Origin of the sequence: Mesorhizobium shonense, from assembly GCF_040545255.1 — a bacterium.
GTDB lineage: Bacteria > Pseudomonadota > Alphaproteobacteria > Rhizobiales > Rhizobiaceae > Mesorhizobium > Mesorhizobium shonense.
Genome location: NZ_JBEPLM010000020.1, coordinates 1 through 55,771, shown reverse-complemented (window position 1 = coordinate 55,771; position 55,771 = coordinate 1). Strand labels below are relative to the sequence as shown.

Sequence of the window (55,771 nt, the reverse complement as noted above, 5' to 3'; positions counted from 1 at the left end):
CGACAATTCCATTTGTTCTTGGCGGTGTTGAAGCAGACGTGTCGGTGCCGCCACAATGCGGGCATGGGCTGCGGGTGCTCGTGGCGCCGGCCGGTGAATTTTAATCCAAGCCGTTTGGCTGTCTCCTCGACCGAGACGAAGCGCGCATCTGCGACAAAAGGTCATGTCCGGCCTCATGAGCCGCTCCAATAAAAGCCCGGCTTGAAGCCGCAAATCGCACATCCAATATCTTTGATCGCAAACGCCCTTCAAGACGTTGGGGATGCTTGCTTATGAGCAGTGCGGCCGGAGTGGAGCGGAGGAGCGCATGGGAGACATTTTCGAACCACCGATCATGGTCGACGATGCACCTTTCGGCACAAGGGTGATCCGGTGCGCGATGGATGCCATCGAGTTCTTGGAAGAGTGGCCATTCGAAAGGCGAGGCAAGTTGCATGCGTGCGCATGCGAAGCATGCTGCGCCGCTTATGACGGACGCTGTGGGCCTGATGCCGCTCGGAAAGCGTTCGTCGCGTGGGCGCGCGTTGCCGGCATCGGCCACTGCGGATCGGTTTTGATCGACGGAGTGGAAAAGGGGGGAGTCGTCAATTTGCTGTGACGGATATCGCGGCCTCAAAACAGCGTCTTTCCTCGCACTCGATCATTGAAAGTCCTGGCCGATCCCGTCGCCGCCGCGCGAGAAGACGTCCTCACTTTCAGCCAGGGCGCGCACTTGCCGAGTCGACAGCCCCAGTGGCGCGCTCACATGGGCGACGGTCCGGCCGATTTCGAACAGAAGCCGCACGCCTTCGGCCTGCATCGGCAGCGGCAGCTTGAACAGCCCCGCAGCGTCGATGCTCGCGGGCGTGCCGAAGATCACTTCTACAGGCCTCTTCCCTCAGTGGCGCTGCCAGTGATCCACATGCGAGTCGCAATGACAGTGGCAAAGAAATTGCCAAAGATTTCAAGCTATGGCCAACAGAAGCCAGCACTCTAGATCAGCTGGAAATGATGGAGGCTGTTATAAATCTTCAGTTGTGGATAGCTTTTGTAGGCACGGTGAGTTTGCTACAGATTCCGCCAGGGCCGGACAATATGCTGGTTACTGCGCGCGGCATCGGACAGGGCCGGGCGATAGCACTTTTTACCGTACTTGGGATGACGGCCGGCGCCGGAATTGTCCAACTGCCGCTCATCGCATTCGGCGTTTCCTCCCTTGTCGTTGCCTCTCCTCTCGCATTCAAGGCTTTGCAGTGGGGTGGTGCCGTTTATCTTATCTGGCTTGGCATTCGAATGTTCTATTCGAAGTCCATGGCCCACGACGTTAGGGCCGATAAGATTCTGCCTCTGGCTGCCGCGAGAGAGGGAATGATAGCGAATCTCCTGAATCCGTGGTCAATGACGTTCATGATAGCGTTTCTGCCTCAGTTCGTGGATCCCGCACAAGGCCACGTCAATTTGCAGATGTTGATGCTTGGAACTACGCAGAAGCTTACAGGGCTGGTCATCTTAGCAGTTTATGCGCTCGCGGCAGGATCGGTCGGGGCATGGATAGCTCAGAGACCAAAGGTGCAACTGTGGCAGCAGCGCATAGCTGGCTGCTTTATTGTACTGCTCGGGCTGCGCCTCATCCTTGTCGGACGGGTAACTCGGTGACGATATGCGCCAGGCCGTGGAGGTCGCTTTCAACTGGCTGCCGGATAAGGGCACAACTACCGCAATAAATGACAATTAAACCCCCGGAACACCGACAGTTACGGGATGAGCAGAAGCTTGCCTGTCGTGGCCGGCTTTCCATATCTACATGCGCTTGTGCTGTCTTGGTAAGCGGATAGATACCGCCGATCCGGACCTCCAGGTCCCCTTTCGTGATCCATTCGAACAATTGTCCGGCGCGGGCGCGAAGTAGTGCCGGTATGTTGATATGATGGGAAAAGACGGCATACCCGATCTTGATGCTCTTCGGCAGGCTCATAATGTCGAGCGGGCCAGGCGCCCCCAGAACTGGATCGCACCAGTCGCAGCCAGACCCAGGTGAAGCCGATCGGAGCGGTGCGCAGCACCGGCGAGCCGAGCGGTTGGCAGGCAGGCTCAGACGAGCCATGCCGCCGGCAAGGCCGGCAATCGTCGCCAGTGGGGCAAGGCCTGATCACCCTCCCCCCGCCGGCTTCGCATGAACATTTTTCATCGCGATCAGCAGATAGCCTTGCACGGTCGCCTGCAAATTGGTGGTTGCGACGCGCACCGCGGCCATCGCTTTGGTCACCGCAGCTTCGTCGAAGGGCTCGGCCTTTTCGGCCGCCGCGAGATCGGCGCGCGCGGCGCGCAGTTCCCGCAGGGCTTCGAAGGTGCGGGCGCGATTGACGCGCATGACCGTGCGGAATTCCCTGCGCACCTGAGGCGAATAGGCGCCGGCGATCTCCGCTATCAGCCCGCGCGCCGCGACGGCCTGGCGCAGGCCATGCGCCGCGTAGCCGATGAAGAAGAAGTTAAGGGCGAGCGAAAGCGCCAGCACCACGAGCACGGCCGCCCACATCCACGAGCGTCTGGTCATAGCGCGCCCTCCTCGCCCGGATCGGTCGCGATGGCCGGCCCGCCATCATCGGGAACCCTTGCGCCCGAGGCGAGCGCCAGAAGCTCGGAATCCTGGGCCTCGTCCTGCAGGCGAGCCACTTGGTAGCCGGCGACTGACGCTGCGACGAGGACGACGACCGCGCAAGCCGCGAAACCGGCCGGGGCGACCAGGAAGCGCGGCAGCAGAGGCGGACGCGCCGCTGCGGCATCGATGCGCGCCATCACCTTGCGCGCCAGAGCCTGATCGTCGCCGTCGACGAACGCGGCTTCCCGCACGAGCCTGTCCAGCGCGCCATCAGGATCGGCATCGCCGCCAAGCGCCATGAACTCGAGCGCCTCCCGCCGGAACGGCAGGGGCCAGGCGTCGATGTCATCGCCGAAGCGGCGCCGGTTTTTCTCGAATTCGTCGCGTGTCATGACGGCTTCCTTTCGCGGCCCGCGGCCGCATCTGCCAAATGATCCCTGAGTGCGCGGCGCCCGCGCACCAGCAGTTGCTCCGCCGAACCGACGCTGGTCCCCATCACCTCGGCTATTGCCCCGACGTCAAGGTCGCCGACGGCCCGCAACAGCAGCGCCATGCGCTGACGCGCCGGCAGGTGGGAGAGGCCGTCTCGCACGATCGCCAGTTCCTGCCGGGCCGCAGTCGCCGCCTCCGCGTCCGCTTCCGGTGACGCCGGTTCCTCGCCGATATCGTCCAGGCCAAAGAAATTGCGCAGTGCGCGCCGCCGACGCTGGTCGATGCAGCGGTTGGCGGTGATCCTGTAGAGCCAGGTCGAGGCGCGCCCCCTTTTGGGGTCGAAGCGTGCGGCCTGCTTCCAGACGGTCACGAACACCTCCTGCACCACGTCCTCGGCATCGGCGGCATGGCCGAGATAGCGCGCGGCAAAGGTCCGCAGCCCACGGCCGTGGCGGGCCATGAGCGCGGCCAAGGCTGGCTGGCTGCCCGCGGCGACGCGGGCCAGAAGCTCGTCGTCGCAGCGCGAACCTTCATGCGGCACGGCAATGGCCACCCGTCGACGAGGCCGCTGCGGCGATCGCGAAATGCGCATCGATCCGGCTCGGCAGAAGGGCAAAGTCCGATGTCAAGTCCACCACCAGATGTCAGCGCCGCCAGCGGCGAAAGCCGTAGACCGTGTTGCCGTTCGGGCCGGTGAAGCTGCCGACCGAGCGGCCGCCAAACGGACCGGCTGCCGAGTAGCGCTGACCCGAGAAGGTCTTTCCGTTCGGCCCGGCGCCAGAGTAGCTTCTGGAGCAGCGGTCAACAACGCCGGCCACGCAAGTGGAATTGGACGTGTAGGTGCCGCCGTTCGGGCCGGTGCGCGTGGTCGAGCCCGTATAGACGTTGCCGTCGTGGCTCACGCTGCGGCTGATCTCGCCGCCATGCACGGTGTTGCGTGTCCATTCCTCGGCCGAGGCCGGCGAAGCGGCCGACCAGACGGCCATTGCGCCGAGGCAAAGCAGCGAGAATTTGGCTTTGGAGAGCATGTCTTCTTCCTTAATGGCTGGGACGTCGGTCAGTGGGCGTGCGCGGCGACGATCTTGCGCACGGCGGCGATTTCGTCAGCCGAGAGCTTGCCGTCGCCATTGCGGTCGGCGAGATCGAAGAGCGGCGTGCTCGCCTTGAACTCGTCTTCGGTGACCTTGCCGTCGCCATTCCCGTCCATGCGTCGCCAGCGATTGCCGACGCGCGCCTCCGCCGCCGCGGCACGGTCCTCTATGGCCTGGCGGGCGGTCTCGACCTCCTTTTCGTCGATGACGCCGTCGCCGTTGCGATCGAGCCTTTTGAACATGCGCTCGCGGGCTGCCATGATCTCGTCCTTCGAGATCGCGCCGTCGCTGTTGGTGTCGAGACGTTGCAGGATCCGCCGCCCTGGCGCGTCCTGCGCCTGAGCCGCTGAGAGCGGCACGAGCCCGAGAAGCATGGCCGCGAAAATTACCAAGCGTTTCATGAGGGTTCCTTTCGATTGAGGTCGCAGGGGGCGACTGTCGGCCAATACGCATCCCATCCCCTGCCCCTACGCACGGCGGTCGAGTTTTTTCGACGGCCGCTTCCGCAACCCTGTCGTGAAAAAAATTGGCACGCGGCGCGTAGGAGCCGCAGGGCTCCTACGTAGGAGGCGCTGCAAGGACGGTCCGCGGCGGGCCGTCGATTTCAGCGGAGACCCAGATGAACAAGATTGCAATCGCCCTTGCCGGGCTGTTGCTTTGCGACTCAAGCGCCTTCGCGGCCGATGGAAACGCCAGGGAGCTGTTCCAGCGCATCGATACCAATGGCGACCGCGAGCTCGAATTCAGCGAAATTCAGGCCATGCGGGCGCAGATGTTCGACCGCATGGACGTGAACCACAATGGCGTGCTCGATCCGGGCGAGGTCCAGGCGGCGGTGGAACAGGTCAAGTCGAAACGCGACATCCAGGCGCGGTTTGCCGGCCTGCAGACCGAGGCGAGCCGCATGGACCGCAACGGCGACGGCAAGATCTCACGCGACGAATTCACCGCGGCCATTCCCGACCGGCTGCTGCAGGCCGACACCGACGGCGACGGCGCATTGTCCATCGCCGAAATGCGGGCGCTGCGGCGCCAGTGATCGGCGCCACATCAGATCAAAGGAGAAACCAATGAAGAGCACGATCGCCGTTCTCTGCGGCCTCACACTCGGCACCTGCGCGCTGGCCTCGCCGGCCGAAGCCGTGCCGCTTGCCTCACCGGCAGCCCCGGCCTTTGTCGCCGGCCAGGCGACGCCCGTCTGGTACCGGCGCGGCTTCTACGTCGTCGGCGGCGCGTACTATTACAACGGCTTCCGAGGCTATGGGCGCTTCCGGCCGGGCTATCGCTACTACAATGGGTACTGGTTCCCGGCCGCCGCCTTCGCGGCCGGCGTGGCGGCCGCCACGGTCGCGCCACCCCCGCCCCCCGCGGCGCGCCTGGCGGCCGCCCATGTGCGCTGGTGCTATGACCACTACCTTTCCTACCGCGCGTGGGACAACAGCTATCAGCCCTATGGCGGCCCACGCCGACAGTGCTGGTCGCCCTATAGCTGAGGCGCCCAAAGATCGTACTGGAGGCAACGATGCAGAACCGCTCGATGCCGCCAGCGCAATCATATCCGAGCTTCCATGTATCAGAGGGCAAGCCGCCGGCCAGCGAGGCCTTCGGCTTCGAACCAGTGCGCCACCATTCGTCGTTCGTCCGCGAGACAAGCTTGGAAATTAGCCGAGCTGATGGATGGTCACACCGGGCATGACCGCCTTGGCGATCTCGCACAAGTGCTGGTGATGCGTGAGACTCAGCCCTGCGCAGGATGACGGGTCGGGATTGAGAGGGCCAGCGTCAGCGGTCGCCAGCTCTACGAGGAGGTTTTTCTCGCTTCCCGCTCCTCCATTTTCTCTCCTCATATCCGGAACAGACTGCGAGTTTGGCGAGCTGCGCCGAATTCGGCGCAAATCTTGATCGGGAGGACATCGGTTGCTATCTTTGTGCTCAATGAGATCATGGAGGGCCCCGTGGCCGGGAATCTGCACGTCCGTAATCTGGACGACGATCTAATCGCCAAGCTCAAGACGCGGGCCGCCCGACATGGGCGCTCGGCTGAAGCCGAACATCGCGAGATTCTGAGACAGGCTTTGGAAACGGAGGTCGAACCCTCGTTCGATGAGCTGGCGGCCCAGTTGCGGCGGCTAACTGCGCGGCGCAAGCAGACGCCCGCCGAGGTCCTGCTGCGCGAAGGACGTGACGAGCGGTGACGGAAACGCTCGTCATCGATGCCAGCATCGCCGTCAAATGGGTGGTGGAGGAAGATGGCACGCCTCTCGCGCTTGGCTTGCGGCAAGGTCATCGTTTCGCAGCGCCGGAGCTTCTGACGGTCGAGTGCGCCAACATTTTCTGGAAAAAGATTCAGCGCGGCGAGCTCAGTCGCGAGGAGGCGAAGCTCGCCGCGAATTTGCTTGAGCGTAGCGATATCGAATTGTTCGGCATGCGCGGACTGCTCGCCAAGGCGACCGAACTGGCTACGGATATTGGCCATCCAGCCTACGATTGCATGTATATCTGTCTGGCGATGAGCCGGAACTGGCGCTTCGTGACCGCCGATGAGCGGCTGACCAGGGTGCTCAATCAGAAGGCTTCTCGAGAAATAGCCAATCTATGCGTGACCCTGGAGCAGCTTTCATCCGGCTCGCATTGAGGCCAAGGAAAAGCGCTACGGTCGAGCCGCTTCGAATCAGAAATCACCGTGGTGGGACAAGGCGTTCACTTTTTTTGACGCTATTTTGCGCCGTAATTATTACGTTGCACGGAGGTGCTGCGATGGGTCTGGCACAATATGCCGATGACGGTTTGTTCGCGCCCAAGAAGATTGCGGAGGCTTTCGGCACCGCGAGCGAGGAGATCGCGCGTACCGCTGATCTGGGGAAAGACGCCGATGTGTTAGGGCGCGCGCGGATAAGCAATATCCAACCTGAGCGTGACCTTCCTAGTTCCACCGGGTAGATCAATGATTGCGGGTTCAGATTTGAAAACCCGAGCGGACTTTGCTTTTACCGTGTTTCCCTCGTTGCTTTCCCAGGTTAGACTTATTTCTCCATCGACGTGGTCTGCAACGAATACCGGTTCACCAGCCTAGCGATGCTCCTCTTCTAATTATGTATAGCCAGTATACAAACCCGTCCGTGGATCCGGTCTTAGGCATGGCGTGCACGACTTCAAGAATTGCGTCAGGGCTCGGCTTGCGCTGTACGATGTCGAGTTTTGGGGCAGCAGAAGTTACGACCACGCCGACAACAGCGACTGGCCATGAGATGTGGGATAAGGGACCGCGGATGGCTAGCTGAGAGAAGCGATCGGGCAGCGAAATTTCTGGTCAGTCTTCGAACCTGACTTCTGCTGCCACTGACCGCACCTTCGCCCAATATCGGACCACCGTGGTCTTTGCCGGAGGGTTACATTTGATCTATGACGGTCTGCAAAGGATCACGCTAGAGTTTATAGCTGGCGCAGCGTTGCGTTGGCGCCATGAGTGCCGGTTGGAAGGCAATCGTTAGGAAGCCCTCCAAGAGCCGCCATCCAACCGGCGCACAAAAAAGCAGGTCATCCTCGAAGCTGCTGGGCCTCACGTTCCAGCGTTTTCCTGTCGTTGCCGTGCTTCTTGATGAGTTCGCGAACCATTCGAACCGTCAGGCCAACCCTGTCGGCGAAGTGGCGCACTTCATCGTCCTCTTCCGCTGATACTCGGTCTCGGTCACTGCCACCACGCTTGCTTTCATCATCTGCCATGGCTGTTCCTCCTGGCAGAGACAAACCCGATCACCAAGAAAATGTTCCGGCGGCACAGGAACACCTCGTATCCGACCAAGTTTGGGAGCACGGCGGCGCTGTTCCCCTTTCATGCGCCGGCAGCGGAGCAGTTGCAGGTACGATTTATGCGGGAAACAGATTCCGAAGTTATAGACGCCTTGGCGAAGGAGCTGTTCTACAAAGCCAATTCCACCGGTGCGTGGGGCACCGCGGATGAAGCTGTACGTGTCTATTTCCGCAAGGAGGCAGCCCGGAAGCTCCAGCAGAAGGCCACCCGCGAAAACTCATAATACTTGTGTGCGCATCCCGGCCGGGTAGGCTCTTTGTTCAGGTCGGCTTGTCCACCAGGGGTGACTTCCTCGTCGGAGGCTTGTAGGCTGTCAGCAGCCGAGCGTATCCATGTTCACGGTCACGGGCGCGCCGAGATTCACCGTGACCAAATCCCATCGATTATGAGTGACGTCGCCGACGAGTTCGATCGGCTGGCCTCTCTTCACCTTTGACGTTCGACCGCCGATCGAGTGCGGGAAGCCTTAGGACGAGATCAAGACACTGACGCGGTCCTCTGTGACGCGACTGCGAACGGTTGCCGTGATGGCTACCTCATCGCCGACCTTGATGCCCCTTGCCATGGCATGACTCTGGAGCAGCCGGCTTCTTCGTCAAGCGACGGCTAATGGAACAAAGGGAATGGGCAGCGGTTGGGTACATGCGACTGTACTTTTTCTCACCGTTTGGGGTGCGGCCGCACGGTAGCCAACAGAAGCCCGCCGCTCTTGCCTCCCTTGGGCGACGGGCTTTTGTGAAAACACCCGGCCTGGAACTGGAACCTCTTGTCCCTTCAACTCTCCAGACAGGCCGGGCACTCAGCTGAGCTCGGCTTTAATGGGAAAGAAGGCAAAGCAGACAATTAAAAGCCCGCCGGCCAGGGAGCGAATGACTGAGGCTGACTATTACGCCCGCAGATACGGCCTCACCAGAGACGAAGCTCTCTGGATTATGAGAAAGGCCTGCGCACCGAAGGCTAACGGGTCGCAAGGATTACCAAAAGACAGTTAGAACTCAGCGCGCTGTTGCAGACAGCCAGCCGTTCTAGGGGGTTTCCAGCTTGGGTCGGATCGACCCGATGGCGTCCACGATGGCCTCGGCGGCTTGTCGGTCTAAGGCGATGTCTAATAGACCTTCCGTCGTCTGGATCGAAAGGATGCCTATTTGCCCATCTTCGTCTCTGATCGTGCCGACGTGGATTTCGGTCGGCACAAAAGGTTGTGCCTTCTTCGTACGCATTATCGTTCACCTACATTAACCCCTAGGGCGTGCAACAATCGCGCAACCGGGCGGCACGTTCAAGCGGTCTAAGTTGTGCGTCGGAACCGAGGAAAGACGGGATCGCTGTGGGAATCTAGGTCCCGGGCACCGTGCACGTTCGTGACCGGGATAAAGACGCCCAGCATCCACGGGAAGTGCAGCTGCGCCTGACGGCCTCTGCGCCGATTCGCCGTCAATCGCTGCCCGACATCGCATCCGAGTTCACCGAGGTAGGTCAGCGCGAGCATGTCGCCCTTTGCCACTGCTTGCTGCAGATCGACCGGAGCTTTAGCGGAGCCCCTTCGCAGGCGGTTGCATGTCCGCTATTGGCAATGCGCTAGGATCGTATTGATGACCGAGATTGGGCGCGTTGCCGACGGGCAGCATGGGGTCGAAAGCGGGCTGCCTGCTCGCTGCCGTTACGAACCAGCCGGGAATCACCACGAAGTCGCCCCAGCTTGTTCCAACATCGCGAGGAATAAGCGGTGTTTGTCAGGCACACCTTTGAGCACGTGCTCTCCATGATCTGCGAAACGTAGGCCTGCGCCTGCCACCAAGTCCCTCACGGTCTGAGAGGTCAAAACCATTCCCGCCTCCGCTGAACTCATGATTCTTGCTCCCGTGTGGATAGCGAGGCCTGTTACGTTGGTCCCAACAATCGCGCATTCCCCGACGTGGACACCCGCTCGAACGTCGATCTCAAGCTGCTTCACAGCGGCGGCAATGGTGAGGGCGCATCGTACCGCCCGCGCGGGTCCGTCGAACAGTGCCAAGAAGCCATCACCGGCAACCGTGAACTCCTCGCCGCGGTAGCGTGCGATTTCCTTGCGCACGATGTTGTAATAAGAGGTCAGCGTATTGCTCCATGCCTGATCCCCGTCCCTCGCTAGATGGTCGGTTGACGACACGACGTCGAGGAACAGTATGGCGGCCAGTTTTCGGTCGGGCGCAACCTCCGGCGTCACACCGGTCAGAAACGACTGAATGTCAGCCAAGATTGTATCCATGTCCTTGGCGACAAAGGTGTGTGTGTCCCCGGGATACTCCTTCATCTCTGCGTGAGGTATGCGCCGCGCCATGTCGCGCGCGGCTTCAACAGATGCAACCGGATCCTGAGTCCGGTTCATAACCAACGTTGGGACTGATATCGCGGGAAGGATGTTCCGAATATCGATGTCCCGATTCATCGCTTCATAGGCTTCATGTGCGGACGGGCTTGCAGCGGCCCTCATATAACGAGCGAAGGCATCGACCACCGTTTGATCGACAGTACGCCCGAGCCCGACTCCTGCTCCACGGATGTACTCGTCTGAGGGGCCGTTCTCAGCCATATGCTTGATGAGCTGATCGTACGCCTCGGACGACATGCCCCATGGATGGTCATCCGAAGTGCACCAACGAGCTTGCGTGCCCCAGACGATCAGCGAACTCACGCGGTCCGGGTTCAAGGCAGCGAACAAACTTGTCATCGAGCCCCCCTCGGAAACACCGAAAAGGCTGGCGCGCTCCACCTTCTCTGCATCCATCACCGCCCGGATGTCGTCGGCCCGTTCCTCAAGTGTCGCCATTCGGATTGGGCGATCAGATAGCCCCGTTCCACGCTTGTCGAACTTGATGACTCGGCAGAACGCCCCTAGCTTCTCGAAAAACAGAGCGCGAAGTGGCATCTCCCATTCCAGATCGAGGTGGGATGCCGTTCCCGGTGCCCAGATAAGGTCAACTGGACCACTCCCCCAGACCTGATATGCGATGGCCACATCTCCACTTCGCGCGTACTTCGTTCGGGGTGTCATCTCTTTGCCTTATCGTGGAAAGGGGACACTTACTCACGCTGAGTCGCGGCCCCGGCGATCTGCAAATGTTGGCCCGCTCCTTTGGTCTTCGCGGAGGGCGTTCGACTTGCTGTAGTGTGGCATAAGTTACCTTAGGTTCCCACTACATCGCGAGTGTCCCTCCAGCATGGTCGACGGCAATGTCTGCTTTCAGGCGGCCTGAGTTGACCCAATCGAGCCGTTGTCGCAGGCAAGCTCGACTGTCTCGAATGTGGCAAATACGGCATTGGTGACACCTCGCCGTATGAGCCGTCGATGAAACACGCGGAAAGAGGGGATTTGCTACCTAGTGCTGGTGGGGTCGGTTTCCTTTCAAAGCAACCGATAGTATGATCCGCTGGGGTCAGGCCAACAATGGACCGCAAGCTTTCCGCGATTCTAGCCGCAGATGTAGTGGGCTATTCGTCTCTGATGGAGCGCGACGAGGCCGGTACGTTCGAGCGCCTTCGTGCCGGACGCAAAGAGCTGTTCGAACCCGAAATTGCTCGCCACCACGGCCATATCTTCAAGCTGATGGGCGATGGGATGCTGGCCGAATTCGGCAGTGTCGTCGATGCCGTCGAATGTGCAGTGTCGCTGCAGCGCGGCCTGTCCGAGCGCAACGCCTCGCTTCCCGAGGCGGAACATATCCAGGTGCGGATCGGTATCAACCTCGGCGAGGTGATCGTTGACGGCGACGACCGGTATGGCGATGGGGTCAACATCGCGGCCAGACTTCAGCAGTTAGCGGAACCGGGCGGCATCTGCGTCTCGGGAAAAGTGGCCAAGGAGGTCGAGAGGAAGCTAGCGTTCACATTTGAGTCAATGGGCGAACAGAGGGTTAAGAACATCACCGAACCAGTTCGGGCGTATCGCGTACTGCTTGATCCAGCGGCAGCGGCCAAGACCCTTCATGCTCGCCGCCAGCCGCGCGCCTGGCGTTTTCCAGTCGCGGCGGGTGTTCTCGTCCTGGCTCTCGGCCTTGCAGTAGCATGGTGGCAGCCGTGGGAGAGGCCTGCACAGCTTGCCGTTCCGACCGTCAGCGAGGCAGCCGACACCCGGCCCTCGCTCGTCGTCCTGCCTTTCGACAATCTCAGCGACGACAAGGAACAAGAATATCTCGCCAACGGCTTCACCGAGGATCTGACGACCGCACTGGCGCGTGTGCCGGGTCTTTTCGTCTTCTCCCCCAACGCGGCCTCCGCTTACAAGGACAAGGACCCGAAGCCGGCGGAGATTGCGGCGGCATTGGGCGTCCGCTACCTGCTGAAAGGCTCGATTCGCCGCGTCGGCGACGACATGCGCATCAATGCGCAGCTGATCGATGGCTCGACTTCCAGACATCTCTGGGCGGAGCGTTTCGACGGCCGGTGGGCGGACGTATTCGCGCTGCAGGACAGGGTTGTCAGCAGCATCGCGGGTGCGCTCCAGCTCCGCCTGGTGAGCGGCGCGCCGGCTACCCGGGCCGGAGGCACCGGTAATCCCGAGGCCTATGAGGCCTATCTCAAGGGGATGGACATCTACAACCGTATCAACACGCCCGAGGAGTTTGCGCAGGCTGTGAAGTATTTCCAGCAAGCCGTGCAACTCGACCCCGATTTCGGCGCGGCGTACGCCCAGCTCGCCTGGGCCTATTGGGACGCGGATGTCGCTCGGGTCGTAGTAATGGGGCTTACGACCGACTTGGCCCAGGGCAAGATCTATGAAACCCTGGAAGCGGCGGCCAGGGATCCTTCGCCGGGCTACTATCAGCTCGTCGCCGAGTTGATGGTCCGCGAGCACGACTCGGACGACGCAGTTACCGTTCTTCTGAAGTCGGTGGCGCTCGATCCCAGCGATACTTGGAATTATCTCTCGCTGGCCAATGCTCTGAATTTCAACGGCAGGTCGACGGAAGTGCAGAGCTATCTCGATGCGGCTGCGCGCGTCGACCCAAACTCGTGGATGGACTACAGGCGCTACCAAGCCGGACTGGCCGAGTTCGGCCAGGAGAAGTTTGAGGACGCGGTTCGCTCTATCGAGAAGATGGACCTTATATCGGCCGATCCACGCGCGAAATTTTATGCCCTGCAGGTCCTTATTTCGGCTTATGGGCATCTTGGGCGCACAGACCAGGCCGCGGCGGCTTTGGAAACCCTTAGGAAGGTTGTTGCGCGGAGATGGGAATGGGAGCCGAGCCAGTTGATGACCCAGGATTCCATGGTGTTCAAGAATACGGCCGATATCGAACGCCTTTTGGCCGGGCTGACCAAGGCAGGTGTGCCAGAGCTGTCGGCATTGGCAAAGGCAGGCATGAATCCGAAGGACCGGCTCACAGGGGCGGAAATAAAATCTCTCATGTTCGGGCACGAAACGCGCGGAAAATTGGTAATGCCCACGTTCCTGCCGATGCAGCGCACAACCTCGATCCGCGGCGCCGTCAGCGAGACCGTTGGCCAGAGGAGCCGCGTAGGAACCTCGTGGGTGCAAGGCGATTTCTTGTGCAACGCCTTTCCCAGAGAACTGACAAGCTGTGGCGCGATTTTTCGCAATTCATTCAGAACGCCTGGGCGTCAGGACGAATACAAGAGCGTATACCGTTGGGAACAGTTCGAATTTTCGGTCGTCGAGTGAGTTCCCAAAGTGCCGCAAAGGCTGAAAGTCGGCTTGCGCATATGCATGCGACCTTGTTCGCCATAACCGCAAACGACCGGTTTTGGCGCAAAAGCTGCATGGGTCCAGTGCATTGGCGATGTCCGCTTTTGGTGAATCGACGGGACCGTAGGAATGACTGCCAAGCGGCGCAAAGCGGTCTGCTTGCGGTATCCGGGAATCGATAGCGGACGCTCAATTTGCGATGCTCTATGTCTCGGGCTAACCGGTGGGAACATGGAATTCGAAGAGAATACGTCGGCTCGCCCATAACGGCCAGGGGCGAACGCCGGGCGCAATGCAGCTCAGGGCAGTGGAAACGGCGAGTCGGCGAGCGTTCGCAGATAGGCGATCACGTTCAGCCGGTCAGTTTCATCGGGTTCGCCTCGAACGTCCATGTTCACGCCCGGCGTCGTGAGAGTAGGACCGGCGAGAAAAATGTTGAGGTCCTCGTACGTCCAGGAACCCTCCCAGGCCAAGAGGGTTTGGGAGTAGCCGTCGAACTTCGTCGACGCCTTGTCGCGTCCGACGACGTTCCACAAGTTCGGCCCCCTAGTGGGTACATCCTGTGCACGCGCGACATGACAGAAGGAGCAGTTGGAGGCAAAGAACGCCGCGCCCTTTGCCGGGTCACTGTTTGCCAGCTTCGCGGAAATCGGCTCGGGCTTCAGAATGACGACCCCATGAGCCTCCAGGTAGGCGGCGATGTCGGCATGGTCCTCGTGCTTGGCAAGGTGGTAGGGCGTAATAATGCCCGGTAGACGGGCGGGGTCGCCCTGGATCCAGATGGCGTTCACGTCTGCGCCGGCTTCAACGAGCACCTTGACGCAATCGAGACAGCCGTTCGCGACCGCGAAGTGCAACATGGGCTCGCCGCCTCTCGCTTTGGCATTGGGGTCAGCACCATGTGACAACAACAGTTGCATGAGGTCGGCGTAACGCTTCAGGACAGCAACGGTGATCGGCAGACCGAGCGCCGACTCCCTGCTCACACCCGCGCCGCGCTTGATCAGCAGTTCCGCCGCCTCGGGATGGTGGCTGCGAACTGCCAGGAAGAGAGGAGTGGCTCCCTTGTCCTGCTCCTCGATGGCCGCCCCTGCATCGAGGGCCGCTGCGACGGCGGCAAGGTCCCCGTTCTTGGCCGCCTCGTGAAGCGGACTGCCTTGGGCGGTCGTGAGAGCAGCCAAATAGATGAGCACGCTTCCAATCAGTTCACGCATCTGGCTCTCCCTGGGCCGACACGGTGATTGAGAGGCGTATACCCAATCAACTCCCTCGACTACTCCGGAGCGTCGGCGCGTCGCGCTCGCCATGAACGCAGATCGGGCGTATACTTAACGATTGCTGGCTGGGACCTGACGGAGCCGGCAACGGAGAGCGGGAGACTCCGCCTTAAGATCTGGCGCAATTCTAACTCGCGTTATTCCGCGCGCTCTCAAGACTGCCGCCTCGGCCGGCCTCTCGTTTATGCTATTCCGGCCGCCATTACTTTTATCACTGGAGGAGAAAACAGCTTTTCACTGGAGGAGAAATTATCATGTATTACCTTCCACGACGCGAATTCATCGCTCAAGGCAGCGCGGCCCTAGCGGCGCTGGCGATCTTCCACTCACGGTTTGCCCAAGCCTTTCCAAGCCGAGCGGGTGAGACCGTGATCCCGTGGCTTGATCAGCCGCAGCCCAATCCCGTTCCGGCGGTCATCCAGAGCCAGCTTGTCTGGGAAGATTTGGATTCCTGGGTGACGCCTAATGAGAAGTTCTTCAGCATCGCGCATTTTGATCGGCCAACCATTGATGCGAATGCCTGGAAGCTGGAAATCGATGGGTTGGTGAAGAAGCCTCTGAGCCTGTCGCTTGCCGACCTCAAGGCGCGGGCGCGCCAGGAGGTGGTTTTCACCGTGGAATGTTCGGGCAATCATGGTTTTCCATTTTTTACCGGCGGCATTGGCAATGCCCGCTGGGCAGGCACGCCGCTCGCCGCCATTCTTGAAGAGGCAGGCGTGAAAGAAGACGGCATCGAAGTTGTTTTCTGGGGCACTGATGTCGGGGACATCGCTCTCAAGGACAATAATCGCGACGTCAAGATGCATCAGAATTTCGCCCGCAGCATGTCGCTCGCCGATGCGACGAACCCCAACAACATCCTCTGCTACGAGATGAATGGTGCCGCTCTGCCAGCACCCAACGGTTTCCCGGTGCGGCTCATCGCGCCCGGTTGGTACGGTATCGCTAACGTCAAGTGGCTCAAGCGCATTGAGATACGCAACAGGCGCTTCATGAGTCTGCTGATGGCACGAGACTACGTCACCATCCGTGAGGAAGAGCACAATGGCGAGACGGTGTGGGCCGAGACCTCGGTAGGCCGCGCATTGCTGAAGTCCGCGCCTGCCAGGGTGACGCGCGGCGATGCCGGGTACCGCATCACCGGTGCGGCCTGGGGTGCGCCAATCGCAAAGGTCGAAGTGAAGATCGATGATGGCCCGTGGACCGAGGCGACGATCGACCATGCGGAAGAAGCTGAATTCGCGTGGAAGGTCTGGTATCTTGACTGGAAAGACCCATCAAAGGGCGAGCACACGGTCACCTCGCGCGCCACTGATACGTCAGGCAAGGTCCAGCCCGCGATGGACGATCCGGTTATCGCCAAGAAACACACCTACTGGGAAAGCAATGGCCAAGTCACGCGCCGCGTCAGCATTGCTTGAGAAGGTTGCCGGTGGCGGCCCTACCAAACTGACGAGGATCGAGGTGACCTCACTCCAAATATGGGTCACCCCGTCATTGCTGTCGAGCAAGCCTATGTCGCGGGCGCATTCATTGATTCGGACAGTCCGCTGTAGGTGCAATGCCGCTAGGAAGCTTTGGACCGCTTTGCACCAGAAGCGACCTTTCCGACCACCGGGTCTAATCGATGGCCTCCTGACTTTGGTGGGCCCCTCGTCAGGGCGCTGCGCTGGGTGTACCATTTTAGCCATGTTGGGTCCGGGGCCGGATGATGATCGTCCCTCCGTTGAACCGGAAGCTGCTGGCGATCCTGGCGGCCGATATGGTCGGCTACTCAAGGGCGATGGAGGCCGATGAGGCCGGCACCATTGAGCGGTTGAAATCCGTTCGTGCCGAGCTGTTCGACCCGGCCATCTCCCAGCACCATGGCCGCCTCATCAAGCTGATGGGCGATGGCGCGCTTGTCGCCTTCGACAGCGTGGTCGACGCAGTCGCCTGCGCAGCGGAAATCCAAAGTGCGGCGGCCGCGCGCAATGAAGGTCTCCCCGAGCCTGAGCGCATCGTGTTCCGCATCGGGGTCAATCTGGGCGACGTTGCGCTGGTTGACGGCGATGTCTATGGCGATGGCGTTAATGTCGCCGCGCGATTGCAGCAACTCGCTGATGCTGGCGGCGTGATCGTGTCGGGCACAGCCTTTGACCATCTGCAAGGCAAGCTTGATTGGTCCCTCGATTTCGCTGGCGAGCAACAAGTAAAGAATATCAACCGCCCGGTTCGGATGTACCGGCTGAGGCTCGACGGCAAGCGGCCGCGCTGGACCTTGCGTAAGGCGATGCCGAGCTGGGTTGGGACGGCGGCGGCCATCGTACTATTTGCCCTGCTGGGCGGCGGCGGGACATGGTGGTTCTTTCATTCAGCTGCTCTGGGTGCCAAGCCGTCGGTCGCAGTGCTGCCCTTCAACAACTTTGGCGGCGACGACGCCACAGGGCGTCTGGCCGATGGCCTCACCGAGGACATCATCACCGATCTCGCGCAGTTTCCCGAATTCGACGTCGTGGCACGCAATTCGACGCAAGCGTATAAAGGCAAGTCGCTGGATGTCCGCCAGGTCGCGAGTGCGCTCGACGTCGGCTATGTGCTGGAAGGCTCGATCCAGCGCCAAGGAGGCCGGCTGCGGATCACCGCGCAGTTGATCGATGCAAAAACCGGCAACCATCTGTGGTCGGAGCGATGGGACCGGCCTGCTGAAGACGTGTTCGCCATTCAACCCGAGATCGCCGAGCAGGTCACCAACCGTCTCGGCAACGGCGTGGGGCTGATCCAGGGAGCGGGGCGGGCTGCAGCGAAGCGCAAACGGCCGGACAACTTGACTGTCTATGATTACTATCTGCTCGGAACCGAAAGGATTGAAAAGATTACCGTAGCGGATGAGCAGGAGGCCATCAGGCTGCTCAACCTCGCTGTCGAGCTGGATCCGGAGTTCGCACGCGCCTGGGTGGAACTTTATCATGCTCATAACATATTGGCTGGCTTCGGTATCAATCCCGAGAGCGAGGTCAAGGCGGTTGCCGATGTAGCCGAACGCGCGGTGCGGCTCGATCCGAGCGACGCCGAGGCGCACGCGGTTTTTGGCATGAGCCTCAAAGACAAGGGCGACAACGCCCGCGCCAAGGTCGAGCTGGACACGGCCCTCCGCCTCGCTCCGGGGTCGGCCGAAATCCTGACATTCTATTCCGGCTTTGCGTCAGGCTTCGACGAACCCGATCGCGGCGCTCAGCTGGTCGACCAAGTTATACGGCTCGACCCGAATTACCCGATGTGGGCCACTGGTTTCTACTCCACTGCCTATTTTATGGCTGGCCGCTATGAGGAGGCCTTGAAGATGCTGGAGCGCAAGACGACCGATAACTACAGCAAATGGGAGTGGATGATGCGTAGCAGCTCCTTTGCGGCTCTGGATCGACTCGATGAGGCGAATGCTTCGGTCAGGGAAACCCTCAAACGGTATCCGGACCTGACCGTCGAGGGCATGATCAATTAATACAGCTTGAGCAAGACGGAGCGCGGTCGTTTCATCGAGACAATGCCGCTCGCCGGCTTTCCGCTTTGCGCCAAGCCCGAGGCGCTGGCAGAGCTCGCCAAACCTGTGCGGCTGCCGGAATGCGAGGCGGAGGAGGCGAAGCCTCTCGGGCAGCCCTAGGACCGAAAAGGGGCCGATAGCGGATGGACCGGTTCACAGCTGCTGGAGCACCACTCCAGCCTTTCGTTCAGCATTTTGGCGAGTGACCGATTCCGACCCATTGCGGATACCAGCCAGAAGCCGAATTCGAACCTCGCTTTACACAAATGAAATTGCGGCGAGTCCGCGCCGGAGCTTTCGGCTCATTGCGGACGTTAGCGGCGCGCTTCACAGGATTGCCACCTCATGAGCGAGCAATCGCTGACGGAGAATGTCTTCCCGGCCGGTGTCGACAGTGATCCGGATCCGACTAATGCATGTCGCCCAGAAGTGTACGCGGTTCTGGGACAACGACATGCATCAAAACAAGGCCTTAAAGCGCGTCGCCTGAATCCGTTTCAGCGCGACGCGCTTTAAGGGCCGACTTCATGCCGCTGCGCTGCCCGAACGGCCTTGGCCAAGAGCCTCACGCCGGAGGCAATAGCGCCATCAGTGATGCGGCCATAACCAACGAACAAACGACGCGGTCCTTCCGCGGTCAGTGAGTATCTGCCGAGCCCCTCGGTCGCCAATCCCCGTTCCCGCAGGCCAGAGACGATTTGGGCTTCGTCGGCGCGGGTAAGTTCGGAGGGCAATCGTAATGTCACGTGAAGACCTGCTGCCGTGCCTTCGATTTCAAGCTCCGGGAGCTCTGCCGCGAGGCAATCCAGAAGGTGCTTCCGACGGTCACGGTAGATTCGCCGGCATTTTCCGCAAATGCCGGTCGTACGCGCCCGTTTGGAGGAGATGGGCCAAGGCATCCTGTTCGATTCGGGGAGATCCCTCTTTCCACCGGCGCAGCTCGGCATCCATGGGCCGCACCAGTTCCGGCGGCACCACGAGCCAGCCAATCCGGAGTGCCGGAGCGAGCGTCTTGCTTGCAGTCCCGGCATATATGACGCGATCCGCGGCAAGACCCTGTAGCGCTCCGACCGATGCTTGGTCGTACCGAAACTCAGCATCATAGTCGTCCTCCAGCACATAGCCATCATGTTGCTCGATCCATCTGACGAGGCGCTGCCGGCGGCCTGCGCTGAGCACACCGCCGATCGGAAATTGATGCGACGGCGTGATCAATGCGCCTTCCGCACCCGTTGCGATAAGTTGATCGACATCGATTCCCTGCTCATCGACTGGGATGGGCACTCTCTGGAGCCCCGCTTTGTCGAGGGCGACCCAATCGCTGTAACCTGGATCCTCGACGGCGACCCTGCGAAGCCCGACGGCTCGCATTACAACGCAGGCTAATGCCCGTCCTTCTGCGAAGCCACTGGTGATGAAGATGTGAGATGGATCAGCGACGAGTCCCCGCACCCGGCCAAGATAGTCGGCGAGCGCTGATCGCAGCCTCGGGCTTCCGCGAAGGTCCCCATACCAAGATCGTTGGCTGGGATGGCATTGAGCACGGTCCGTATGGCGCTGGCCCAAGCTTTGCGCGGGAAAAATCCAACGTCCGGCATTGCCGGGCGAAGATCGTAGCGGATCGGCTGTTCACGCCTCTCCTCAAGCAGTTGAGCGACACGCGCCGCCCCAGATGCGACGATCGGCCGAGCACCGCGCCGGACGATCAGGAAACCTTCAGCGGCCAGCTGCGCGTAAGCGTCGACGATAAGCGGCCGAGATATGCCCAGCTGGGCGGCAAGCGCGCGCGTCGATGGGAGCACGACGCCTGGGCGCAGAATGCCAGCGCGGATGTGCGCAAGCAGCCCCCTGCGCACTTGGTGTCCCAGGCTCTCTTTACCGTGCCGGTCGATTTCCAGCGCCAGGTCGGCGATCAAACTGGACAACTATTCTATCACCAAAGTGGTCATGTTTCTTGTACCAGTAGCACACTATACCGCAGCTCGTCATCCGCGAAGGAGAAGCGACATGGCCGCGGCAGTCACCATCCATTCAGGCAAGGACCCTGCAGAGCCGATCTTCACGGCCTCAATGCTCGGGATGGCCGGTGTCATGTTTTCAGCCATGAGCAGCTTCTACCTGCTTCTGTCGGCGATCGCGGCGCATGCGGCGAGCCTCGGTGGGGCTGGTGCTGCGGGGCACGCGACGGGTGCATTGATGGCGGCCACCATCGGCGGTGAAATCGCCGCGCCACGGATCATAGCTGCCTGCGGTCGCAAAGTGTCGCTGGTGTTGGCGCTTGGCCTGCTTGGGACGGCTTGCCTGATGGCATTCCCCTCATCGCTTGCACTGCTCCTCCTCAATTGTCTCGTCCGCGGTGTCGCCCTCGGCGTGTTGCTGGTCGCCGCCTCTGGCATCTCGGCCAAGTTGGCACCTCCCTCGCGTCGGGCAGAGGCAATGAGCCTCTATGGTGTCGCTTCTGCGGTTCCGGCAATCCTTGCGGTGCCGCTCGGCCCGTGGGTCCTCTCTCATCTCGGTCCGTCCGTGACAGCCTTGGGTGGCAGCGGCCTGGCTGTTATCGCACTCGGGGCCACCGCCGTCCTTCCGGTCGATATCAGTCGTGACGATAACCGGGACCACAGGATGCCGCCATGGAGCGTCGTTGCCATCCCGGCGACATCGTTGGCCTGCGGTGCAATCCTCGTCGGCGCTGCCGTCACCATTCTTCCATTGGCGCATCCCGAGGCGAGCAGTGGTGCGATCATGCTTGGACTGCTGTTGCAGGGTGCGGGCGCCGCCTTCACCCGCTGGGCCTCTGCCCGGCAGGTCGATCGCCATGGGCCAAGGGTTCCGACCGGTGCAGGCCTTGCGAGCTGCGCACTTGCCGCGGTCTGCCTGGCTCTCCCCAGCCAAGCCGCGATGCTTGCCGGGATGCTGCTGAGCGGGATGGCCTTCGGCGTGCTGCAGAGCGCAACCGTTGCTGACATTTTGTCGCGGGCCGCTCCCTCGCAGGCGGATGGCGCGGGGGCCTTGTGGAACGTGGCCTATGATGCAGGCTTGGGAGTCGGCGGACTGGCCGTCGCCGCACTTGCCACTTCGGTGGGCTTTAGTTTCGCATTCGTTGCGACCGCCGCCTTGTTCGCGCTCGTCACGCTGTTCGCTCTCAAGCCGGATGGGGGAATCGCCCAATGCTGAAACGCCAGTTCCTCATCGCGGGGGGCTCCATCCTCGCCTCCGCAGCGCTTCCAAGGAAAAGGAGAAAGCCATGACCCAGGTGGATGATCTAATGCAGGCAGACGTACCATCGTGGTGGTCGGCGCCACCAGCGAAGTCGGCGCCGCAGCGTCGGCAAGGCTGCAGCAACAAGGCCATCTAGTGAGGGGCGTGGCCCGCAGCCTGGGTGTTGCGCTCTCCGATCGCGGCGCTCTGAACCGCACCTTTGCTGGCGCGGACAGTGCCTATCTCATGATCCCTTTCGACGTTCAGGCGCGGGACCTTCACCGCTTCCAGCGCGATATCGGCAACCGGCTGGCCGAGGCGATCTCGGCCTCCGGCGTGCGTCGCGTCGTCCTTTTGAGTGGCCTCAACGCGCATGTCGGCGAGTTTCGCGGACGCGCTGATCGAGACGGCGACGAGTTTCAACAATGGCGGGCGCTGGGCGCTCAAGGCGCCGGGCCCGCGCAACACCTCCCCAACCACCCTGGAACGCTGGGCCGACGATGTCTTCGGTGCATCGCGTCACGCCGCTTGAACTGACAACCACTTATTGAACAGGAGGATTCTGAAGATGAGAAAGCTGATCGAAACTACGCTGATGTCGCTGGACGGTGTGGTCGGCTCGCCGTGGGCCTGGACGGGTCGTACTTTGACGCGGAGAGCCGCGGCCACGCGCTCGCCGCGCTGGACCGCTACGACGCTTTCCTGTTCGGTCGCGTCACCTACGAGACGTTCGCGGCGACCTGGTCGCAGGTGAGGGACGACGCCTACCTCGACCGGATCAACGCGATGCCGAAGTATGTCGCCTCGACGACCCTGCGCGAGACGACCTGGAACGCCACGCTGCTCAAGGGCGAGGTCGTCGAGGAGATCCGCCGCCTCAAGCAGCAGCCGGGCAAGGATCTCATCAAGTACGGAACCGGCAAGCTGGATCGAACGCTCCTCGAGCACCATCTCATAGACGAGATCCAGGTCTGGATCATCCCGGTCATCGTCGGGACGGGGCAGCGCCTCTACGACGCAATCGACCCTGCAAGCCTCAAGCTCAAGCTCGAGGCGCAGAAGGTGTTCGGCAACGGCTCCGTCCTGCTGACCTACGTTCCGGAGCGATGAGGACCAGTTACGCGGGCCGGGGCTCTCGAAGGGCCAAGCCGGCGCAACACGGCCCCAAACCGGTCATCGTAAATGCAGAAACCCGTTCGCATAACGATTAGAGGCAGAACACATGTCGGCTGGTGTAGGAGGTGAAACCGCTAGCTCAACGACCAGTCATGGTGCGGCCGCTCGTCGCTTCGGTTAAGGTCCTTTCTTCCGCAGCTCTTTGACAATATCGAGAAAGGCCCGCAGTGCGGGCGGTACGGCTCGATGTCCAGGGTAGTAGACCGCAACTTCTTCTGGAGCGGGCACCCAAGCGGTCAGAATTTTGCGCAAACTGCCTTCGGACAAGGCCGCCTCGACGGCCCAATTGGCGACGTAGGCGACGCCCAGACCCCCTATTGCAGCTTCGACCATCAGCTCTTCGTCGTCGAGGACGATGGTGCCGTTTGCCTCGAGTGCGAGTTCCTGACCCGCGCGCTCGAACTCCCATCGATAGAGCTTGCCGCTGGGCATGCGGTGACCGATGCAATGGTGGCGCAGCAATTCCTCGGGGGTTCCCGGCTCGCCGAAGCGATCGAGATAGGCGGGCGAGGCGACACAGATGAACGTCAGCGGGCGCGCAAGCAACACGGTGATCATGTCCTTGGGGACCGATCCAAAGGGGCGCACGCCGGCATCGAAGCCGCCGGACACGATGTCTATGAGTCGCCCATCGACGACAATATCCACTGTCACATCAGGATGCAGCTCCGCCATCCGGGGAAGAGCCGTGCGAACGAGAAGGCCAGCCACCAGCCGCGGTGCGTTAATGCGGACTGTGCCCGCAACTTTGCCCCGAAAACCCGCGACGCTGTCGAGCGCCTCGTCCAGTGAGGCAAGCGCCGGTTGAAGGCGGCCAAGCAATCGGTAACCTGCTTCCGTCGGCGAAACGCTGCGTGTGGTGCGGTTCAGCAGGCGCACGCCCATACGTTCCTCGAGCGCTCGCATCGCATGGCTCAATGTCGAAGGCGCCGTGCCGATCTCGTCAGCTGCGCGTCGGAAGTTGCGGTGCGTGGCAACGGCCACGAAGGCGGTAAGGTCATTGAGCGAAGGGCGAGCCATTGATGGGGATTCTGCATCATCCCATGTCGATTTCAACGGCTAACACACGCAATCCGATTGCCTTATCTCTCACTCGCATAAAAACCGAGGCGGCTCAGCTCCGACCGCTGTCGCACCGCACCAGACTGAAAGGAACCCGAAATGCCTGCACGTAACGCCGTTTATCCTGCCAAACGCCACGCGTTATACGATATTCATAGATATTCCGCCGCCATTCGCTCGGGCGACCTTCTCTTCGTATCGGGTCAGGTCGGGAGCCGCAACGACGGCTCGCCCGAGCCCTTGTTCGAGGATCAGGTTAGGCAGGCCTTTGCCAATTTGCGCGAGGTCTTGGCCGCCGCCGGATGTAGCTTCGATGACGTCGTCGACGTCACCACTTTTCACACCAAACCGGACGAACAGATCGAAACGGTGCTGGCCGTCCGAGCCGAAGAGATTGGCCAACCTCCCTATCCGAACTGGACGGCAGTTGGCGTCAACTGGCTTGCCGGCTTTGATTTCGAGATTAAGGTTGTCGCCCGCATCCCGACGCCGGTCGACTGACGAATGCTGATCGGGTCGCAAGCAATGTACTGGTGCGAACGACCGTTTGGGAACGCGGTAATATAGCTGGACTCGTGTGTTCACCGGGCGCTTACATTAGGACCGGATGAGGCCATGCCATTCGAGCTGGTAAACGATCACTAGAACCGCAATGACGGCGTCCCCAATGCCTGGATGGCTCATGCACGATCTCTCTTACGCGGCGCCCTCACTGCGTAGGCCGAAGCTGAGCCATTAATGTTCCCTGAGCTTAGCATGACGCCGAGCAGTTGGCTCAATGCAGCATCAACCCTGCGAATACGACAATAAGCTCCACAGAAAGCGGAACGGCAGGAGCCAGAGCAGTTCCAGGCCAGCGGATTGTTCAGTGTGCCTCATCTTGGGTCCCGGAGTAGGAGTGTGGGCTGCAAAAACGCGCCGTTTTACCAAGCGCTCCTTGGTCAGGCACACAGCCCCCAGACGACATAAGACCTAAGTCTGATCCCCGGGCGCATTGGGCCCTCGTCTTTTTTCACTGAAACATCAGCGCCGGAATATCATTGCTTTAGCGGACTGACGAAGACGATCCCCTATCGCGGTCCTGCTGGCCTAGCCGGCATTCACGATGGGACATAACTGATGGAGTGAACAAATGAAGTCGCTATTCACCAATTCTGTCGCCGGCCTGATGCTGTTGTCGGGCCTCAGCGTGGCAATCGCGGATACGGTGGTTCTAGCGCCGGAGCAGGAAACTACGATCCGAGAGTATGTGAAGAAGGAGCCGCTTGCGTCCATCAAGTTGCCAGGCGTCGAATTGAAGGTCGGTTCCACGGTGCCGGAGAAGGTCGAACTCCACAAAGTGCCGAACGTGAAATACGAGTACACCGTGATTGACGATCAGACCGTTGTCGTCGACCCGGAAACTCATACGATCGTCAAAATCCTTAAGTGACGGTCGTCTCTGGCGGGGAGCGCCGAACGCGGCGCCCCTCGTTTCTAACTGGGCCGCCTGTGCGCTACCGAGATCCCCAGACCCAAGGTCCATCGCAAGTTCTCCCAAATAGGCGGCTGGCTTTTTCTCTCCTCAATTCTGGCGCAATACTCGGCAGCGAGCCTATTGTCGCTGAGTAACCCGGCTGCCAAATCCTGTGTCGCCTCGATCAGCTAGGCCGAGCGGTTCAGCCTTGCCGACCGACCTTGCAGGACTGCCACCGGGAAGGAAACTTGAAGCGGCCGCCGGTCTTGATTCAGGTGAGCGCGCGGGCTTTGGAGTTCCTCGACTGGTGGCAGCACGGATGCAACGACGATTTACATCGATCGACATCTGCCGCGCACCATCAGGTGGAGAGGCAAGGACGTGCGGCTCGAACCGTTTCTGGTGTGCCACGAAATTGTTGAAAAAGCTCTCTTGGATGAGTTCATTATCTGCACGCCCACCAAATCGCCTCGCGCGTCGAAAGAGACGCGGTCAGAGGAGCTGGCCTGAGCCTCGGCATCCCGTGCCGCTGCGCTAGCGATTAAAAAATTGAGATGCCGTGTCGGTTCTGCGGGCGGTCAACCGTCTTCAAGCAGACGCCACTCGCTGGACTGGCATCCCAACAACGAAAGGAATGATCGATGAGCAAGAGGATTTTTGTGAGCCTGCCAGTTACCGACGTGAAGGCGTCCATGGCTTTCTATGAATCCCTCGGATTCAGGAACAATCCCAAGTTTACCAGTGAGACAGCTGCGGGGATGGTGTGGAGTGAAGAGATCAACTTCATGCTGCTCAGCCGGGAAAAATGGCAGACTATGACCACCCGCCCCATCCCGCCATCAACGTCTAGCGAGGTAATGCTGGCGCTTTCCCTGGACAGCCGCGACGCCGTCGATGCGATGGCCGCAGCAGCTGCTGCGAACGGCGGCACAGCTGACATCAATCCAGTTGAAGATCATGGGTTCATGTACACCCGAGACATTGCTGACCCCGATGGGCATGCCGTTGGCGCAATGTGGGTGGACGTTTCGGCAATGCCTTCGGGCGACAAGGCGGGCTGACATAGTTGATCCCGATCAGTCTCAAGGCCTGAGCACCAAACTATCTTTTTTCGTGGGTCGAAGTGAGGCGATCCACGCCGACTCGTCACGCGGCATGCTGTCGGTGAACGAGTGAAGCCAAAGATGGCAACTTGGCAGCAATTAAAGGCGCGCCACCCGCCATGCCCCAACCCAACGCGGTTGACCTCGGTCGATCAGCCATCTTGCTGGTCGGGCTCTTAGTCGTATTGGCACTGGCGGTGGGCCACTAGAGCGTCGGATGATGCGATGTCCGGCAGATGAGGGGCTCATCACTCTTATACCACGATGCAACAGCAGCTAGGACCGGCGGTGTTTGTCACGAATGGTGACGTGTCGATGTCAGATTGATCGCCCCGTCGTTCCAGAAAATGAAGGAGCAACGATATGCCTGAAAAGGAAGTCTTGTCTGTCATCCGGGGCCAGGAAGACGCAACTGCCAAGGGGGATGCCCGTGCCAACGTCGATGCCATGGACGCGGACGTCGTGGTTTTCGATCTGCCGCCGCCGCTTGCCTATCGAGGCGAACAGGCCCGCGACATCGAAGGGATAAATGCTTGGTTTGCAACTTGGCGCAACGGCGTCACCGTTCACATGGCTGACCCGCAGATCATGATCGAAGGCGACCTTGCAGTGGCCTTCGGGCTGTCGCGCATGACTGGCATCAAGACCGATGGCACAAAGGTCGACTCCTGGAGCCGGCGAACCATCGTGCTAAGGCGCATCGCCGGTTCTTGGAAAATCATTCACGAACATGCCAGCTTCCCTATGGCAATGGACGGAAGTGGGCGCGCTGTGACGGATCTCTTGCCGTAGTTCCAGAATGCCGGTCGATTTTTGAGGCGCACAGCGGAACCTCCCTTTGGGTGCCGCCACCGCGGAAACGCAGTCGATGGGGCTCGAGGGCCGCGGCGCATGCCGTCAACGTCCGCGACGTCATGGTCAGCCGGTTCGAAAGCCTGCCGGCGACCGCGACCCTCAACGAGGCGGCACAGGCCCTGTTGCGCACGACAAAACACGAGTTCCCGATCGTCGACGGTGGCGGCAGACTTGCGCGGCGTGCTGACGCGTACGGGGGCTCGTCACTGGCCTGCAGCAGCGCGGCGGTCAGACGCCTGTGATCGAAGCAATGGCCGCGAATATCCCGGTGGTGCGCGACCATGAGAAGCTCATCAAGGCGCTCGAGCCCCTGAAGCAGCACCTACCGTCGGCGTGGTGGATGCCAGGGGCCGTTTGGTCGGCTATGTCATCTTCGAAAACATCGGCGAGCTCATGCTGCTGCGCAGCGCCGTCGCAAGGTGACAGATCTCGGCCGGGCCGCGGCGTGTGGATATACGGCTAGCGCGTGAAAATGCGCTTGCGCGAGATGGCACGGACCGTACGCGCAGCAAAAATTCACCCACTCTTGACTTCTGTCACGAGTAGCTATGCGAACATATTCGGTCCGATTTCTCCGCCAATTTCGATGATCACATCGGCGGGTATGTTGTTTCTTCGCGCTGCGGCGCGAATAGCCTCGGGATTAGGCGCCTCGTAAAGGCAATAGGTCTTTTTCCTGTCCGCGCTAAGGAAAGAAAAGATCCACTGCACGCCTTCTTCGGCATTGACCAGATTGACTCCCTCGACCCCCTCCTTCGTGAGGTTCAGCTGATCCGCGAAGTCCCGTTCTATGACATAGCGTGGCATGGAGGCTCTCCCGAACGCATGTTGACGTCGTGATATGAGCAAAGCCTAATGCACGGTAGGCTGCAACCTCTTTTGCAAGCGGACCATGTCCAGCTCGACCGCGGTTACGGTGGCTTGCTCCGCCAGTGACATTGCCCTCTCGATGGCTCTCTTGTTGCCGGTTCTGAGGAGCAGATTGGCGTACTCGGCCTGCGCATGGGCTAGCCATGGTCGTGAACCGATTGCCGCGTTCATTTCGACCGCGTGCTCGAAGTGGTCAGACGCCCTAGCAAAGTCGCCTAGCGTGGCCGACAACATTCCTAAATACCGGCTTGCCGCTCCAAAGCAGACCGTTGCGACACCTGCGGTGATGGTCATGTCCTTGTACTCGAGCATGAGGTCGTAGATCGTTCTTGCCGCCGCCGAGTCATCGAGGCTCACGGCAACTTCAGCTAGTAAGGAGAGAGACGTGCTTCGCCTAGCATCGAGCGGCATCATGAAGCCAGTTTGCGCCAGTTCATTCAACCTGCGCCGGGCTGCGTCTCCAAAACCCAAATCTGCGGCGATTAGCGCAAAACCGGGCAACCATATTGTTCCGTCGGGGTCTTCTTCAATGAAGCGTTTCATGACTGGTGCAACTTCCGACAGGCGGTTCTGTTCGCGCCGGATGGTGAACATTTGCATACCGTACACGCCCTCGACTTCCACGCCATGCGTCTGCCTTCCTAGGGTCAGCGCCTCTCCAGCAAGTGCCTCCGCATTTGCGAACCTCCCATCGATAATAGCCATCATGGCGCGCGCGTTGCGAGCGAGCCACAAGATGTTCAGGCGTTGACGCTCGGTTCCGAGTTCTTCCAAGCCGTCCACTGCGCTGTCGGCTCGTGCCCGATTGCCCAACTCGGTCGAGACGTAGACGTCCAGTGCAAACGCTCGACCGCGAACGTCATCGTCGTTGATGTCGGCCGACAGACGTTTTAGCTCATCCACCCGGGCGATCCGCTCGTCTGCCTCCGCGCCGGATTGTATCGTCGTCGGTGTCAGGAAAGGCAGGACGGTGAGTTCGAAAAGCGATGTCTTGTCGCCGAGCCGTCGAGCCAGATCGACGCCCTCCTTATAGCATTTCGTACTGTTTCTTCTGTCGCCGACATAGAAATGTGCTCGCGCAAGGCGGGTGAGTAGCTGGCATCGAGACCTCAGATCGTCAGGATCGATCTTGGTCATAGCCTCCGTGAGAAGATCGAGCGATTCGCCAAGTGGCTTTGAAGACAGGAACTGAGCGCCGTCGAATCCGAGCGCGGCGCGGACGAAGGTCTTGTTATCCTCGGCCTCGCGCGCGAGGTCAGCGGTCAGCTTGTATTTGGCCAAGGAGTCGGACAGACGGCCCGCTGCGCTAAGCGCCTCGCCGAGCTTAAGCGTCGCCTCCAGTACTTCTTCCTTCCGGGCCGGTCCTGCCGGAAGGTTTTCCGTGATGGCGAGGGCGTTCTGAAAATGATCGACAGCCTCGTAGTTGGCAGATCGTCCAAGCGCCCGTTCGCCGGCTCTCATCCAGTAAGGGAACGCGAGCTCGTCCTGCTGTGCCTTGACGAAGTGCTGGGCGATGAGCTCGGGCTGGGTCACGGCGAGATCGGGATACTCGTCGATGAGGACCTTGGCTATCGCCTCATGATAGTGCCGCCGCCGGCGGCTAAGAAGGGATTGGTAAGCAGTATCCTGGATGAGTGCATGGCGGAAGACGAGCGCGTCGCGCAGAATACCGCCAACGACGACGAGTTGGGTGGACATGAGCTGGTGGAGCGCCCCGTCGAGAGCTCGTTCGTCACGCCCGGCGACCTTTGACAATAGGCCACGTTCGAATTCCCTCCCTATCACGGACGCAATTTGTGCGACTTCCTTGGCGGCGGCCGATAAACGATCAAGTCGCGCCATCAAAGACCCTTGAAGACTATCCGGTATCTCGACGTTGAGCGATGCCGCCTTGCCGCTCTCGATGATCGAGCGCGTCAGCTCTTCAACAAACAGGGGCACGCCGTCGGTTCGCTTGGCGATCGTCTCAGCGAGCTGGTCCGGCACGTCGGCGAGTATGGATTCGATCAGCTCGCGCATATGCTGCCTCGTCAGACGCCCAATGGCGAGCGTGGTTGCTTGCGCCAGCCCGGCAGCCCAGTCCGCAACCCATTCCGGCCGGTGTGTCACGACGACGAGTATAGCCGCGCCGTGCAAGCGTCCCACAATCTCCTTCAGCACTTCATCCGTCGACGGGTCGATCCAGTGCGCATCCTCGACGACGAGAAGCACCGGCGCGATCTTCGCGGCGAGGAGCACGCGGTTCGACAGTGTGCGGACGATAAGTTCCTTGCGCTGCTGAGGAGGAAGATCGAGCGGCTTGAATTCGTCGCCAAGGTCCAGCGACAGGAGTTCGGCGTAGATCGACCCGACCTCCAAGGGTTTTTCGCCGTACCGCTGCACGATCGTGCGGAGTTTGTCGGCACGCGCTGCCTGGTTGTCGGTGGCCGAAAAACCCGCGAACCGGCCCAGCCGTTGGATGATGGGGTAGAAGGCCGAGGTCGCGTGATAGGGCGAACACTGCAGCCGGATGAGCTCGTGCCGGTTTTCGTGCAGCCGTTCCTCGAACGCTTCTACAAGGCGGGACTTCCCTATCCCCGCCTCTCCCGAGACGAAAACCGCTTGACCCTGCCCTGACTTCACCAGCTCCCAACGGTCGAGCAGCATGCCGATTTCGTTTGCTCGGCCGACAAACTTCGATAGCGTGCGCCCGTGCGCAGCATCGAACCGGCTTTCCACCTCCCGCTCGCCGCGAACCGCGAAAAGGGCAACCGATGACTTGAACCCTTTGAGCTCCTTCGCTCCGAGGCTCTCGATCTCGAACGACTGCCCGGCGAGCCGGCGCGTGCTGTCGGCCATTACGATCTGACCAGGTGCGGCGACGGCTTGCAGCCGAGCTGCGAGGTTTGGTGTGTCCCCGGCGATCGAGCCACGTTCGTTTGCGCTGCTGCCCGCAATGTCGCCTACGACTACATGCCCCGACGCGATGCCGATCCGCGCCTGCAATTGCTGGCCGTCAGGCGATTGAAATGTCTCGACTGCAGCGAGTGCCTGGAGTCCTGCGCGAATGGAACGCTCTGCGTGGTCCTCGTAAGCCATCGGCCATCCGAAATATGCAAGAACCCCATCTCCCAGGTATTTCGCCACGTAACCGCCAAAGCGCATGACCGCGCCGGCGACGCTATCCTGATAGCGGCGGGTTAACTCGTGCATGTCCTCAGGATCGAACTGCGCTGAAAGCGCCGTCGAGCCGACCAGATCACAGAACAGCACACTCAGAATCCGTCGGTCCGCGGTCGGTTCGTTCGGCATTTCGGCGGTGCGAAGCTCAGGCTCTTTGATGGTAGCTGAGCCCTGATTCGGCTCTGACAGCCTTGGCTGCCCCTCTCCGTTGATCGCAGCCAAGATGATCTTACGGTGACCGAGCGATACGCCAAGCTCCTGGAGGTCGGACTCAGTGATATGGGGCAGCGCTCGAAGGTCGACGTCGTTCTGAACGAACGCCTCCGCGTATTTGCCAAGACCATGTTGGCTCAGCCAATCCTCAATCGTCTGCATCGATCCGTGCGGCCAATGGCACCCCAGACTGGCGCGAATGTCTCGCCGCACCGCATTGCAGCGATCACCGCCAGCCAAACGCCAGAGACGTCGATCGCCTAAAACGGCTCGGCGTCCGCATCAATGCTACACCCAATTGACCTTGGACCGCACACGCTTTTTGGGGCAAGGTGAAGCGTTCGGGAGCAGTGCTCGCTGTCGCTCAGGGTCCAGACTGATCTGGAAGAGACGGCGGCGGTAGGTCGCAGAAGATGTCCGGCCGAAATCCGAACGTGAAAGTCGTACCTTGCGCCTCTTGGGAGGAGGCAATGAATGACGAGAACATTAGCAAATTCGCGCAGAGTCTCCTCGGTCCGCTCATTGGTCGCGATCATGTCGACTACGATGATGTTCGGAAGCTTTATAATGGGATGATTGAGAAGCGTCCGCTGTTTATCGCGCGGTGCGTGGATGTGGCGGACGTAATTGCGGCCGTGAATTTCGGCCGCGAAAGCGGACTTATGATCGCCATACGCGGGGGCGGCCACAACGGAGCCGGATTTGGCAGCGTCGACGATGGCCTTGTCATCGATTTGTCATTGATGAAGGGAGTGCGTGTCGAACCAGCGAAGCGCACTGTGCGGGTTGGGGCGGGTTGCACGACTGGCGACGTCGACCACGCGACCCATGCGTTTGGACTGGCAATCCCCTTCGGGATCGTTTCGACTACCGGGGTTGCGGGCCTGACGCTGAGCGGTGGGCACGGATATCTTAGCCGCCAGTACGGCCTCGCAAGCGACAATCTTCTTGAGGCTGACGTGGTGCTGGCAGACGGTACATTCGTCACCGCCGCTAAAACAGACAATTCCGATCTGCTGTGGGGCTTGCGCGGCGGTGGCGGAAACTTTGGGGTGGTGACCAGCTTCCTGTTCCAAGCGCATCCGGCCAACGTGGTCTATGGCGGCCCGATCTTTTGGGAGTTGAAAGACGCGGCGACGATAATGCGTTGGTACCGCGATTTTCAGGCAAGTGCGCCGGACGAGTTCTATGTCTTTCTCGGGCTACAGACGGTTCCATCAGGCGATCCTTTCCCGAAAGAGCATTGGGGCAAGAAGATTTGCGTGCTCCTGATTTCACACAACGGGGCGGCTGCCGACGCTGAGAAGGCCGTCAACTCTGTGCGTGCAGCTCTTCCCAAGCCAATTATCGATTTTGCCGGCTTGGTCCCTTACACGGTCCTGCAGGGCATGTTCGACGGGCTCTATCCGAAGGGCTTGCAATGGTATTGGAAAGGCGACTTCGTCCAGATGCTGCCCGACGCTGCCATCGACGCCCACATCCAACAGGCTGCTAAGGTGCCCAGCGAAGTCTCCTGCATGCACCTTTATCCCATCGATGGCGCGGTCCATCGCATGTCGGAAGAGGAATCGTCATGGAACTGCCGCGATGCCACCTGGTCGATGGTGATTGCCGGAGTGGGCTCCGATCCGGCCCAGGCGCCGGCCCTGAAGAAATGGGCAAAAGATTACTGGGAGGCGGTTCACCCGTTCGATCTCGGCGGCGCCTACCCGAACTTCATGATGGATGACGAAGGCGAGGCACGCCTCAAGGCGACCTATGGCGAAAATTACAAACGACTCGGCAAACTGAAGAAGAAGTACGATCCGGGGAACTTGTTCAGGGTGAACCACAACATCCGCCCGGCCGCCTGACGCCGCCGATAGCACCGCCTACTTTGCCACAGACGTTCGCCTGCCGGAGCGCAGGCACTTGCTTGTCGCCCGCGCACAGATCCCGGCGAGCGGTAGTACCGCTGCTGGAAAGAGACTGGTCGAAGCTCGCCTATCAGTTCGGGCACGAGCTCGGCCACGTCCTCGCCAACAGCTGGCACCAGAGTCGAAGCGGTCTCGCTTCATGGCCTTAGGCGGTTCGCGAAAGACTGGAAGAGAATCCTGCTTTCGCCGGAGGCGACGCCTTCGGTGACTCTTTTGGCAAGTATAGCGAGGATATAATCAGAGGCTATGGCGGGCTCGCCGACCAGCAGGGGCTTACCCGCGACGCTGCGGTGTGGTTCGCCAATCACCGCGACGAGATCGAAATACCTGGCCTCAATCCTTTCGCTCAGGCAATATCCGTATCCTGCTCGCCGAATGCGACCGCACGCCCGAGTGTATCGAGGCGCTGGGCGCGCTCAACTGCTCGCCTGGCCGCAGCGGGTTCCAATCGCTGAATATCTCCGCCAATGGAAAAGAAGCTGTGCCGAATTGCATGCCTCGCCGCATCTGCCGGTTCGACCAGGAATTGTTGCATGCTTTCCAGCTGCGGCGCTAACCAATGCTCGGCAATGTGGCGGGAATCTTGCGAGCGGAAACATACCGGGCCTGCGATGACCGGCGACATCGAGCAGCGATTCGTTGTTATGCGCCAAAACCCAACTTCAACGCATGCCTTCCGTTGAAGCGTGGCGGATTCGCAATGACCTGCGTTATGCGTACTCCGCTTTACCGTGCGGGCGCTACGGGTATCCAACCAAAGCAGGGTCAAGAAACCCTAAGGCGGTACTTGGTTAGCGGCCGTCCGTATGCCGTGGCTGATGCGGAGCGGGCTGTTGTTTGGTAGCGTCGGGATTACTCGCCTCCGCTTTCTGCTCGGAGTGTCGCCGACCATATAGAAGCCTGAACACAATCCCGAGATACCCGACCTGCAACAGAACCGCGGCGAGAAGGGTCCAGGCAACACTCATCCAAACGGATCCTGTAGCCGCATAGGCCCAGGTTCCGACTACGCTCGACGCCATCAGCATTCCGACCAGAAACTGAGGAAAATACATCTCCCCAATCCTGCTTCCATCCTCGCGATCAAAGCGAAAATTTCACTATTTTAGCAATCGAGCAAGTATCGCCACTTTACCAAATTCGATGCAGCACCGAGTGAGCCGGCGCAGCGCGAAGGGAAGTTCACTTACCATCACTCGGAGCTCACAGGTGATGACGGGTCGCCTGTCTCGAACTTACTATTCGGCTTGCTGCTGTGATCCCGGCCTTGGTGACCGCCATGCTGGTAGTGATCGTCGTAAGGGCGATAGTCTGATCGAGTGACCCGCGAGCAGTCCCTGCGCCGATCACGACTGATCACCCAGAGAGCCCCGCGCCAAAGATGTTTCGTTGCAGGGCGGCGCTAAAGGCGCCCTCGTTCGCAAATCGATCCCAGAGGGCGAAACAGGTTGCGAGCGCGGCCAGAGCCAGAATTGTGCGCATTGGTACTCCCCACAGAGCGTTTGAAAACGCCAATGGCGCGTCTTCTTCGAATATATCTATTGCTATTAAAGTAGGTGGCCCAGCCCGATCACTACGCCGATCGAGAGCAAGCCGGCTTAGGCGTTCTCCCGCGGGCCGGCTTTTTGCCTGCCTGCCGCGCCACAATTGGTGCCGGCGACACCAGCCTCACCTTCGGAAGACCGGTTGGCGATGGGCCCCCGGCGGTAAAGACAACGACGGCTCGCTCAAAATGCCTGGCGCATGGCGAGTTTCCTTGGGCTCGGAATCCTGTGACCATTTTCAAAATCACTGATGATTCCCTGGCCAAGATTGGACTTAGCGGAAAGTCTCACTTGCGACCAGTTCGGCAGCCTTCGCGACGGTCACCTGTCAGGTTCCTCCAGCATGTCTCAAACCGGAATCGAGGGCGAAGGTTCACAAACACTCAATCGAAAAACGGCGGCGAGCACCTAGTTTGGATCGCCGGCCCTTGAGCCGCCGTGAGATCCGCCACCATAGTTGTCACCGCCGGAGCGGCCTCCACCGGAATTGAGGCTTCGGCCGCGAGGGCGAGGGTGAAAGTGATTGCCTCCCCCTCCGTTGCCCGGAATTGAACCGCCAGAATTGCCTGGAGTTGATCCGCCAGATTTCGCGATAGCCTTGGAGTTCAGGCTTGTGCCCAGAAGAAGCGTTATAGCCGGCGGAGTTACCACTGCGAAGCGGCCAGCCTTCTTGAGAAAATCACGACGCGCCTGGGCCTCTGATACCACGTTCTCGGGCACCAAACCTTTAAATTTAGTGCTTTCCGTTGCCATACCGGCACCCCATTCTTTGCAAAACTTACATTAATCCTTCCATGCAAATACAGTAGCTCTCCAAAAGGCTTAGACGTCGCCGGTCGGCTTGAAAGATTTGTCCGCCGGGCGGCGAGAGGACCTCCGCGCGAGACAAAGCAACCTCTGATCCAAGGGTAGATCTAAAGCAACATGCCGATATGCGAGGGGACTCGATGGGACTGTCGACAGAGGGGGCGCCGCCGGCCGACCGCTCGCGCTGGCATAGCATCGGGCCAAGGTGCCGGCGCCCCAAAAGGCGGCCAGATTAGCACGCGCGCGTATGTGCGTAAGGGCAACCGGGGATCGTGGTTAGCGTTGGCCCTCATGTCGGCAGGAGCGGCCCCGGAGCAGGGGCACCGGGTCCCGCCGGCGGAGACTTAGTGTCGCTATGAGGCGTACCGGCTGACGAGCAAATATACGCTTCTGCTTATAGTTGGATCGCATCCCTAGCACGAGCAGGGAACAGCTGTCAGGGTAGCCGCCGGCTTTGGCGCGGAGCCTTGGAGGGAGGCGGCCCGGCACGGTGGCGGGGAGTGGCCAGCGCGGGCCGGGCCTAACCGGTGAGGATCGCTACAAGGCCACCAGCTGGCGAATAAATATACGCTCCCGCCAATAGCCGGAAACGCATCCATATGGATGAAGGTGGGTAAGCAACCAAGTCTGATTCGCCGCCGGGAGGGACGCGCCGACCTTGGAATTGCGCGGCTGCCATTGGACGGCAACGTGTTCGACTGGCGGGTCAGCCATGCTGACATTGTGGCAAATTAAACGGCGGGAGACGATCGAGGCCAGAAAAGGCCGCTATGTGGTCAACACCGATCATTCGCGACTATTTTCGAATTACCGAAACGGACCGCGTCTTGTCCGTCTAGCCTTCACATGCGGAGGTCAATGACCGCGCCGGACGCTCATAGATTCGCACCGCCATTGCGTGATGCCGTTCGGCACGCTTGTATCTGTGGCGCGTCAGAACGGGGAGTAGTCATTTGTCTGCCAGAAACGAAACGTCCGCCGGTCACGAAGCGAGCGACGCCGGCTGGCTCGACCTTCATTTCGAATCGTCGCGCCCCGAATACGAGGCGGCATTCCTCGACGCCGGCATCCGCCCAGGCTGGAGCGTGCTCGACGCCGGTTGCGGCGGCGGCAGCTTCCTGCCGCTCATCTCCAAGGCCGTTGGCCCCTCCGGCTTCATCGCCGCGCTGGACCTCGCGCCCGAAAACATCGCCCGGGTTGAGACACTCGCAGGCACGCTATCCCAGCCGCCGGAAATTGCCGCACATATCGGCAGCATCCTGTCGCTCCCATTCGCCAACGCATCGTTCGATTGTGTCTGGTCTGCCAATGTCATGCAGTATCTGACCCCGGCTGAGTTCGGGCTTGCCGTCGGCGAGGCCAAGCGCGTGTTGAAGTCGGGCGGCATCTTCGCTGTCAAGGATTTCGATTCGACCATCCTGCAGATCCTGCCTATAGATCGGGCTCTGTTCGCGCGTTTCATGGCAGCCAGGCTCCAGGGATTTCGCGACCGAGGCGTGCTCGGCACCGATTGCGGTTCCACCCTTCCGACGCGGCTGCGGCAGGCGGGCTTGGAGGTCATCCGCCGCAAGGGCTGGCTGGTCGAGCGCTGGGCGACCGCGCCTCGTTTCACGCATGACTATGTTCGCGACCTGCTAGCTTATTTTGCGAGCGTCGCACCTAGCTACGCCCTCCCTGATGCTGACCAGGCCTATTGGCGGGAACTGAGGGAGCGGCCGGATCGCCTGATCGACGATCCGGACTTCTGCTATCGCGAGTTCTTCGTCGTGGCGGTCTGTCGGATTTAGTGTTCTGCCGCCGGGTCGGGAGGAGCCCGCAGCGCACGCGACCTAAAACCAAGGAACGCGAGGGCGAAACCCATTGCTGAAATCCGGGATGCGTTGATATGAAAAGTGCATGGGGATACCGTTCCTCTTCGGCTGGTCGACATGCTGTATTATTCGGTCGATCTCCTGGTAGCTGAGATGGCCAGCTACTCCATCGATCATTTTCTGTAAGACTCGTCTTGAAAAGATAAGCATCGTCGTGGGGTGTCAATTCGTGTTCTTGAAGGCTGCGGTCACCCACGCGACCAAAGTCATAAGCGCGGCAGCTGCCAACGGCACCTCGAATACCAACTCGGCCGTTTCGATATGGGAACGGGCCGGCAAATAGAGCCCGGTGAGGCACCAAGGGCTTGCGCCGGTGAGATCAAACCCCAGCAGGCAAGGGACGTTGTCGTGCCAGGACCAAAAGCAGATCCAGGGAATCAACAACACCCACCATAGCCGGCGGAACCCTCGTTTAAGGTTCATACCGCCCAATACCTATAGAAACCTGACCCAATGACTTTCGGTGACAATCGAGATGGGCAGCCCCTGATCGCGCCAGGCTGTAGCTTTGACGATCTTGTCGCCGAACGATGAGTGCTTCCACGATTCAGTGGCATAGGCCCCAATCACCAAAACGTCCGTCTTTTGGGTCAGGTTTCCTGCGGCTCCGCCACGGTCTGCGATAGCCCGCTCACAATGTTTTCGCTGACCGAAATTGAATGTGCCGGTGAAGCAGTACTGTCGGCCCGAAAAAGTCAAAGTCGGAGCCGGATCGCAGAGGGGTAGCGTTGTGGGCTTCAACACTTCTCCGAGTTCGAAATCGCGATTAGAGAAGCTATTTAGCGTGTCCAGAAGTTCGGAGTGTTCATCCGAATCGAGTACGCCGTCATCGAGGATTTCATTCACGCGCCGATACAAGGTTCGGATGATCGGCTGATTGCTGATCTCTGCATTCGCCGCTAGCCATTTCTGAAGAAACTCTACCTCGGCCTTGTTGATGGTTCCGTCTGCTGCCAAGCCGCGTGCTAATCCGATCAATTCGTCGATCTGGCGGGACGAGATGCGATCACCGCCCACGCGATTGTAAAACTTGTTGTCCACCAATCCCTCCCCCTAACACAGCGTTTCGCAAGCGACCCCGTCGCCATCGCGATCCAATTTGCGGCCCCACGAGCAGTTGTGCAGATACCATTGGGCTTCGTCGCACGAGCTGATTTGCGAGCAGTACCGTCGCGGCTCACACGAATAGCCGCCACTCTGCGCGACCAGCTTGCGGCTGAGGTTGCCCAGCGGCTGGCTCGATGGGCGCCGCCCCGTCTGGCTGCGACGTGCGCCAATCCCAAGGCACTTGGAAGTTGCCGACCCACAGACCGACCTTGGCGGATTCCGCCTTCGCTTGCTGCTGTGCATAGGCGCCACGGCTGTACCGGGGCCAATCGAGCGCCTGGCCGTGCTCGACCATCCCGCCACGCTGGCGCCGTCGGCGCGCCGGCAATCGCCAACGAAGCGGTGATATCGGTCCCATGTGACGAACGTGCACTGCACGGGTCTCGAGGCGGCCAGGAAGCCATCCAGCGCCTCCGCCGATCGCCGGCCGCAGGGATATTCGAAACCCTTGGCATCGTCGCAGTACTGCTTGCTCTCAGGAGCGTCGATGCCGTTGAAGCGAATCCGCTGCCCATGGACTTCGATCGTGTCGCCGTCGATGACGGAGACGACGCCAACGATGGGCGCCGGCTTCGGGCCGAGCAAATTCGAAACGCTGATATCCGGCAGGCTGTCGCTGTGCTGAATAGCCGTTTGCGCGGCCAGCGCGCCGGCTGCACCGACCGTCACAAAGATCAGGCGTCGCGGCACGCTCGCCCGCCGGAGCACGCGCGAGCGCTTTGCGCCGGTGCGCTTGCGCCCTTGATCAGATCGGTTGTCGCTGTCCAAGCCCCCCTCTCCCCGACGGGAGCATGCTCCGAAATGCCGCTTGGAGTCCAGATGAAGCGCCAAGGAACGTTCATGTCTCGTTGAGGTTGATTAACAGGCCTGCGCTTCGAGGAACTTGGAATAGTGTCATGCCGTCCACGTCGATAAGCAAAACAGCCTATGACCCAGAGAGCAGGATTCTATCGGTCTGGTTTGTGGCCAGTGGCAAACGCTACGAGTTCGAAGATGTGCCGCCAGAGACTTTTGCGGCATTCCGCGCGGCCTTAGCCAAGGGCCGCTTTTTCAACGACCACATTCGCAATCACTTCCGGTATCGTCGCATTCCAGGCGATGACGATCTTTCCCACTAGGCGTCCATCTCAAGCGGCTCATGCTCGGGCTGCTCATGCCAAGCGACCTGCCGCAGGTCACGCTTGTCGACGCGCTGTCCGCAGACTTTGCATGTGTAGAAATGATCGCTCTCGTTGGCCGGTTCACCGCCGACGCGCTTGCCAGGGCGGCTAAGCGGCGGGATATCAGAAAGTTTCGTCATTATCCTTCTCACATACAATTTCTCTAAAATGCCCGGAACCGGATCGCCTTATGCGGCTTGAATCGCGGTTGGGGCATTGTGCATGCGTAACGCCAAAGAGCGTTTGAAGTTCATGCGGCCGCTTGAGCCGACGCTGGTCGAGAAGCCTCCCGGGGGCGACGGATGGATTCACGAAGTCAAGTTCGACGGCTACCGCTCACAGATCGTCAAGGACGATGGCGACGTTCGCATCTTCACCCGTCGCGGTCTCGACTGGACCGCCAAATATCGCGACCTGGTGGAGACAGCGAAAGGACTCAACGCTCAAAGCGCGATCATCGACGGCGAGATCATTGTCCTGAATGAGGCCGGAGTTTCAGACTTCGGCGAGCTGCGCAAGGCCATCACCCGCCGGCAGCATGACCTGTATTTCGTCGCTTTCGATCTACTCCATCTCAATGGCCACGATTTGCGCGACATGCCTCTAGAGGACCGGCGAGAGGTGCTGCAGGCGATGATCTCTGCCGGTCAGCGGATCCAGTTCAGTGAGGCCCTGCCAGGCAAAGGTGCGGCTGTCTTCCATCTGGTCGAGCAGGCAGGGCTGGAGGGTGTCGTCTCGAAGCGAAAAGGCAGCAAATATCGTTCGGGGCCGTCGACCAACTGGCTGAAGGCGAAGTGCTACACGATCGACGAATACGAACTGCTCGGTGTCGAGCGGGAGGCGGGAAAGCCAGCGTTCGCTCTGATGGCCGAGCGTGGCACAGGGCGCTATGTCGGCAGCGCCTTCATCACCCTGAACCGGGAAATGCGCGAACGGCTCTGGCAGCGCGTCCAGGAGCACGCAGGAGCGGCACCAAAGGGCACGAAGCGGCCGGCGACGCAATGGGTCACGCCGGGGCTCATCGGCCGCGTGAAGCACCTGCGTGGCGAGGAAGACTTACGTCACGCGTCGCAGCAGGATTTCCGCGAGGAGCGAATTCAGTCTGGGGAGCAAGAGATGTGACCGAAGAGGCAATGGCTGCTGCTTTGGCAGCCAGGAATGAGGAGGCGCAGATCCTAGGTATTGTTGATACTACCACCGGATCCGAAGCCACAATCGATTGCCGCCGGTTAGGGGAAGCCATCCAGTTTGTGGCAAACGCTTCGATCCTGGGCTACGACGTCCGAGCCGCGATGGTTTTCTATGGCGGACTGAGATTGCACAGCCTCAGGTCCAGAGATTGCGAGCAGTTGTGGGCGAAGTACGGAGAGGCCCTGCTTCGACAGTAAAAACTTCCCGTTGCGGAGCGGGCCCTCTGGTGCGGCCGTCGGCTTCGTCAAGCGGCCGCTAATATGAAGCCGTGCGTCTTGCCATCGCGATCAGGAATATAATCCTTCCCGGTGCGGCGACCCCACTTTACGAGGATCGCCAGCGCAGCGCGGTCCAGGACGTCGCCGAACTGGTCAAACGGTTTGGGCCGGACCATGGGTTGTCTGCACTGGGATCTGTTGAAGATCATTTTCTGCCACGAATGCCGCGGCGCCGGGCGCGACGATAGGAACCTTCAGTTTACGAACCATGCGGTGACGCCGGACAAGCGCAACGGGCTGGACGCCTTGTCCCTAACCTAGGGTTCGTCCTTAATGGCGGGCCTGCTGGCCGGCCGGAAGGCCTGGAGGCGCGGGAACCTTTCATCCGCGAGCCGCTTTGTATGCATGTCCCGAGCCGTCGAACCACCGATATTGCCAAGGGGTAGCCCAGATCGGGACGTCAACTGTGAAGTCGCCTTGGAAGCGGCCATCGCAGCGCTGATGACTGCCTCCGAGGCGCAGGGGTGGACGCCGCGCGAAACAACTGCGGCCCTACTGAAAATCGCTACGGAGCATGCCCAGCAATTTGGGCTTGTGCCGGCTGAGCCGCCAAGGTGGCGAACGCGAAGAGGTATATTGATCGCGTGTGCCGCGCTCGTGTTTTTGTTGTGCGCTGCCACCGTTTGGTGGGTGCTTAGGTGAGCGGTCAATCGGATAGCAGATCGCGCTGGCGAGCATTAGGCCGGTGATGGCGACGATGTAGAGCGGGACCAGGACCGCCGAACTCGCTTAACTAACCGTGCGGCGGTCTGGCTCTGGGTGGCAGGCTTTCACACGGATTTGCGGCCAATCTGGCGAGGCGCCGGTCTCTTAGCCGGAGGAATGTCTCTTTCCTTGCCAGCATCTGTTTACGATCGTCTTCAGCCGCCGATCGGCCCTGCATCGCGGCAATCATATAGTCGGCTCTGTTGGTCCGATAGTCCTCTTTTTGCACAGGCAACGTCGTTCCTCCCCGAATCGAGGCCCTCAGTCCCTCTTTTTTTGGCTTTGCAGGAACTAACTGCCGATGTGCCGTAGGAGTCTACCAATTGGGGATTGTGTAAAACGATGCACTCTGCAGTCGCGCCTAGGAGATCGGCGACAAGGTGAGGAGATCACGCCTGACAAGCCCGCGGAAATTTCGAAACGATCCGCTTTTCAACATGACGAGAAGGCGCAATAATCGCATTGCCTCGGCCATGTTTAGGTTGACCCTCGCTCTCGCCTTCGTGCTCACCTGTGGCCCCGTGTCCGCAGTAGAGCATTGGTTTGCTCATGACGGCGACACGCTGTGGCATGACAAGAAACGAGTTCAGTTGCTCGGTATCGATGCCCCCGAACTTTCGCAGCCGTGTTTTGATGCCGCTGACAAGATCTGGCCCTGCGGCAGGTATGCGCGTGACCACATTCGCCATCTCATTGCCTTGGGGGATGTATCCTGCACCATCGAAGGCAAGGACCGCTATGACAACGATGTCGGCGTCTGCTTCGTGGGGACCATTGATCTCGGGCGCGACCTGGTGAAACACGGATTGGCGGTAGCCGACACTCGATACCTTGCCGAAGAGCGCGAAGCCCGCATTGCCAAACGCAACTTGTGGGCAGGGAGCTTTATCGATCCAGGCGAATATAGACGGGGTGGACGCCCATAGCTGCTATCGTCGCAGTGCGTCGCCGGCAGTCTCGATGGCAGCCGCGAGACGCTTGCCGGCCGCGATGACCGGAATTTGCAATTCACCAATCACGCTGTGACGCCGGACAAGCGCAAGAGGATAGGAGATGACTGACGAAGTCGGCAGCTTGTTTGCGGTGATCCTCGAGGCCATGCAGCACCGCGAGGACTGATTGACGCGGCCCACGAGGTACTACTTGCGCGACTGCTAAAATAATGAAAACTTTCGGCTCGTTGGGGAATGGAGATTGGGGCCGATGTATTTTCCGCGGTATCTGGTGGGAATGTTCGCCACGACAATCGTTGTGGGAACTTGGATCTATGTCGAGTCAGGCTCATTTTGGACGGCGATCATTTGGTCAGCGATCACATTGATCATCTTACAAGTTGGCTATTTCACGCTGGTTGTCCGATCGGTCTATGGGCCTGAACGCGAGGACGAGTTTGGAACGGCGTTGAAAAAGCGGGAAGAGAATCCCGTAGCCTAGCGGCAGGTGCACACCCTGACCCAGGTCCGTTCCGTGAAACAGGCCATTCGCCTCAGCGAGAAACACCAGAACGCGCGGCCGCTCGCTTGGGGCTGCTAGCGGCCCGGCATCTTGGCGGGGGTTCCACACAGGATGCCGGGCCTGACCGGCAGGAGCGGATGAGGAACCATCACCGGCTGCGGGAAAAGATATACGCTTCTGCCAATGTAATCGTAAACGACGGCCAGCAACACAGTGCCGTCAGCGGAGATAGAGAGCCAAGCCTGCCTGCGGGCAGTCCCTACGAAGTCGCGGCGAAGATCGAACCAGACGGCGCTGCCGAGCATCAGCGCTGTGATGGTGGAGATAAAGAGCGAGACGAGGTTATCGCTCAACGATGACATTGTGACGGTAGGAACGCCCTACCAGCATCTTGACGCAGCCGACCACCCAGCCGAGAGCGCCTAACCCTACCACAACGAGCGGCAGCCCAGGTCGTGGATATGAAGTCGACAATTCGTTGAGTAGCCAGGCATAGCCAAATCCGCTTAGGACCGGTCCGCAGATGAACATGAACGCGCCCACACGGCCGTCATAGGTGAATTCCTGCTGGCTCTGAATTTCGATCTTCACGTTTCGCTCCCCTCTCGCGGTGGTCCTGTTGGCGACCAGAGGAAAGAATTGCGCTGATCGGGGCTAAAGACAAGTTGCGCCTAGCCGCCCTTCTTCAGCCTCACACCGGCGCCGCCGCCATTCTCTGGAATGAACTCGACGCCGGCCGCGCAGCTATTCCACCCGACCGGAGAGCAGGCGCACACGATCCGCGTCCGACGCCTGTTAGAAATCCGATAGGAGAAGCGGGTGTGTGGCGGGATGAGACGTGAGCGTCGGCCGACGCAAGCCCAATGAGAGAGACGGCCGACGGGTACTCAGCCCTTCATTGAGCCACATCTGCAGCCGGATATCATTCTCTGTGCTAAGCTTTCCGCCTTGCCGTTTTCTTCACCGGCTGTGCCGACACCTTCCGGCCGAGCCCGCTTGACTTCGCCAGAGCCGATCTTTGGGCCGCGTAATTCGGCGCCACCATCGGATAGTCGGGCTTCAGGCCCCACTTCTCGCGATATTCTTCGGGCGTCAGATCGTAGTGCACATCGAGGTGCCGCTTCAGTGATTTGAACTTCTTTCCGTCCTCGAGACAGATAATGTAGTCGGGGAACACCGATCGCTTTGGGTTGACTGCTGGGGCCTGGGCCGGTTTTTCCGGCTCGACCACCTGTCCTATCGCCGCCAGCGAGGAATTTACGCTCGCGATAAGCTCTGGAAGTGATGCCACTGGCAATGCATTCTTGCTGACATAGGCAGAAACGATGTCTGCAGTCAGTTCGATCAGGTTGGTCGCTTCGTTGGCCAAGATGAATCTCCGTTTGAAAGCCCGTTGTTCTCCTAGCTTTTGCCAACCATAGAAGCAACGGCGGAAGCGCTGGCGGAATTCATCTCGCACAAATACACTCCATCTGCGCCCCCTTTTTTCGACCAACATGTTGGGCACGCCGGCCAGCACTTCACCAATCCTGTTGATCGGATCATAGGCATTCAGGTGGAAGCTGAAACAGTTTCCCTCCCGGGCCTGTTTTTCCTCCCCGATGGACCACACACCCTTCATTAGGTACGTCAGGTGTTTGCTCGGGTGTTTCCGAACGCTTCTCCGGTTTGCTGGGAATCGTGACGAATGGGACCCCACCGGTCCTGATGACCTTTCCCCCTATAATATGGACCGCGTCAATCTTGATGTTAAGGTGCTGGATGTCCGACCTTGAAGAGTCGTAAGACGCATTGCCCTTCACGGGAACAATCTCAAAATTGAGCTTTAAACCGGCCTTCTGCACAACCACGAAGTCGCTGTCGTATTCATAGCTCTGCATCGAGACTTTAGGGGCACCGGCCACCGCGGAATCCAAGCTCGCAACCACCTGTCCTATCCAACCAGAGAAGCCTGCATCGTGCCCGACCGCGTACGGAGCATTGCAGACATCGAGATTGGCGGCACTCATGTCAATATTGAAATGGATCTCGCTATTATTCGTGAGGGTTCTATCGTTCGATGCGGTGAATCCTGGAGTAAGGGTTGCACCTGTCGCTACCGGTATACCTACACTGGCGCCGCCGCTTAACGTACGACCTTCGACAACGTTCACCTTTAGGGTGACCTTAGCCAATCCGGACAACAGTCCAGTTCTACCGGTTCGGTCTCGATATATTGCCTTCGCGAGTCCACACTTCAGGGAGCCGATGACTTCGTGGAGCGGAACGACAGGGGTGGTTTTCGGTCGCTTTGAAATTGAGGCGATGCGCACCCTTGCAACACAACGGCCAATACTACTGAGCAAATAACAGCTGGACCCCTCATCTCCTACCCCTCTTGTTTTGCGTCTATTTGGATTCCTTTCTTGATGACGCGTCAAGAAGTAAAACGCTGTTTGTTTACGGTGTTTGCATACGCAGCCACTGACGCCCGTTTACCTCGCCGCCACTGCGGAAACGCAGGCGATGGGGCTCGAGGCAGCGGCGCGTGCCGTCAACGTGCGCGACGTCATGATCAGCCGGTTCGAAAGCCTGCCGACGACCGCGACCCTCGACGAGGCGGCACAGGCGCTGTTGCGCACGACGCAACACGAGTTCCCGATCATCGACGGTGGCGGCAGGCTGCGCGGCGTGCTGACGCGTGAGGGGCTCGTCGCCGGCTTGCAGCAGCGCGGCGGTCAGACGCCTGTGATCGAGGCAATGGCCGCAAATATCCCGGTGGTGCGCGACCATGAGAAGCTCATCAAGGCGCTCGAACCCCTGAAGGGGAGCAGCACCTTCGCCCTGTCCGGCTGCGTGATCTACCTAGTTATGAATTCCAATGCCGACGCGAAGATCCGGGCGCTCGCGTGGGGCTTCGTCCTGCGCCGCCTGTCATCATGGGGTTCGCGAGCGGCATCACGTCGAAGGCCGGATGGCTCCGAAAAATCTACGGATGGTTCGGACTCACGTGCTTCCCACTGCCCGGGATTATCACTTCTCCACGTCACTACGGCCTAGCGGTAGCCAGGCCGACGGATATGCCGCGCGGGTGGACTGCGGCTGGATAGTTGACATGTGCCGCAAGCAGCGTTGTCGCCCGATTGGCTCGCCTGCTGCCCTGCTTCCTCTGGAAGGTGCAGGAAAGCCCAGTTTCAAATATAAATATTGTGCGCTGCAACAAAAATGTTTGCACTGCAGGTAATACTGCCACATACTGGTCTCGCTGTGGGGCGGCGAGACACCATCTCAACCGAAAGGATAAGGAAATGTCCAAGACCGCCGACAAGCCCACCGAAGCCGCCGAATTTGCGACAGTCGACCCAGGCAAGGCCACCGATCAACTTCGCGCAGTCGCCGAAAAGGGTGTCGAGCAGTCGAAAGAAGCTCTTGCAAAGTTCCAATCGGGTGCTGAAGACGCCCGGAAGGCGCTCGAGTCGACCGCCGAAACCGCTAAGTCGGTTGGCAGCGAGCTGTCGCTGAAGATGATCGCCGCATTGCGCGCCAATGCCGAAGCTGATTTCTCGCACGTCGAGGCCCTGGTCCGTGCGAAGTCGCTGCCAGAAGTTTTTGAGTTGCAGACTACCTTCCTGCGCAAGCGCGTCGAAATGGGTGTCGAGCAAGCTAAGGAATTTCAGGAACTCACTAGCAAGGCGGCGGCCGACGTCTCCAAGCCGGTCACAGACGCCTTCGAGAAGGTGCTGAAGGATCTCAAGGCCGCCTGATTGTTTAAGCGACCGGAGCAAATCGGGACACAGGAGATCGACGCCCCCCGCCGATCTTCTTCTTTGTGGCTTGCCATCGCGGCTACGGCTGAGGACGGACACCGGATGGTCGCCCTGGAGGGCGCGACGCCAGGTTCCGATGCTTCGGTCCGGCCTCCGTCTATTTCACCGCTCATTGCTGTCTGCGATGCCGAGGTGCTCGTTGGCGGCCGCGGTCATCTTCTGTGGCGACCAGAGCGGTTCGCAGGTCACCGTGACCTCGACGAACTCGATCCGGAACACTACAAGCCGCGTCGCGGGCCCCCTCCTTCAGGTAATGGTTGGGCAGCCGCGCGTCGTCGTGGTCATCACGAGGTTTGACGACGCCGCTGTCGTTGACCAGGACGGCAGATCGACGATGTTGTAGCCGAGTTCCGGATCGATCACGAAGCGAAGCGCCTCCATGTGGACCGCGCGACGGCCTCATGTCGCTACTCGACGAGCTGCACGGACTGGGCAGCCGGGATATCCTTCATCCCGAGGCTCGAGCAATCCTGGTTGACGGTCGAATTGCCCGACCACTGAATCGTGTCGGCCACAACCTGGGTGCACCCGTTCTTGCCCGAGAAATTGCCAAGATAGTCGACCTCCTGCCTGGGGAAATAGATTGCGCCGGTCAGCAAGGAGGTTGCGGTGCCGTTGAAGTTGCTTTTTGCGCTGGCGCCATTCCTGTCGCCATAGAACAGCACCCCGGAATAGGTGCCCGAGGTCGGCGCGCTCAGCGTCACGGTGGCGTTGCCGTTGATACTCACCGTCGAGCTGCCGGCCATGAAAATGGTTACGCCGTTGGTGCAGGGTGCGGCGCAGGTGATGACTGCGCCGGCGTTGATCTTTAAATTGCCCTGCACGACATAAGTACCGGAAGAAAGCGCGACATTGCCGTTGAGGTTCATGCCGCTGCAGTAGGTCCCGGACTGGAGTGTTTGCGTCGTCTTTCCGCCGTTGACATTTCTGCACGGGTTGGTGGCGGCGGGCGTCGGCAGGCTGGAGAACGGATCGGACGCTGGCAGAGCCTGGGTGATCGGAGACTTGCAGACCGTGGTCACCGGATTGGTCAGCGAAACGCCGCCGACCGTGATCAGGCAGTCGGTCTGGAGTCCGGCCGAGCCCTGCACCTTGATGGCATCCGGGGCGGTCGAATCCGACATGACCGAGCAGCCGCTGAGCTTGACGCTCGTGCTGCCGGAAAACAGCGCCGCCTGCGCGGCCGATGGATTGAGCGCCAGCACGCAGGCCTTGGAGGCATCGGTGATGAGCGCCACCGCCCTCGCCTGCTCCGGCACCTTGCTCTCAGTGAAAATGGCGGTGAACATCCGGTCAAGGTTCTGGTTGAGGATCACCTCCACCGCCTTCTTGGCCGCGTTCGGCCCCGAGGTGGGCGGCGTGTTGACGACGATGGTGCCGGTACCCAGCCCGTTGTCGGTGGCCGACTGCGTGGCGGCCGCCGTGATCGCCGCGGTGTTGGAGCCGGCGACCTTCTCCAGCGCGCCGGCATAGGCGGCGGCGTCGGCCGTCGCCTGCAGCTTCAGGCTCGAATAGTACCAGTAGGACGTCTCGACACCCAGCCCCGCCCCGGCGACGACAATCGGCAAGGTCAAGGCAAAGATGACCGCAACGTTGCCGCTCTCGCCTCGTCGCAGGTGATGAAAGACGAAATGTCTGAATATACGGCCAAATGACGCCATGGCGGAGCGTGCCCAAGCTATCCCAGCCATTACGTCAGCATCCCTCGATAAACGAATGGCTAATTTTTTGCTAGACGTGCGCTTGTCGGACCCCAGAGTGCAAATTCGGTTCAGGTTTTCGGACCTTAGGTCCAAGTGTCGTAAGACTTAAGGCTTAACTTGCGGATTGGATTGCCAATTTAGCATTTTGGTGATGCGACTGCGCTCGTTCCTGGTCCACGCCGAGCCGCCGAACGTTCGAAAATCGCCACCTTTTGCCCGCAAATCATCCGCACATCGCGGCACAACCTTCGCATTTGAAAGTCGTGATGTCCTCCCGGCTCGAATTTCGGCGCCAGAGATGGCCGCGCGCCTCCAACTCTTCGAAGAGGAATACGGGTTCGCGCGGCAATCGACCGCTCCCTAAGAATCACGCACGTGACGGTCATTCCGACTGCTGGACGGGGCCTCGGCTTCCAGCAGAACTGAGCAGTCGACCGCGTCGTGAAACTCAGCAGTAGGATCAAACAAGAGCCAGGAGGCGTAAGACCGAAGCCGCTTGAGCCTGGCCGTTTTTTCGAGCCGCGCCTGGCGCTCATCCTCCCCTGGCAATGTTCGAGGTGGTGTTTTGTTTTTCTCGACAGGAGATTGCATGGCTTGCCTCGGGGGCGTCGCAGAACGTATGGCAAGATCGGAGGAGTAGTGACTAGAGCTTCCTCCAGGTCTCTGATTGAATTTTAACACGATCCCAGCAAACTGACTGCTCCGGACGTTCGGTTTTCCTTTTACTTCTGCCGGAACGCCGTGTGCAGCGACGTCGTCAGCGGGCCGAGAATATAGTCCAGCGCGGTGCGTTCCTCGGTCACGATCATGACGGACGCCGGCATGCCGGGATAAAGCTGGATCTGCGGGGCGGCGGCGAGCTCTTCCGCGTCCACCGCAACGTCGGCGACATAATAGGGAAAGCCGGTTTTGGCATCGGTGACGCGGTCGGCCGAGATGCGGGTGACGCGGCCGTGGATGACCGGCGTCGTGCGCTGCTTGTAGGAGGTGAAGCGCACTTCGGCCGTCATATCGGCGCGCAGGCTGGATATGTCCTCGACCTTGACCTGCGCCTGGACGATCAGCGAATTCCTGGCCGGCACGATGTCGAGGATAGTCTGGCCGGGGGAGACAACCGCGCCGGTGGAAAAGACCGTGAGGTCCATCACCTGGCCGTCATAGGGCGCGCGCACTTCGGCACGGTCCACCGTGGCCTGCGCGGCAAACATCTTCGGCACCAGATCGGCAAGGCTCGACTGGGTGTCGATCAGCATGGCCGACAGCTTTGCGCGGCGCTCGTTGGTGAGCTGCGCAATCTGGCTCTCGAGCTCCGCCTTGCTCTGGCGGTTTCCCGCGATTTCGCCGAGAGCCTGGTCGATGAGGCCCTGCAGGTCGGACGCCGAGCGGTCAAGCTCCAGGATACGCGGCTTGGTCGTCAGCCCGGCTTTCAGAAGCTTGTTGAGGCCCGCCTTTTCGTCGATCGTCGATTTGAGCTGCGCGCGAAAGGATTCGACGCGCGCCTGCTTGCCGTCGATCTGCTCGTCGAGCTCGGCGATCCGCTTCTGTAGGATCTGCCTGGCGCCGGCCATGGAAGCGCGCTGGCTTTCGAGGTCGGCAATCTGGTTGGCCATCGCGTCCTGCAGGTAGGCTTGGTGCTCGGCGGTGATGTCCTTCGGAAAGGCGACCGCCTCATGGCCGTCGAGCTCGGCGCGGATGCGGGCATCGGTGGCGCGCAGCAGCGCATATTGCTGCGAATAGAGATTGAATTCGGAACGGGCACGTGTGTCGTCGAGCACAACCAGCACATCGCCGGCCCTGACCATGTCGCCGTCCTTGACCCGGATTTCCTTCACCGTGCCGCCGTCGAAATGCTGGACGCTCTTGCGGTTGCCCTCGACCTTCACCACCGCGTCGGCAAGCACCGCGCCGTTGAGCGGCGCGAGAGCCGCCCAACCGCCGAACACGCCGAAGAAGAGCGCGATGATGAGCACGCCGACCCAGACCGGTCCCCGGATCGAATCCGGGTTGGCGCCCGCGTCTTCGGCGGCGGAGAGGCTGCGATAGGTGGCGGCGATATCGGTCATTGGGTCGCCACCGCGATGGGCGCGGCGCGCTGGTTGAGCAGCGCCACGATCTCGTTTCGCATGCCGAAGGCTTCGACCGCGCCGTCCCGCAAGAGCAGGATCTTGTCGACATTGGCCAAAGTCGAGGGCCGGTGCGAGACGATGATGACCGTGCTGCCACGGCGCTTGAGCTCCAGCGCGCATTCGCTGAGCGCGCGGTCGCCATCGGCATCGAGATTGGAGCTTGGCTCGTCGAGCACGATGAGGTTCGGCATGCCGAACACGGCGCGGGCCAGCGCGATGCGCTGCCGGTAACCGCCGGACAGCACCGCGCCGCCCTCGCCGATCTGCGTCTCGTAGCCTTGCGGCAGGCGGATGATCATCTCATGCACGCCGGCGAGCCGGGCGGCCTCGATCACCTCGCGGTCGACATCGGTCTTGAAGCGGCCGATGTTGGCGGCGACCGTGTCCGAAAACAGCTCGATGTCCTGCGGCAGGTAGCCGATATGGTCGCCGAGCGACTCCCGCCCCCATTGCGTGAGGTCGGCGCCGTCCAGTCGCACCGTGCCGCGGCTCGGCTGCATGATGCCGGCGAGATGACGGGCGAGCGTGGACTTGCCGGCGCCGGATGGACCGACGATGCCGAGCGCCTCGCCGGCATCGAGCCGGAACGAGACGTCGCGCAACAGCACCTTCTGCAGGCTGGGAATGGCGAAGCTGAGCTGCTCGACGGCAATCTTGCCGGTCGGCTTCGGCAGGTTGAACGAGCGCTCGCCTTGCGCGCCGCCGTCAAGCAGCTTCTCGACCCTTGCAAGGGCGGCCCGCGCCAGGATCAGGCCGCGCCAGAGGCCGACGATCTGCTCGACCGGCTGCAGCCCCCTGCCGAGCAACAGGCTGGCAGCAAACATCGAGCCGCCGGTGATCTGCCGCTCGATGACCAGATAGGCGCCGAGGCCGAGGATCAGCGACTGCATGGTGAGGCGCAGGAAGCGGATCAGGCCCGACATCAGCGCGGCGCGGTCGCTGGCCTGCCCCTGCTGCCGGAGCGCCAGGCCGCGGTCGCGCCCCCAGCGGCGCACGAGGCCCTCGAGCATGCCCATGGCGCGAACGACTTCCGCGTTCCTGAGGCTCATCTCGGTGAAATTGTAGTTGGCCGTGGCGAGGTCGTTGGCCTGCTTGAGCGGTGCCCGGACCATGTATTCGTTGAGCACCGCCATGGCGATGAGAAGCAGCGAGGAGCCAAGTGCGAAGAAGCCCAGCCATGGATGCAAGAGGAAGATGATGCCGATGTAGATGGGCGACCATGGCAGGTCGAACAGCGCGTGGATGCCGCTGCCGGTGATCACTTGGCGGAACGTGTCGAAATCGCGTATCGGCTGGCTTTGCGCGGCGCCCTGCGACGGCGTCTCGACCGACGCGGCCAGGATCCTAGCCGAGAGCAGCCGATCGAGCCGCGCGCTGGCCCGCGTCAAGATCGCGGCGCGGACAAGGTCGAGACCCGCCAGCGCCAGGAAGGCCGCCAGAAGCACGAGCGTCAACATCACCAGCGTCGTCTCGCTGCCGCTGGTGACCACACGATCGTAGATCTGCAGCATGTAGAGCGGGGATGCGAGGTAAAGCAGATTGATCGCCAGGCTGAACACCGCCGCGAAGACGAAATAGCGGCGGCAGGCGCGAAGCGCATCCCTGACGATTCTAGACTTGCCGTTCAATTCCAGAACCCCACTCGATACTCGTCAGGTCGTCGTTCTTCAGGCGCGTGAGCCGCCGGACACCGGCGGCTCACGCATTGCTTCAAACGAACTCGCTCGTTCCGCTGGCCACGCCCGTCAGCGAGAACTCCGCCGGATTGTAGGTGACGACGGTATGGCCCTCGCCGTCATCCCCAAGTTTGAAGCCGTCCGCATCATAGGTACCGAGCAGATGCAGCGTCGCATTGTGCGCGCCGTCTGAGACCGTCAGCGTGCCGCCGCTGCCGTCCTGGTTCGCCTGGTAAACGGCCGTCGTGGCGGCGCCGAACGAGATATCGTTGAGGTCCAGCTTGTCGTCATTGGTGATGCCGCCGATCAGCCCGCTGTAGTCGAAGGAATCGTCCAACTCCAGCGTGCCGGCCGCATCATGGGCGAAGGTGACGTCCGTCGACGATGCGCCGCCGAATTCCAGCTTCGACAGATTGCCGATCGTGGCATCGCCCTCGCCGGTGACCGCGCCGTGGATGGCAATGTTGCCGCCATTGGCCCACAGCATGCCGGAATTCTCGACCCCGCCGGCAACGACCAGGCCACCCGCGCCGGTCGCTTCCAGCGTGCCGGAATTGGCGACGACGCTGCCGCCGGTATCGATGACCAGGGCATTCGAGCCGGAGGCGATGATGGTGCCCCTGTTGTCGAGCCCAAGCATGCCATCGCCCAGTTGGCCGGCGCCTGAGATGGTGTTGTCGACATTGGTCAGGGTGACATCCGGACCGGTACCGGAAATGATATTGAAAGCGCTGTCGGAGAGCTCGACCTGCCCGCCGCCATGCAGCGTCACGCCGTGCTGAATGACCTGCAGCAGGGTTTCGCTGCCGGCCGAGTTCAGCGAGATGACGCCGCTATTGTTGACCGTGCCGCTCAGCGGCAGCAGTGCGCCGTCGCCAATCGTCATTGTGCCGGGGTTGTTGACCACCGGCGTCTGGTCGAAGACGAAATTGCCGGCGCCGAGCGCGGAGGAATGCACCCCGTCCAGTGTGATCGACTGCCCGTCGCCGAGCGTAATCACCGCATTGCCGTTGGCATCGTCGGCGGTATGCGCCTGAACATCGGCAAAGCTCTGGAGCCCGGAGTAGCCGATGAGGTCGATCTGGTCGGCGGCCGCGTCGAAGCTGTGCACGGTATCGTTGCCGATCGGCTGCGAGAAGACGAACAGATCGTTGCCGCTGGAGCCGGTGAGAACGTCGTCGCCCGACCAGGCGAAGATCGGTGATCCCGGCGCATAGGCCTCGACATTGTCGGCGATCGATGCGCTTCCGGTCGTGCCGTCGGCATTGGTCCAGGCCATGTGGACGTCAAGCACTGCGGCGCCAGTATAATTGGGCGGGGTGATGACGGTGAGCGAATGCACATCGTTGGTCTGCACCGTCCAAGACCCATCGGCGTTCTGCACGGCGCCATCGATGACCCAGCCGGCGGGCATCGCGGAGACAGTCACTGATACTGGCATGTGACTACCGGTAGGATCGGCCAACGCCAGATTGATTGGCTCGCCTGCGATGCCGGCCGGCTTTGCCACGCTGATGGTGATGGAATGAGAAATGCTGGTGTTTGTGCCATCACTGGCTATGACATTGACTACACGCGGTGTCTGATCATGCGCGCCAGTTTTGGTATCCGCGTATTGTAGTCCTTGAAGGATAGTTTGGTAGGTGGCGACTGTTGCCGACCCGGTGACCGACAGGACGCCTGTCGTCGTATCGTAGCTTACCGTCAGACCAGCGGCTGTCGCGAGGGAATTTGCACTCGCAGTCAGCGACAAGAACTCTTTCGGATTGCCGATCCCATCGTCCGGTCGGTTCGTCAATGTGGCCGTCAAGGACATCAATATCGTCGAGTCTGCATCCGAAATGGTCGCAGAGCCGGCGATAGACACAGGCGTGGTCTGCGAGGGATAGCTGGCTGTCGCGTTGTTTCCGGAACCGGGTCCATTAAGATCTACAACCGGCGCTTGGCCTCCACCCGTTACATTAATAGTGGCAGTGGCGCTGCTGGTATCCGTGCCTCCGTTGGCCGTGCCGTCTCCATCCACCAACGTATAGGTCACCGTCTTGGTCGCAGTGGGGCTGGTAGCGTTGGAATAGAGGATATGGTCGGCCAGGGCCGCCGCCGCCGCTTGCGTGGCATTGGCGTTGAACGTGATGACGAGGTTCGACCCGTTTGTACCACCACTGAACGTTCCGATGACCGTACCGCCATATGTCACGTTGCTGCCGCTGACGCCGATCTGGCCGGCGCCGGTGCCCTGGTTCTGGATGGCCAGCTGGTCGGCCGACGTGCCGTTCGATGTAAAGGCGACAGTCAGCGAGCCGCCGTTGAAATCGGCCGAGTCTATGTCCGTGACCGTCCCCGAGGGCGCAATAGCCGTGGCGGCAGAACCGGCCGTATAGTTGATACTTGTGGAGGTTCCTGCCGAAGCGCCGTTCAGGTCTATGACGGGCGCATCGTTGGTGCCGTTGATTGTGACGGTAACCGTCTGGGTGTCCGCGGCCGCATTGTTGTCGCTGCTTTGCACCGTGTAGGTCAGCATCAGAGACTGACCGGCAGCGAGATAGTTGAAGGCCTGTGTGCCCGAGTTGAAGGTCCAGCTGAGATTGTGCGTGTCCGTCGGGTTAGCAGCAAGCCCCGATGTCGGGGTCACATTTAGCATTGCCAGCAACTGGGCATTGGACAGGCCGAGGCCTGCCGTCGTTCCCGAGGCAACCACGCCGGTGACCGAAGAACTGACCGTGTCGGCAACGTCGGCGTCGGTTACCGTCAAGGTGCCGTTGGCCGTCAAGCCGGCATTTGTCTCCGTCAAAGTGGCCGACGCGGTGTCAGGGGTTCCGGTTCCCACAAGATGAATGTCCGGGGCGTCGTTGACACCGGTGACGGTGATGGTCAGCGAGGCGACCGAGGTCGCGCCGTGCTCGTCGGTGACGGTGTAGCTGGCCACCACGTCG

The 55,771-nt window shown here is 60.6% G+C and carries 57 protein-coding genes and 2 pseudogenes; 27 read left to right on the top strand and 32 right to left on the bottom strand.

Features of this window, described 5'->3' with window-relative positions; all coding sequences use genetic code 11:
* The first annotated feature begins 307 nt into the window (after positions 1-307).
* Positions 308-598: a DUF982 domain-containing protein gene (locus ABID26_RS32265; RefSeq protein WP_292372758.1), complete on the top strand. Its 291-nt coding sequence runs from the start codon at positions 308-310 to the stop codon at positions 596-598.
* Between the two features lie 42 nt (positions 599-640).
* Here ABID26_RS32265 and ABID26_RS32260 read toward each other — a convergent pair whose 3' ends face one another.
* Positions 641-859 carry a hypothetical protein gene (locus ABID26_RS32260; RefSeq protein WP_354417634.1) on the bottom strand — a complete coding sequence of 73 codons (219 nt, stop codon included), beginning with the start codon at positions 857-859 and terminating at the stop codon, positions 641-643.
* Positions 860-987: 128 nt separating this feature from the next.
* Between ABID26_RS32260 and ABID26_RS32255 the strand changes: the two genes are divergently transcribed.
* Positions 988-1,635, top strand: a complete 648-nt coding sequence (locus ABID26_RS32255; protein ID WP_292372754.1) for a LysE family translocator — start codon at positions 988-990, stop codon at positions 1,633-1,635.
* Between the two features lie 98 nt (positions 1,636-1,733).
* On the opposite strand, the pseudogene ABID26_RS32250 reads toward ABID26_RS32255, so the two are convergent.
* The 6 genes and pseudogenes from ABID26_RS32250 to ABID26_RS32225 form a co-directional block, all read right to left on the bottom strand.
* Positions 1,734-2,011 (bottom strand): annotated as a pseudogene (locus tag ABID26_RS32250) (zinc-binding dehydrogenase); the annotation flags it as partial.
* 117 nt (positions 2,012-2,128) lie between these two features.
* A complete protein-coding gene (locus ABID26_RS32245; RefSeq protein ID WP_292372752.1) occupies positions 2,129-2,533 on the bottom strand; it encodes a periplasmic heavy metal sensor in 405 nt (134 codons plus the stop codon).
* Positions 2,530-2,970 (bottom strand): hypothetical protein, encoded by a 441-nt coding sequence (locus tag ABID26_RS32240; RefSeq protein WP_292372750.1) that lies wholly within the window; start codon positions 2,968-2,970, stop codon positions 2,530-2,532. Before ABID26_RS32240 ends, ABID26_RS32245 begins: the two co-directional genes overlap by 4 nt.
* Entirely contained in the window at positions 2,967-3,602 is a 636-nt protein-coding gene (locus ABID26_RS32235) for an RNA polymerase sigma factor (RefSeq protein WP_292372748.1), read from the bottom strand. Before ABID26_RS32235 ends, ABID26_RS32240 begins: the two co-directional genes overlap by 4 nt.
* Positions 3,603-3,654: 52 nt before the next feature.
* Positions 3,655-4,038, bottom strand: a complete 384-nt coding sequence (locus ABID26_RS32230) for a hypothetical protein (RefSeq protein WP_292372746.1) — start codon at positions 4,036-4,038, stop codon at positions 3,655-3,657.
* A 29-nt stretch (positions 4,039-4,067) separates the two neighbouring features.
* The gene (locus ABID26_RS32225) at positions 4,068-4,502 is read right to left on the bottom strand and encodes an EF-hand domain-containing protein (protein WP_354417630.1); all 435 of its coding nucleotides are present in this window, start codon (positions 4,500-4,502) and stop codon (positions 4,068-4,070) included.
* Between the two features lie 218 nt (positions 4,503-4,720).
* Between ABID26_RS32225 and ABID26_RS32220 the strand changes: the two genes are divergently transcribed.
* From ABID26_RS32220 to ABID26_RS32200, 5 genes are all read left to right on the top strand, one after another.
* Entirely contained in the window at positions 4,721-5,140 is a 420-nt protein-coding gene (locus ABID26_RS32220; RefSeq protein ID WP_292372742.1) for an EF-hand domain-containing protein, read from the top strand.
* Positions 5,141-5,171: 31 nt separating this feature from the next.
* Positions 5,172-5,594 carry a BA14K family protein gene (locus ABID26_RS32215; RefSeq protein ID WP_354417628.1) on the top strand — a complete coding sequence of 141 codons (423 nt, stop codon included), beginning with the start codon at positions 5,172-5,174 and terminating at the stop codon, positions 5,592-5,594.
* A gap of 462 nt (positions 5,595-6,056) precedes the next feature.
* On the top strand, positions 6,057-6,296 hold the full coding sequence (locus tag ABID26_RS32210) for a FitA-like ribbon-helix-helix domain-containing protein (RefSeq protein ID WP_292372738.1): 240 nt from the start codon (positions 6,057-6,059) through the stop codon (positions 6,294-6,296).
* Positions 6,293-6,736 (top strand): type II toxin-antitoxin system VapC family toxin, encoded by a 444-nt coding sequence (locus ABID26_RS32205; RefSeq protein WP_292372736.1) that lies wholly within the window; start codon positions 6,293-6,295, stop codon positions 6,734-6,736. Before ABID26_RS32210 ends, ABID26_RS32205 begins: the two co-directional genes overlap by 4 nt.
* Positions 6,737-6,858: 122 nt before the next feature.
* Positions 6,859-7,041 (top strand): hypothetical protein, encoded by a 183-nt coding sequence (locus ABID26_RS32200; RefSeq protein WP_292372734.1) that lies wholly within the window; start codon positions 6,859-6,861, stop codon positions 7,039-7,041.
* 597 nt (positions 7,042-7,638) lie between these two features.
* On the opposite strand, the gene ABID26_RS32195 is transcribed toward ABID26_RS32200, so the two are convergent.
* Positions 7,639-7,824 carry a DUF3606 domain-containing protein gene (locus tag ABID26_RS32195; RefSeq protein WP_292372732.1) on the bottom strand — a complete coding sequence of 62 codons (186 nt, stop codon included), beginning with the start codon at positions 7,822-7,824 and terminating at the stop codon, positions 7,639-7,641.
* Between the two features lie 41 nt (positions 7,825-7,865).
* Here ABID26_RS32195 and ABID26_RS32190 point away from each other — a divergent pair, with 41 nt between their 5' ends.
* Entirely contained in the window at positions 7,866-8,135 is a 270-nt protein-coding gene (locus tag ABID26_RS32190) for a hypothetical protein (RefSeq protein ID WP_292372730.1), read from the top strand.
* 802 nt (positions 8,136-8,937) lie between these two features.
* Here the strand turns inward: ABID26_RS32190 and ABID26_RS32185 are convergent.
* Together ABID26_RS32185 and ABID26_RS32180 are read right to left on the bottom strand one after the other, a co-directional pair.
* Positions 8,938-9,132, bottom strand: coding sequence for a hypothetical protein (locus tag ABID26_RS32185; protein WP_292372728.1), 195 nt, complete (start codon positions 9,130-9,132; stop codon positions 8,938-8,940).
* Between the two features lie 458 nt (positions 9,133-9,590).
* Entirely contained in the window at positions 9,591-10,946 is a 1,356-nt protein-coding gene (locus tag ABID26_RS32180) for an adenylate/guanylate cyclase domain-containing protein (RefSeq protein ID WP_354417624.1), read from the bottom strand.
* 393 nt (positions 10,947-11,339) lie between these two features.
* Between ABID26_RS32180 and ABID26_RS32175 the strand changes: the two genes are divergently transcribed.
* On the top strand, positions 11,340-13,577 hold the full coding sequence (locus ABID26_RS32175) for an adenylate/guanylate cyclase domain-containing protein (protein WP_292372724.1): 2,238 nt from the start codon (positions 11,340-11,342) through the stop codon (positions 13,575-13,577).
* A 323-nt stretch (positions 13,578-13,900) separates the two neighbouring features.
* On the opposite strand, the gene ABID26_RS32170 is transcribed toward ABID26_RS32175, so the two are convergent.
* Entirely contained in the window at positions 13,901-14,815 is a 915-nt protein-coding gene (locus ABID26_RS32170) for an ankyrin repeat domain-containing protein (protein ID WP_292372714.1), read from the bottom strand.
* Positions 14,816-15,132: 317 nt separating this feature from the next.
* On the opposite strand from ABID26_RS32170, the gene ABID26_RS32165 reads away from it, so the two are divergent.
* From ABID26_RS32165 to ABID26_RS32155, 3 genes and pseudogenes are all read left to right on the top strand, one after another.
* A complete protein-coding gene (locus ABID26_RS32165; protein ID WP_292372711.1) occupies positions 15,133-16,299 on the top strand; it encodes a sulfite oxidase in 1,167 nt (388 codons plus the stop codon).
* 290 nt (positions 16,300-16,589) lie between these two features.
* Positions 16,590-18,518: pseudogene (locus ABID26_RS32160) on the top strand (adenylate/guanylate cyclase domain-containing protein).
* A gap of 225 nt (positions 18,519-18,743) precedes the next feature.
* Positions 18,744-18,914, top strand: a complete 171-nt coding sequence (locus ABID26_RS32155; RefSeq protein WP_292374557.1) for a hypothetical protein — start codon at positions 18,744-18,746, stop codon at positions 18,912-18,914.
* A gap of 309 nt (positions 18,915-19,223) precedes the next feature.
* Here the strand turns inward: ABID26_RS32155 and ABID26_RS32150 are convergent, their stop codons facing one another.
* Both ABID26_RS32150 and ABID26_RS32145 read right to left on the bottom strand, forming a co-directional pair.
* Positions 19,224-19,883, bottom strand: a complete 660-nt coding sequence (locus ABID26_RS32150; protein ID WP_354417677.1) for an aminotransferase-like domain-containing protein — start codon at positions 19,881-19,883, stop codon at positions 19,224-19,226.
* Positions 19,781-20,323 carry a GntR family transcriptional regulator gene (locus ABID26_RS32145; RefSeq protein ID WP_292374559.1) on the bottom strand — a complete coding sequence of 181 codons (543 nt, stop codon included), beginning with the start codon at positions 20,321-20,323 and terminating at the stop codon, positions 19,781-19,783. The genes ABID26_RS32150 and ABID26_RS32145 overlap by 103 nt, the downstream gene beginning before the upstream one ends.
* Before the next feature lie 82 nt (positions 20,324-20,405).
* On the opposite strand from ABID26_RS32145, the gene ABID26_RS32140 reads away from it, so the two are divergent.
* From ABID26_RS32140 to ABID26_RS32130, 3 genes are all read left to right on the top strand, one after another.
* Positions 20,406-21,572 (top strand): MFS transporter, encoded by a 1,167-nt coding sequence (locus ABID26_RS32140; protein WP_292374561.1) that lies wholly within the window; start codon positions 20,406-20,408, stop codon positions 21,570-21,572.
* Positions 21,573-21,683: 111 nt separating this feature from the next.
* Positions 21,684-22,133: a Rossmann-fold NAD(P)-binding domain-containing protein gene (locus ABID26_RS32135; RefSeq protein WP_292341707.1), complete on the top strand. Its 450-nt coding sequence runs from the start codon at positions 21,684-21,686 to the stop codon at positions 22,131-22,133.
* 87 nt (positions 22,134-22,220) lie between these two features.
* Complete coding sequence (locus ABID26_RS32130) at positions 22,221-22,706, top strand: dihydrofolate reductase family protein (RefSeq protein WP_354417621.1); 486 nt, start codon at positions 22,221-22,223, stop codon at positions 22,704-22,706.
* A gap of 183 nt (positions 22,707-22,889) precedes the next feature.
* Here ABID26_RS32130 and ABID26_RS32125 read toward each other — a convergent pair whose 3' ends face one another.
* Positions 22,890-23,792 (bottom strand): LysR family transcriptional regulator, encoded by a 903-nt coding sequence (locus ABID26_RS32125; RefSeq protein WP_126098425.1) that lies wholly within the window; start codon positions 23,790-23,792, stop codon positions 22,890-22,892.
* Positions 23,793-23,933: 141 nt separating this feature from the next.
* Here ABID26_RS32125 and ABID26_RS32120 point away from each other — a divergent pair, with 141 nt between their 5' ends.
* From ABID26_RS32120 to ABID26_RS32105, 4 genes are all read left to right on the top strand, one after another.
* Positions 23,934-24,335, top strand: coding sequence for a RidA family protein (locus ABID26_RS32120; RefSeq protein ID WP_292344950.1), 402 nt, complete (start codon positions 23,934-23,936; stop codon positions 24,333-24,335).
* A gap of 631 nt (positions 24,336-24,966) precedes the next feature.
* Positions 24,967-25,266 carry a DUF1236 domain-containing protein gene (locus tag ABID26_RS32115; protein ID WP_126098423.1) on the top strand — a complete coding sequence of 100 codons (300 nt, stop codon included), beginning with the start codon at positions 24,967-24,969 and terminating at the stop codon, positions 25,264-25,266.
* Positions 25,267-25,931: 665 nt separating this feature from the next.
* Positions 25,932-26,351 carry a VOC family protein gene (locus ABID26_RS32110; RefSeq protein ID WP_126098422.1) on the top strand — a complete coding sequence of 140 codons (420 nt, stop codon included), beginning with the start codon at positions 25,932-25,934 and terminating at the stop codon, positions 26,349-26,351.
* A gap of 405 nt (positions 26,352-26,756) precedes the next feature.
* On the top strand, positions 26,757-27,185 hold the full coding sequence (locus ABID26_RS32105) for a YybH family protein (protein ID WP_126098421.1): 429 nt from the start codon (positions 26,757-26,759) through the stop codon (positions 27,183-27,185).
* 609 nt (positions 27,186-27,794) lie between these two features.
* Here the strand turns inward: ABID26_RS32105 and ABID26_RS32100 are convergent.
* Positions 27,795-28,055, bottom strand: coding sequence for a DUF4242 domain-containing protein (locus ABID26_RS32100; protein ID WP_126098420.1), 261 nt, complete (start codon positions 28,053-28,055; stop codon positions 27,795-27,797).
* 45 nt (positions 28,056-28,100) lie between these two features.
* On the bottom strand, positions 28,101-31,655 hold the full coding sequence (locus ABID26_RS32095) for an AAA family ATPase (protein ID WP_292374565.1): 3,555 nt from the start codon (positions 31,653-31,655) through the stop codon (positions 28,101-28,103).
* Positions 31,656-31,963: 308 nt separating this feature from the next.
* Between ABID26_RS32095 and ABID26_RS32090 the strand changes: the two genes are divergently transcribed.
* Positions 31,964-33,346, top strand: a complete 1,383-nt coding sequence (locus tag ABID26_RS32090; RefSeq protein ID WP_292374567.1) for an FAD-binding oxidoreductase — start codon at positions 31,964-31,966, stop codon at positions 33,344-33,346.
* Positions 33,347-33,755: 409 nt separating this feature from the next.
* Here ABID26_RS32090 and ABID26_RS32085 read toward each other — a convergent pair whose 3' ends face one another.
* The 3 genes from ABID26_RS32085 to ABID26_RS32075 form a co-directional block, all read right to left on the bottom strand.
* Positions 33,756-34,034, bottom strand: coding sequence for a hypothetical protein (locus ABID26_RS32085; RefSeq protein WP_126098417.1), 279 nt, complete (start codon positions 34,032-34,034; stop codon positions 33,756-33,758).
* A gap of 1,102 nt (positions 34,035-35,136) precedes the next feature.
* Positions 35,137-35,262, bottom strand: a complete 126-nt coding sequence (locus ABID26_RS32080) for a helix-turn-helix domain-containing protein (protein WP_126102580.1) — start codon at positions 35,260-35,262, stop codon at positions 35,137-35,139.
* A 99-nt stretch (positions 35,263-35,361) separates the two neighbouring features.
* Entirely contained in the window at positions 35,362-35,706 is a 345-nt protein-coding gene (locus tag ABID26_RS32075) for a hypothetical protein (protein ID WP_126098415.1), read from the bottom strand.
* 1,007 nt (positions 35,707-36,713) lie between these two features.
* Between ABID26_RS32075 and ABID26_RS32070 the strand changes: the two genes are divergently transcribed.
* Complete coding sequence (locus ABID26_RS32070; RefSeq protein WP_292368247.1) at positions 36,714-37,547, top strand: methyltransferase domain-containing protein; 834 nt, start codon at positions 36,714-36,716, stop codon at positions 37,545-37,547.
* Between the two features lie 246 nt (positions 37,548-37,793).
* Here ABID26_RS32070 and ABID26_RS32065 read toward each other — a convergent pair whose 3' ends face one another.
* From ABID26_RS32065 to ABID26_RS32055, 3 genes are read right to left on the bottom strand one after another with little or no spacing between them, the layout of a single operon-like run.
* Complete coding sequence (locus ABID26_RS32065; RefSeq protein WP_292374569.1) at positions 37,794-38,054, bottom strand: hypothetical protein; 261 nt, start codon at positions 38,052-38,054, stop codon at positions 37,794-37,796.
* A 12-nt stretch (positions 38,055-38,066) separates the two neighbouring features.
* Positions 38,067-38,672 carry a BRCT domain-containing protein gene (locus ABID26_RS32060; protein WP_292374571.1) on the bottom strand — a complete coding sequence of 202 codons (606 nt, stop codon included), beginning with the start codon at positions 38,670-38,672 and terminating at the stop codon, positions 38,067-38,069.
* Positions 38,673-38,684: 12 nt separating this feature from the next.
* Positions 38,685-39,506, bottom strand: coding sequence for a thermonuclease family protein (locus ABID26_RS32055; RefSeq protein WP_354417615.1), 822 nt, complete (start codon positions 39,504-39,506; stop codon positions 38,685-38,687).
* A gap of 128 nt (positions 39,507-39,634) precedes the next feature.
* Between ABID26_RS32055 and ABID26_RS32050 the strand changes: the two genes are divergently transcribed.
* Positions 39,635-39,856, top strand: a complete 222-nt coding sequence (locus ABID26_RS32050; RefSeq protein WP_354417613.1) for a KTSC domain-containing protein — start codon at positions 39,635-39,637, stop codon at positions 39,854-39,856.
* Here the strand turns inward: ABID26_RS32050 and ABID26_RS32045 are convergent.
* Positions 39,853-40,038 (bottom strand): hypothetical protein, encoded by a 186-nt coding sequence (locus tag ABID26_RS32045; RefSeq protein ID WP_126098413.1) that lies wholly within the window; start codon positions 40,036-40,038, stop codon positions 39,853-39,855. The genes ABID26_RS32050 and ABID26_RS32045 overlap by 4 nt on opposite strands.
* An 82-nt stretch (positions 40,039-40,120) precedes the next feature.
* Here ABID26_RS32045 and ABID26_RS32040 point away from each other — a divergent pair, with 82 nt between their 5' ends.
* The 3 genes from ABID26_RS32040 to ABID26_RS32030 all read left to right on the top strand — a co-directional run bounded on the left by ABID26_RS32040 (position 40,121) and on the right by ABID26_RS32030 (position 43,506).
* Positions 40,121-41,020, top strand: coding sequence for an ATP-dependent DNA ligase (locus tag ABID26_RS32040; protein WP_292374573.1), 900 nt, complete (start codon positions 40,121-40,123; stop codon positions 41,018-41,020).
* Positions 41,021-42,452: 1,432 nt separating this feature from the next.
* Positions 42,453-42,998 (top strand): thermonuclease family protein, encoded by a 546-nt coding sequence (locus tag ABID26_RS32035; RefSeq protein WP_354417610.1) that lies wholly within the window; start codon positions 42,453-42,455, stop codon positions 42,996-42,998.
* Positions 42,999-43,275: 277 nt separating this feature from the next.
* Positions 43,276-43,506 carry an exopolysaccharide production repressor protein gene (locus ABID26_RS32030; RefSeq protein WP_354417608.1) on the top strand — a complete coding sequence of 77 codons (231 nt, stop codon included), beginning with the start codon at positions 43,276-43,278 and terminating at the stop codon, positions 43,504-43,506.
* A 95-nt stretch (positions 43,507-43,601) separates the two neighbouring features.
* On the opposite strand, the gene ABID26_RS32025 is transcribed toward ABID26_RS32030, so the two are convergent.
* The 4 genes from ABID26_RS32025 to ABID26_RS32010 all read right to left on the bottom strand — a co-directional run bounded on the left by ABID26_RS32025 (position 43,602) and on the right by ABID26_RS32010 (position 45,701).
* On the bottom strand, positions 43,602-43,880 hold the full coding sequence (locus tag ABID26_RS32025; RefSeq protein WP_354417606.1) for a hypothetical protein: 279 nt from the start codon (positions 43,878-43,880) through the stop codon (positions 43,602-43,604).
* Complete coding sequence (locus ABID26_RS32020; protein WP_354417605.1) at positions 43,870-44,118, bottom strand: hypothetical protein; 249 nt, start codon at positions 44,116-44,118, stop codon at positions 43,870-43,872. Before ABID26_RS32020 ends, ABID26_RS32025 begins: the two co-directional genes overlap by 11 nt.
* A 343-nt stretch (positions 44,119-44,461) precedes the next feature.
* Entirely contained in the window at positions 44,462-44,899 is a 438-nt protein-coding gene (locus tag ABID26_RS32015; protein ID WP_435528631.1) for a Ros/MucR family transcriptional regulator, read from the bottom strand.
* A 169-nt stretch (positions 44,900-45,068) separates the two neighbouring features.
* Complete coding sequence (locus tag ABID26_RS32010; RefSeq protein ID WP_354417603.1) at positions 45,069-45,701, bottom strand: hypothetical protein; 633 nt, start codon at positions 45,699-45,701, stop codon at positions 45,069-45,071.
* 331 nt (positions 45,702-46,032) lie between these two features.
* Between ABID26_RS32010 and ABID26_RS32005 the strand changes: the two genes are divergently transcribed.
* Both ABID26_RS32005 and ABID26_RS32000 read left to right on the top strand, forming a co-directional pair.
* Entirely contained in the window at positions 46,033-46,566 is a 534-nt protein-coding gene (locus tag ABID26_RS32005; protein ID WP_354417601.1) for a CBS domain-containing protein, read from the top strand.
* Between the two features lie 248 nt (positions 46,567-46,814).
* Positions 46,815-47,270 carry a phasin gene (locus tag ABID26_RS32000; RefSeq protein ID WP_354417599.1) on the top strand — a complete coding sequence of 152 codons (456 nt, stop codon included), beginning with the start codon at positions 46,815-46,817 and terminating at the stop codon, positions 47,268-47,270.
* Between the two features lie 309 nt (positions 47,271-47,579).
* Here the strand turns inward: ABID26_RS32000 and ABID26_RS31995 are convergent, their stop codons facing one another.
* The 5 genes from ABID26_RS31995 to ABID26_RS31975 form a co-directional block, all read right to left on the bottom strand.
* The gene (locus ABID26_RS31995) at positions 47,580-47,714 is read right to left on the bottom strand and encodes a hypothetical protein (protein WP_354417597.1); all 135 of its coding nucleotides are present in this window, start codon (positions 47,712-47,714) and stop codon (positions 47,580-47,582) included.
* Between the two features lie 26 nt (positions 47,715-47,740).
* The gene (locus ABID26_RS31990; RefSeq protein WP_354417674.1) at positions 47,741-48,994 is read right to left on the bottom strand and encodes a TadE/TadG family type IV pilus assembly protein; all 1,254 of its coding nucleotides are present in this window, start codon (positions 48,992-48,994) and stop codon (positions 47,741-47,743) included.
* A gap of 764 nt (positions 48,995-49,758) precedes the next feature.
* Positions 49,759-51,099, bottom strand: a complete 1,341-nt coding sequence (locus ABID26_RS31985) for an HlyD family type I secretion periplasmic adaptor subunit (RefSeq protein WP_354417596.1) — start codon at positions 51,097-51,099, stop codon at positions 49,759-49,761.
* Positions 51,096-52,790 carry a type I secretion system permease/ATPase gene (locus ABID26_RS31980; protein ID WP_354417594.1) on the bottom strand — a complete coding sequence of 565 codons (1,695 nt, stop codon included), beginning with the start codon at positions 52,788-52,790 and terminating at the stop codon, positions 51,096-51,098. Before ABID26_RS31980 ends, ABID26_RS31985 begins: the two co-directional genes overlap by 4 nt.
* 82 nt (positions 52,791-52,872) lie before the next feature.
* Positions 52,873-55,771 (bottom strand): beta strand repeat-containing protein (locus tag ABID26_RS31975; RefSeq protein WP_354417592.1); only part of this gene is annotated, 2,899 nt, incomplete at its 5' end.

Excerpts from the sequence above, each read along its gene's own strand:
- ABID26_RS32265 (WP_292372758.1), top strand. The coding sequence starts at position 308 with ATGGGAGACATTTTCGAACCACCGATCATGGTCGACGATGCACCTTTC.
- ABID26_RS32255 (WP_292372754.1), top strand. The coding sequence starts at position 988 with ATGATGGAGGCTGTTATAAATCTTCAGTTGTGGATAGCTTTTGTAGGC.
- ABID26_RS32245 (WP_292372752.1), bottom strand. The coding sequence starts at position 2,533 with ATGACCAGACGCTCGTGGATGTGGGCGGCCGTGCTCGTGGTGCTGGCG.
- ABID26_RS32240 (WP_292372750.1), bottom strand. The coding sequence starts at position 2,970 with ATGACACGCGACGAATTCGAGAAAAACCGGCGCCGCTTCGGCGATGAC.
- ABID26_RS32235 (WP_292372748.1), bottom strand. The coding sequence starts at position 3,602 with ATGCGCATTTCGCGATCGCCGCAGCGGCCTCGTCGACGGGTGGCCATT.
- ABID26_RS32230 (WP_292372746.1), bottom strand. The coding sequence starts at position 4,038 with ATGCTCTCCAAAGCCAAATTCTCGCTGCTTTGCCTCGGCGCAATGGCC.
- ABID26_RS32225 (WP_354417630.1), bottom strand. The coding sequence starts at position 4,502 with ATGAAACGCTTGGTAATTTTCGCGGCCATGCTTCTCGGGCTCGTGCCG.
- ABID26_RS32220 (WP_292372742.1), top strand. The coding sequence starts at position 4,721 with ATGAACAAGATTGCAATCGCCCTTGCCGGGCTGTTGCTTTGCGACTCA.
- ABID26_RS32215 (WP_354417628.1), top strand. The coding sequence starts at position 5,172 with ATGAAGAGCACGATCGCCGTTCTCTGCGGCCTCACACTCGGCACCTGC.
- ABID26_RS32200 (WP_292372734.1), top strand. The coding sequence starts at position 6,859 with ATGGGTCTGGCACAATATGCCGATGACGGTTTGTTCGCGCCCAAGAAG.
- ABID26_RS32195 (WP_292372732.1), bottom strand. The coding sequence starts at position 7,824 with ATGGCAGATGATGAAAGCAAGCGTGGTGGCAGTGACCGAGACCGAGTA.
- ABID26_RS32190 (WP_292372730.1), top strand. The coding sequence starts at position 7,866 with ATGTTCCGGCGGCACAGGAACACCTCGTATCCGACCAAGTTTGGGAGC.
- ABID26_RS32185 (WP_292372728.1), bottom strand. The coding sequence starts at position 9,132 with ATGCGTACGAAGAAGGCACAACCTTTTGTGCCGACCGAAATCCACGTC.
- ABID26_RS32180 (WP_354417624.1), bottom strand. The coding sequence starts at position 10,946 with ATGACACCCCGAACGAAGTACGCGCGAAGTGGAGATGTGGCCATCGCA.
- ABID26_RS32175 (WP_292372724.1), top strand. The coding sequence starts at position 11,340 with ATGGACCGCAAGCTTTCCGCGATTCTAGCCGCAGATGTAGTGGGCTAT.
- ABID26_RS32170 (WP_292372714.1), bottom strand. The coding sequence starts at position 14,815 with ATGCGTGAACTGATTGGAAGCGTGCTCATCTATTTGGCTGCTCTCACG.
- ABID26_RS32165 (WP_292372711.1), top strand. The coding sequence starts at position 15,133 with ATGTATTACCTTCCACGACGCGAATTCATCGCTCAAGGCAGCGCGGCC.
- ABID26_RS32155 (WP_292374557.1), top strand. The coding sequence starts at position 18,744 with ATGAGCGAGCAATCGCTGACGGAGAATGTCTTCCCGGCCGGTGTCGAC.
- ABID26_RS32140 (WP_292374561.1), top strand. The coding sequence starts at position 20,406 with ATGGCCGCGGCAGTCACCATCCATTCAGGCAAGGACCCTGCAGAGCCG.
- ABID26_RS32125 (WP_126098425.1), bottom strand. The coding sequence starts at position 23,792 with ATGGCTCGCCCTTCGCTCAATGACCTTACCGCCTTCGTGGCCGTTGCC.
- ABID26_RS32120 (WP_292344950.1), top strand. The coding sequence starts at position 23,934 with ATGCCTGCACGTAACGCCGTTTATCCTGCCAAACGCCACGCGTTATAC.
- ABID26_RS32115 (WP_126098423.1), top strand. The coding sequence starts at position 24,967 with ATGAAGTCGCTATTCACCAATTCTGTCGCCGGCCTGATGCTGTTGTCG.
- ABID26_RS32110 (WP_126098422.1), top strand. The coding sequence starts at position 25,932 with ATGAGCAAGAGGATTTTTGTGAGCCTGCCAGTTACCGACGTGAAGGCG.
- ABID26_RS32105 (WP_126098421.1), top strand. The coding sequence starts at position 26,757 with ATGCCTGAAAAGGAAGTCTTGTCTGTCATCCGGGGCCAGGAAGACGCA.
- ABID26_RS32100 (WP_126098420.1), bottom strand. The coding sequence starts at position 28,055 with ATGCCACGCTATGTCATAGAACGGGACTTCGCGGATCAGCTGAACCTC.
- ABID26_RS32095 (WP_292374565.1), bottom strand. The coding sequence starts at position 31,655 with ATGCAGACGATTGAGGATTGGCTGAGCCAACATGGTCTTGGCAAATAC.
- ABID26_RS32090 (WP_292374567.1), top strand. The coding sequence starts at position 31,964 with ATGAATGACGAGAACATTAGCAAATTCGCGCAGAGTCTCCTCGGTCCG.
- ABID26_RS32085 (WP_126098417.1), bottom strand. The coding sequence starts at position 34,034 with ATGTCGCCGGTCATCGCAGGCCCGGTATGTTTCCGCTCGCAAGATTCC.
- ABID26_RS32075 (WP_126098415.1), bottom strand. The coding sequence starts at position 35,706 with ATGGCAACGGAAAGCACTAAATTTAAAGGTTTGGTGCCCGAGAACGTG.
- ABID26_RS32065 (WP_292374569.1), bottom strand. The coding sequence starts at position 38,054 with ATGAACCTTAAACGAGGGTTCCGCCGGCTATGGTGGGTGTTGTTGATT.
- ABID26_RS32050 (WP_354417613.1), top strand. The coding sequence starts at position 39,635 with ATGCCGTCCACGTCGATAAGCAAAACAGCCTATGACCCAGAGAGCAGG.
- ABID26_RS32045 (WP_126098413.1), bottom strand. The coding sequence starts at position 40,038 with ATGACGAAACTTTCTGATATCCCGCCGCTTAGCCGCCCTGGCAAGCGC.
- ABID26_RS32040 (WP_292374573.1), top strand. The coding sequence starts at position 40,121 with ATGCGTAACGCCAAAGAGCGTTTGAAGTTCATGCGGCCGCTTGAGCCG.
- ABID26_RS32030 (WP_354417608.1), top strand. The coding sequence starts at position 43,276 with ATGTATTTTCCGCGGTATCTGGTGGGAATGTTCGCCACGACAATCGTT.
- ABID26_RS32005 (WP_354417601.1), top strand. The coding sequence starts at position 46,033 with ATGGGGCTCGAGGCAGCGGCGCGTGCCGTCAACGTGCGCGACGTCATG.
- ABID26_RS32000 (WP_354417599.1), top strand. The coding sequence starts at position 46,815 with ATGTCCAAGACCGCCGACAAGCCCACCGAAGCCGCCGAATTTGCGACA.
- ABID26_RS31995 (WP_354417597.1), bottom strand. The coding sequence starts at position 47,714 with ATGGAGGCGCTTCGCTTCGTGATCGATCCGGAACTCGGCTACAACATC.
- ABID26_RS31990 (WP_354417674.1), bottom strand. The coding sequence starts at position 48,994 with ATGGCGTCATTTGGCCGTATATTCAGACATTTCGTCTTTCATCACCTG.
- ABID26_RS31985 (WP_354417596.1), bottom strand. The coding sequence starts at position 51,099 with ATGACCGATATCGCCGCCACCTATCGCAGCCTCTCCGCCGCCGAAGAC.